Origin of the sequence: Acinetobacter sp. YH12142 (assembly GCF_013418435.1) — a bacterium.
Classification (GTDB): domain Bacteria; phylum Pseudomonadota; class Gammaproteobacteria; order Pseudomonadales; family Moraxellaceae; genus Acinetobacter; species Acinetobacter amyesii.
This window is the reverse complement of record NZ_VPCB01000014.1, coordinates 57,672-99,345: the sequence shown is the minus strand read 5'-3', so window position 1 is coordinate 99,345 and position 41,674 is coordinate 57,672. Positions and strand designations below refer to the sequence as shown.

Annotated in this window: 34 protein-coding genes, 1 tRNA gene and 1 pseudogene (1 of these 36 running past the window's edge); 19 read left to right on the top strand and 17 right to left on the bottom strand. The window is 40.4% G+C overall.

The features are described from left to right. Positions 1-123 precede the first annotated feature (123 nt). Positions 124-282: pseudogene (locus tag FTU77_RS11855) on the top strand (ammonium transporter); the annotation flags it as partial. Positions 283-295: 13 nt separating this feature from the next. Beyond that, on the top strand, positions 296-913 hold the full coding sequence (locus tag FTU77_RS11850; RefSeq protein ID WP_180055881.1) for a hypothetical protein: 618 nt from the start codon (positions 296-298) through the stop codon (positions 911-913). 92 nt (positions 914-1,005) lie between these two features. Here the strand turns inward: FTU77_RS11850 and rsfS are convergent, their stop codons facing one another. The 5 genes from rsfS to FTU77_RS11825 form a co-directional block, all read right to left on the bottom strand. Further along, the gene (rsfS, locus tag FTU77_RS11845) at positions 1,006-1,407 is read right to left on the bottom strand and encodes a ribosome silencing factor (RefSeq protein ID WP_078191283.1); all 402 of its coding nucleotides are present in this window, start codon (positions 1,405-1,407) and stop codon (positions 1,006-1,008) included. Positions 1,408-1,480: 73 nt separating this feature from the next. Continuing rightward, positions 1,481-2,278 carry a hydroxypyruvate isomerase family protein gene (locus FTU77_RS11840; RefSeq protein WP_180055880.1) on the bottom strand — a complete coding sequence of 266 codons (798 nt, stop codon included), beginning with the start codon at positions 2,276-2,278 and terminating at the stop codon, positions 1,481-1,483. Positions 2,279-2,320: 42 nt separating this feature from the next. Further along, complete coding sequence (locus tag FTU77_RS11835; RefSeq protein WP_180009003.1) at positions 2,321-3,190, bottom strand: NAD(P)-dependent oxidoreductase; 870 nt, start codon at positions 3,188-3,190, stop codon at positions 2,321-2,323. A gap of 32 nt (positions 3,191-3,222) precedes the next feature. Then, entirely contained in the window at positions 3,223-4,011 is a 789-nt protein-coding gene (locus FTU77_RS11830) for a crotonase/enoyl-CoA hydratase family protein (RefSeq protein ID WP_180009005.1), read from the bottom strand. Positions 4,012-4,122: 111 nt separating this feature from the next. Next, entirely contained in the window at positions 4,123-6,930 is a 2,808-nt protein-coding gene (locus FTU77_RS11825) for an ATP-binding protein (RefSeq protein ID WP_180055879.1), read from the bottom strand. A 153-nt stretch (positions 6,931-7,083) separates the two neighbouring features. Here FTU77_RS11825 and cysM point away from each other — a divergent pair, with 153 nt between their 5' ends. The 5 genes from cysM (at position 7,084) to FTU77_RS11800 (ending at position 13,320) form a co-directional block, all read left to right on the top strand. After that, the gene (gene cysM, locus FTU77_RS11820; protein ID WP_180055878.1) at positions 7,084-8,004 is read left to right on the top strand and encodes a cysteine synthase CysM; all 921 of its coding nucleotides are present in this window, start codon (positions 7,084-7,086) and stop codon (positions 8,002-8,004) included. A gap of 32 nt (positions 8,005-8,036) precedes the next feature. Continuing rightward, entirely contained in the window at positions 8,037-8,855 is an 819-nt protein-coding gene (locus FTU77_RS11815) for a 3'-5' exonuclease (RefSeq protein WP_078194185.1), read from the top strand. A gap of 6 nt (positions 8,856-8,861) precedes the next feature. Next, positions 8,862-10,259 carry a 23S rRNA (uracil(1939)-C(5))-methyltransferase RlmD gene (gene rlmD, locus FTU77_RS11810; RefSeq protein ID WP_180055877.1) on the top strand — a complete coding sequence of 466 codons (1,398 nt, stop codon included), beginning with the start codon at positions 8,862-8,864 and terminating at the stop codon, positions 10,257-10,259. Positions 10,260-10,283: 24 nt separating this feature from the next. Then, positions 10,284-12,590: a bifunctional (p)ppGpp synthetase/guanosine-3',5'-bis(diphosphate) 3'-pyrophosphohydrolase gene (locus FTU77_RS11805; RefSeq protein WP_078191275.1), complete on the top strand. Its 2,307-nt coding sequence runs from the start codon at positions 10,284-10,286 to the stop codon at positions 12,588-12,590. Between the two features lie 79 nt (positions 12,591-12,669). After that, positions 12,670-13,320, top strand: coding sequence for a hypothetical protein (locus FTU77_RS11800; protein ID WP_180055876.1), 651 nt, complete (start codon positions 12,670-12,672; stop codon positions 13,318-13,320). Positions 13,321-13,382: 62 nt separating this feature from the next. Here the strand turns inward: FTU77_RS11800 and secF are convergent, their stop codons facing one another. From secF to queA, 8 genes are all read right to left on the bottom strand, one after another. Continuing rightward, a complete protein-coding gene (gene secF / locus FTU77_RS11795; RefSeq protein WP_180004599.1) occupies positions 13,383-14,345 on the bottom strand; it encodes a protein translocase subunit SecF in 963 nt (320 codons plus the stop codon). Between the two features lie 10 nt (positions 14,346-14,355). Next, positions 14,356-16,254, bottom strand: coding sequence for a protein translocase subunit SecD (secD, locus tag FTU77_RS11790; protein ID WP_111885819.1), 1,899 nt, complete (start codon positions 16,252-16,254; stop codon positions 14,356-14,358). 54 nt (positions 16,255-16,308) lie between these two features. Continuing rightward, positions 16,309-16,638: a preprotein translocase subunit YajC gene (yajC, locus tag FTU77_RS11785; protein ID WP_078191271.1), complete on the bottom strand. Its 330-nt coding sequence runs from the start codon at positions 16,636-16,638 to the stop codon at positions 16,309-16,311. Positions 16,639-16,744: 106 nt separating this feature from the next. Next, complete coding sequence (gene tgt / locus FTU77_RS11780) at positions 16,745-17,875, bottom strand: tRNA guanosine(34) transglycosylase Tgt (protein ID WP_078194179.1); 1,131 nt, start codon at positions 17,873-17,875, stop codon at positions 16,745-16,747. A gap of 80 nt (positions 17,876-17,955) precedes the next feature. Next, positions 17,956-18,852, bottom strand: coding sequence for a DUF4303 domain-containing protein (locus FTU77_RS11775; protein WP_180055875.1), 897 nt, complete (start codon positions 18,850-18,852; stop codon positions 17,956-17,958). 80 nt (positions 18,853-18,932) lie between these two features. Beyond that, the gene (locus FTU77_RS11770; protein ID WP_180055874.1) at positions 18,933-19,499 is read right to left on the bottom strand and encodes a LemA family protein; all 567 of its coding nucleotides are present in this window, start codon (positions 19,497-19,499) and stop codon (positions 18,933-18,935) included. 54 nt (positions 19,500-19,553) lie between these two features. Further along, positions 19,554-20,582, bottom strand: a complete 1,029-nt coding sequence (locus FTU77_RS11765) for a hypothetical protein (RefSeq protein ID WP_180055873.1) — start codon at positions 20,580-20,582, stop codon at positions 19,554-19,556. A gap of 21 nt (positions 20,583-20,603) precedes the next feature. Then, positions 20,604-21,644 (bottom strand): tRNA preQ1(34) S-adenosylmethionine ribosyltransferase-isomerase QueA, encoded by a 1,041-nt coding sequence (gene queA, locus FTU77_RS11760; protein WP_180055872.1) that lies wholly within the window; start codon positions 21,642-21,644, stop codon positions 20,604-20,606. A 180-nt stretch (positions 21,645-21,824) separates the two neighbouring features. On the opposite strand from queA, the gene FTU77_RS11755 reads away from it, so the two are divergent. Further along, positions 21,825-21,911: transfer RNA gene (locus FTU77_RS11755), tRNA-Leu, on the top strand. Positions 21,912-22,064: 153 nt separating this feature from the next. Continuing rightward, the gene (locus FTU77_RS11750; RefSeq protein WP_180055871.1) at positions 22,065-22,778 is read left to right on the top strand and encodes a hypothetical protein; all 714 of its coding nucleotides are present in this window, start codon (positions 22,065-22,067) and stop codon (positions 22,776-22,778) included. Positions 22,779-22,861: 83 nt separating this feature from the next. On the opposite strand, the gene FTU77_RS11745 is transcribed toward FTU77_RS11750, so the two are convergent. Continuing rightward, entirely contained in the window at positions 22,862-25,096 is a 2,235-nt protein-coding gene (locus FTU77_RS11745; protein ID WP_180055870.1) for an NADP-dependent isocitrate dehydrogenase, read from the bottom strand. A 1,465-nt stretch (positions 25,097-26,561) separates the two neighbouring features. Between FTU77_RS11745 and FTU77_RS11740 the strand changes: the two genes are divergently transcribed. The 10 genes from FTU77_RS11740 to FTU77_RS11695 all read left to right on the top strand — a co-directional run bounded on the left by FTU77_RS11740 (position 26,562) and on the right by FTU77_RS11695 (position 38,693). After that, positions 26,562-27,863, top strand: coding sequence for a sensor histidine kinase KdpD (locus FTU77_RS11740; protein WP_180055869.1), 1,302 nt, complete (start codon positions 26,562-26,564; stop codon positions 27,861-27,863). A gap of 92 nt (positions 27,864-27,955) precedes the next feature. Further along, a complete protein-coding gene (gene glnE / locus FTU77_RS11735; protein WP_180055868.1) occupies positions 27,956-30,715 on the top strand; it encodes a bifunctional [glutamate--ammonia ligase]-adenylyl-L-tyrosine phosphorylase/[glutamate--ammonia-ligase] adenylyltransferase in 2,760 nt (919 codons plus the stop codon). An 18-nt stretch (positions 30,716-30,733) separates the two neighbouring features. After that, the gene (locus FTU77_RS11730; protein ID WP_078191262.1) at positions 30,734-31,660 is read left to right on the top strand and encodes a branched-chain amino acid transaminase; all 927 of its coding nucleotides are present in this window, start codon (positions 30,734-30,736) and stop codon (positions 31,658-31,660) included. Positions 31,661-31,743: 83 nt separating this feature from the next. Next, a complete protein-coding gene (locus FTU77_RS11725) occupies positions 31,744-32,637 on the top strand; it encodes a mitochondrial fission ELM1 family protein (protein ID WP_180055867.1) in 894 nt (297 codons plus the stop codon). An 87-nt stretch (positions 32,638-32,724) separates the two neighbouring features. Further along, positions 32,725-34,194, top strand: coding sequence for a phosphoethanolamine transferase (locus tag FTU77_RS11720; RefSeq protein WP_180055866.1), 1,470 nt, complete (start codon positions 32,725-32,727; stop codon positions 34,192-34,194). Positions 34,195-34,377: 183 nt separating this feature from the next. Then, positions 34,378-35,397: a glycosyltransferase gene (locus FTU77_RS11715; protein ID WP_180055865.1), complete on the top strand. Its 1,020-nt coding sequence runs from the start codon at positions 34,378-34,380 to the stop codon at positions 35,395-35,397. Continuing rightward, positions 35,381-36,025 (top strand): YrbL family protein, encoded by a 645-nt coding sequence (locus tag FTU77_RS11710; RefSeq protein WP_180055864.1) that lies wholly within the window; start codon positions 35,381-35,383, stop codon positions 36,023-36,025. The genes FTU77_RS11715 and FTU77_RS11710 overlap by 17 nt, the downstream gene beginning before the upstream one ends. 7 nt (positions 36,026-36,032) lie before the next feature. Then, entirely contained in the window at positions 36,033-37,040 is a 1,008-nt protein-coding gene (locus tag FTU77_RS11705; RefSeq protein WP_180055863.1) for a glycosyltransferase, read from the top strand. Positions 37,041-37,058: 18 nt separating this feature from the next. Further along, positions 37,059-37,817, top strand: a complete 759-nt coding sequence (locus tag FTU77_RS11700) for a glycosyltransferase family 25 protein (RefSeq protein ID WP_180055862.1) — start codon at positions 37,059-37,061, stop codon at positions 37,815-37,817. Positions 37,818-37,877: 60 nt separating this feature from the next. Continuing rightward, a complete protein-coding gene (locus FTU77_RS11695; RefSeq protein ID WP_257222207.1) occupies positions 37,878-38,693 on the top strand; it encodes a hypothetical protein in 816 nt (271 codons plus the stop codon). Positions 38,694-38,709: 16 nt separating this feature from the next. Here FTU77_RS11695 and FTU77_RS11690 read toward each other — a convergent pair whose 3' ends face one another. The 3 genes from FTU77_RS11690 to aspS all read right to left on the bottom strand — a co-directional run. Continuing rightward, on the bottom strand, positions 38,710-38,931 hold the full coding sequence (locus FTU77_RS11690) for a hypothetical protein (protein WP_180055861.1): 222 nt from the start codon (positions 38,929-38,931) through the stop codon (positions 38,710-38,712). Between the two features lie 125 nt (positions 38,932-39,056). Then, positions 39,057-39,923 carry a lysophospholipid acyltransferase family protein gene (locus tag FTU77_RS11685; RefSeq protein ID WP_180055860.1) on the bottom strand — a complete coding sequence of 289 codons (867 nt, stop codon included), beginning with the start codon at positions 39,921-39,923 and terminating at the stop codon, positions 39,057-39,059. Between the two features lie 314 nt (positions 39,924-40,237). Further along, positions 40,238-41,674, bottom strand: partial view of an aspartate--tRNA ligase gene (gene aspS / locus FTU77_RS11680; protein WP_180055859.1) — the 3' portion only. Its footprint extends 348 nt past the window's final position; only the last 1,437 of its 1,785 coding nucleotides appear in the window; its start codon lies beyond the right edge, outside the window — the gene reads right to left on this strand; the stop codon is at positions 40,238-40,240.

Below are 41,674 nucleotides of genomic sequence, written 5' to 3'. Positions count from 1 at the left end.
AAGTATTTGGATTGTCACTGCTTGCTCCAAAGTTAACATGTTGAGCAGTCCAAAATGACCGCTATATTAACCAAGGGGGTCAGTTTTTAAATGCCATTAGGGGGTCATTTTTACACTGCCGCTAACATATTTAAGGTCTTGGATCAATTGTTGGGTGGCTTACGGGTGAGTAAGCAACATGAACAACGGGGTTTGGACTATACCGAGCATGCTGAATTGTCTTATCCCGAGTTTCAAAAAGATGTGACTTTTGAAACGGATGATATGAATAAACGTCATTAACAGGAGTAAAGCAATGAGCACCGAACTGTTAAATTTGGCACAACGCCGCGAAGCTTTAGAAAAAGGCTTACAACATTTTATTCATGGGACGTTACTCGACAGTGCGCTACGGCACTGGGAGCAGCAGTACAGCATGAAACCATCATTTGTATTGAATCGCTTCTTAAATGATATCTGTACCACAGAGGAGCTTCGCTTTTATCGTAAAGATATGCTGAAGCAAGTTTTGTATGAGTTATCTACCTTAGAAAAGCAGGAACTGTTACGGGTTGAAAAACCGCAGGAGCAGGAGCAAGAAGACGAGCTCATTGCAGAGACCATTAGCGAGGCCTTTTTAGGCTTTATCGAGTCAGTCATGCTGACGGTGAAATCTACAGATCAGGCTGATTTCACCCAAGATGTGATTCAGCAATTAGAAGAAATCGGGCTGGCAATTGCGGCAAATGCACAAATTAATTCAGCGAGTTTTGTCGAGTTTTTGCCTTTGACCAGTTATGCCAAAGTTTTAACGAGCATTTATGAAGTGTATTGTGACTTTTATGGCCCGATGCGTGCAGACCAAGTTTATGCACAAACCAAGCTGAAAATTAAAGCCAATTATCCTGAGGTGGATTTACACCAACTGCTTTAGTGTCGGGGGTAAAACACCATGAAGCTGATTGTCCGTGTATAAAGTGAAGGGATAAAAAAAGCGACCTAATTAGGTCGCTTTTTTCTGGAAGCTTAAGCTACAGTTTCTGGAGCTGTACGCCATAAGCTTTCTAAATCATAGAATTTACGTGCTGTAGGTAACATCACATGTACCACTACAAAACCGAGATCAATCAGGATCCATTCAGCATCACGTTCGCCTTCAACACCGATAGGGCGGAATCCAGCTTTACGTGCTTCTTCTGCCACGTTGTCTGCAAGAGACTTAATGTGACGAGTTGAAGTACCGCTCGCAATAACAATCGCATCTGCTACGTTGCTGATAGTGCTGATATCAAGTTCAATAATATCTTTGGCTTTTACATCTTCAAGTGCTTCACGTACAACAGCTAAGCAAGCTTGTACGTCTTTGATTTGCGTTGATTTTGCGAGATCGAGAGAATTAGAAGCGCTGGGCGATGGTTCTAAATTCATAGAGGGTATGATTTCCTGACAATTTTACATGGTCTAATATAGCGGTTTTGTTGCTGAATTTCAAATCAACACGTCATTGGCCATTGGCTAAATGAGGGAAGTATTTGTCTTTCCACGCAAAAGAATGTGATGAGTTGCTTCGTGGTCGGTATTCAGCCGCGATGTAGCCTGTATATTGGCTTTGATCTAAGCATTTAAAAATCTCTGCAAATGGAATCTGCGCTGAGTCAGGTTCATGTCGCCCCGGACAGTCAGCAAACTGTATGTGACCGATATCCTGAATATTTTCTGCCAAAGTACTGAGAATATCTTCACCCATCATCGCCATGTGGTAGCAGTCATATTGCATCTTCAAAGCAGAGTGTTGTACAGCTTCAAGCATTTCCTGAGCTTGGGCAATATTTTGCACCAAAAAGCGCGGCATATCAGTGCCATTAATCATTTCAAATACCGGTTGAATATGATGTTCAGACAACATGTGGCACGCCAGTTTGAGGTTGCTCGACAAGGTATTTAAACATGGGAGCAAGTCAGCATCTTGTGGCTGTTTGCCGGCTAAAATATTGACACTCGGTACATTTAACGCAGTGGCATAGCGAATGCATTGTTCTAAGGCCTGATGAAATTGATTTTCACGCCCCGGAACTCCCGCAAGACCATCACCACCTTGCATCAAATCACCCGCAGGGACATTGATTAAACACAGGCTTAAATCATTGATGGTGAGTTGGGTTTGGATCTGCTCAATACTCAGCTCATACGGAAACTGAATTTCTACATGCTTAAAACCGTGTTCACGAGCCAACGCAAAACGCTCTAACAATGGCACTTCGGTAAAAATCATGGATAAATTAACCGCGAGCTGAGTCATGTATATCGTCCTTGAAGCAATTTACTTCTAAAGTGAAAGTCGTTAGTTATGTTCGACATGTTGAATGATGGTGGCTAAATCTTTTTCTGCAAAACCATTGTCCTGATGGGCTTTGAGTTGCGATAAAGCAAGGCTGGCAACAGGGATGCTTAATTCAAACTGGGCAGCCAGTTGGACTGCATTATTCAGGTCTTTAGATAAAGTTTGAACTTTCCATTGCACGGGCTCGAACTGATGCGTTGCCATACGTGGAGTTAAAATCTGAAAAGGCTTTGAGTCTGCAAATCCACCAGCAAGTGCTGGTGCTAATAACGTGGTGTCTACACCTGATTTCTCGGCTAATGCGACGGCTTCTGCGATTAACGTGCTATTGGCAGCGACGATCAGCTGATTACAAATTTTGGTGGCTTGACCTGTACCTGAGTCGCCCATGCGGGTAACACGTTGTGATAAAACATTGTAGATCAGACTCAAATCTTGAATCGTTTGAGCATCACCACCGGCAAAGATGACCAAAGTGCCTTGCTCAGCGCCTGCTGTGCCCCCCGAAACAGGAGAGTCAATCCAAGTGACTTGTTTCAACGTTGCAGCATGAGCCAATTGATGAGTTTGATTCACAGATAGACTCGAGAAGTCGACAATAATTTGTCCTGCCGCTAAATGATTTTCGATGCTTGCATATACCGCAGCAACAGCAGCATCATCTGCGAGACAAGATAAAACCACAGGATAATGGGCAATCTTCTCCAATTGAAGCGCTGTCGCGCCAATCGCAATCAACTCATCACACGCAGCAGCAGTTCTGTTCCACACCGCAACTTCAAATCCTGCCTGAATGAGGCGCGTGGCCATGCGGCTACCCATCAGCCCCATACCTAAAAATGCAATTTTTGTATTACGATCAAACGCCATGTGCTGTACTCAATCTATCCTGTGTGACTATTTTACTTATATTGGCGTGGTAAAAACTGAACCTCAGGGTTCTTGTCTTTTTTACGTGCCAATTGGCTGTTTTTGCCGAGCAGTAATTTTAATTGCCAGATTTTTTCTAAGCGTAAAGATCGTTTTGGACTATGTTCCATGGCATCTAAGACTTGTTTTGCTGCTGCCAAAGCATCTGGAGAACGTTGTGATAATTCTTCGGCTAACTGCTGCGCCTGAAGCAAAGGTTGTTCATTTAAATGTGTCACCAATCCAATTTCCTTGGCATATTCTGCGTCAAAAATACGTGCTGTTAAGGTTAATTCTTTGGCTAAATCCAGTCCAATCACACCTTTGAGTGAGCGCGTTAAGCCCATATCAGGGACTAAGCCCCAACGACTTTCCATAATCGACATTTGCGTTTTCGGGTGGGCAATACGGATATCGGCAGCCAAGGCAAGTTGCATGCCTGCACCAAAGCAAAAGCCTTCAAGTGCGGCAATCACCGGCACAGGAAGCTGTTGCCAAATCAGGAAGGCTTTTTGAAATAAACTTTGACCGGGCTTTAACAGTTCCCACGCGGCATAGGCACGATTTTTTGGATCATTTAGGTCAGCCAAATCAATGCCAGCACTAAATACATTGGCTTCACCGGTTAAAATGACACAGCGTAAGCTACGATCTTTTTTTAATTTTTCAGCGGTGCTGACCAATTCTTTGAGCAATGCAAAGCTCATTGCATTACGTTTTTCTGGACGGTTTAAGTAAACCGTTGCAATGCCATTATTTTTTTCTACTCGTAATAAAGCCATGGTAATTACTCTTGTTGTTTCTGCGCCCGAGCATAGCATGCACCCTGACAGGATACATGACAGTGCAGTCACAACAGAAGCTAGACGGCACTGACTTTAGTCGGACTGCGCTTAATTATTTTGTTTGGCTAAGATTTGTTGAGCTGCGTGTTCAACTTGCGCCATGACATTTTTTAACTCATCAAAACGGTTCAGGGTTTCTTGGACAAAAGCGTCATCCGCTTTACGGCGTTCCTTACGTAAGGTCGAAACAAATTGCTCAAATTGACCTGAAACCTCTTGGAGGGTTGGAGCGCCCACATAGCGGGTTGCGCCATAAAGCCGATGTAGTACATGCTCTAATTGTGGAAAATCTTCATCTTCTATGAGCTGTGCCATTTCATGGGTTTCTTGCTCAAAGCTATCGACGAGCATTTTCAGTAAATCGACCGCAAGGTCTTCTTTATTCGCGGCCAACTGCAAGCTTTGCTGCCAATCTAAAATACTTGGCTCTAGAGCTTCAATCACCGAACTGCGCTCTAAAACCGGTACTTTCTTAAAGTTATCGGTAGTCCATTGAGTCAAGATTTGAATAATTTGATCCATTTGAATGGGCTTGGTGACATAGTCATCCATACCACTTTGCAGAAGCTTTTGTTTTTCATCAGAGAGCGCATGTGCCGTCAAAGCGATGATAGGAAGGCGCTTATGATTTTCAAAGGTCGACTCAAGTGATCGAATGGCACGCGTGGTATCAACACCTGACATCACAGGCATTTGAATATCCATAAAGATGAGGTCAAAAGCTGCCAAACCTTGCTCTTGGCGAGCTTGAATGATTTCAATGGCTTCTTGTCCACTTAAAGCCTTGGTGGTTTTCACATTCAGCTCAGAGAGCAGGGCTTCAAGTACAATCAGGTTTGGTAAATGGTCGTCGACAGCCAAAATGTGCAGACCTTGACCATTAAATTCTTCATGTTGCTCATGATCAAACCACGGCTCATTACTCAACAACTGAATCAGCGCTGTACGGCTGAGGGGTTGATGCAATGGGCGAGCACGGTACTCGTTCAACATGTTTGGATCGAGCATCATTTGGTAGCCATAAACCGCTAAGTTACCGCTATAACGATGACGAATTTCTTTCAGTAAAGCTTCGGAGTCACCACTATGATCGACGATCAACCAAGTATTTTCGTTGGTTTGCAACTGATTGAGTCGGCTAAATAAATCTAGGATTGACTGCGTTTCAATATGTTCAACATCATAATTTTCTAAGTAATGACGCAGGACATTGGCGGTTGCTGGATGTGCTAAGTAGGAAACGACTTGTAGATTGCTAAATTGTGGATGCACAATTTCAATTTCTTCATCGACCACAAAGCGCGCAGTAAACCAGAAGGTTGAACCTTTTTCCGTTGGGGCACGTTCTTGGTTATCTTCAAAACCAATTTGTCCATGCATTAGGCTGACCAATTGTTTGGAGATGGCAAGACCTAAACCTGTACCGCCAAATTGACGGGTCACAGATGCATCACCTTGTGAGAAGGATTCAAACAGTTTCTTGCGGTCAGTACCGCTTAGGCCGATACCACTGTCTTGGACACTAAAGTGCAGCAGACATTGACCGATGTCATCATGCTCCATACGGACACGGACAATAATTTCACCATCTGGAGTGAATTTAATCGCATTTGAAATTAAGTTGGTCAAAATTTGTTTGAAGCGAAGGGCATCACCAACCACAAATTTCGGCACATTGTCCGCATAGTAGAAGGTCATATCGATGTGCTTTTGTGCTGCCAATGGTGACAACATATCCATCACATCAAAGACGGCTTCTTCTAAGTCAAATTGCGCAGTTTCAAGTTCTAATTTACCTGCATCAATTTTGGAGAAATCAAGCACATCATTAATTAAAGCCAATAAGTGCGCAGAAGATTTACGAATCGTTTGTAGATATAAATTTTGTTCATTACTGAGGTTGCCTTGGCGCAGTAAAAGATGAATAAAGCCATCAATACTGTTGAGTGGCGTGCGCAGTTCATGGGAAATATTGGCCAAGAACACCGACTTCGACTGATTGGCATGGATTGCTTGGTCACGTGCTTGACGATAGGTAATATTTTGCACTTCTAAAGTATCAAGCGTGCGTCTTAAGTCATCTTCCGTTTGTTCGGTATGTTCACGCAGTTCTAAAAAGCTGAAATGTAAGCGTTTAACCACATTGGCAATATCACGCTGTAATAAACGGAGCTCGCCAGTACTGTTAATGATCATGTGCTGATCTAGAGTATCGGCATTTAAACGTTGTAACTGCATGCGAATTTCGTACATTGGTGCGATCCAACGACGTGAATAAAAATTCAAACACAGCAAAAGTAATAAGAGTGTCAATAAACCTGTTGCAATCAACACGATTAACACGCGATAGCGGGCAATTTGCAGCGGTTGATTATCCAGTTCAATGCTTAACCATGCCGGCGTCTGGGTTGAATCTGAAATTTTCAGGGCATAAACATGGTTACCCTGATGTGGAATTGGTCCAATAAAAGATGCTTTACTCTCAAAAGCAGGCCAAATAGCTTGATCTTGAAAGCCAATGCTCAGGCGGTTATTGCCTTTGAAATCTATAATCGCAGCACGAATCAAATGTTTTTCGTTCAACATGCTTTGCATGGCATTACGAGCTTGATCAAACTGCCACGGATAATGGTTGAGTAACTCTATGGCAGATTCTGACGTGGGTTGATAGCGCGTCAGGATCGCGACAGCCATTTGTTTTTGTTGTGCTTTGGCTGCATTGGAGGTTTCTGTTATTACCAACATTGCACCGACACAGGCCAAAATGGTGATCGGCACGAAAATAAGTGCAATCAACTGACCATAGGCATGATTTAAGTGTAGGCGTTTAAAAAGCTTTTTGTTGATATTTGACATGGTTTAAGCAGTTTATTCCTTATGCCCCGAATATTAGCATGGATTATTTAAAACTGATTGCGCTTTAATTACTTTCGCGAAAAAGCGAGGCAAATGGGTGCAGGCAAAGGCATTTTTTCATACAATAGGCGCACCTCGATATAGGTGTGAATAATGAGTAATACAACCCCTGATTTTCAAGCAGACGATTTTTTATTAGACCATTACGTCGGCAACACGCCGTTAGTGCGTTTACAGCGTCTGGCAAGTCATACTCAAGCAACAGTATTAGCCAAGTTAGAAGGCAATAACCCAGCGGGTTCGGTCAAAGATCGCCCTGCATATAACATGATTATGCAAGCGGAAAAGCGTGGTCAGATTAAACTGGGTGATACGTTGATTGAAGCGACGAGCGGAAATACGGGGATTGCTTTAGCCATGGTTGCAGCAATGCGTGGCTATAAAATGACTTTGATCATGCCCGCAAGTTCTAGCCAAGAGCGTAAAGATGCCATGCGTGCCTACGGTGCTGAACTGATCGAATCAGAAAACATGGAAGAAGCACGTGATCTTGCCCTTCAAATGGAAAAAGACGGCAAAGGTTTAGTCCTAAACCAGTTTGGTAACCCGGACAATGTAGAAGCACATTACCTCACTACGGGTCCAGAAATTTGGAAACAAACGGGCGGTAAAATTACACATTTCGTCAGCTCAATGGGAACCACCGGGACCATTATGGGGATTTCGAAATATTTAAAAGAACAAAATCCGGATATTCAAATTGTTGGTTTACAACCGTCTGAAGGTTCAAACATTGCCGGTATTCGCCGTTGGCCACAAGAATATCTTCCTACGATTTTTGACCCTTCACGTGTTGATCGCATTATGGATATTCCGCAAATTGAAGCGGAAAAAACAGCTCGTCGTTTAGCACGTACAGAAGGTATCAGTGCAGGTACCTCATCGGGTGGTGCGGTATGGGCTTCAGTTAAATTGGCTGAAGAAAATCCGGATGCCGTGATTGTTTGCATCGTATGTGACCGTGGTGACCGATACTTGTCTACTGGTCTATTCTCTGTTGTTGATCCTGAATAATTACAGTGGCCGATCGGCACTGGTGAGTACTTATGCGTTTACCTGTTTTAATTTTTGATATCGAAACACTGACAGATTTGAAGTCAGGTGCGCATTTGTATGGACTGGATCTGCCTGAGGTGGATCTAGATGCTGCGCTGACTAAACTGCGTCGCCAAGAGGCGGGCACGGATTTTCAGCGTTTGGCCTTGCATGAAATTGTCTGTATCTCTGGACTATGGATTGATGAAAAGGGCATGAAGTTGTTTTCATTTAGCCGTGAAGACAATAGCGAAGCTGAAATTTTAAAAAAATTCGTTTCTATTTTTGAAAAGCGTCATCCGACCTTGGTCAGTTGGAACGGTTCACAGTTTGATTTGCCTGTGATTTTGTTCCGTGCCATGTATCACGGACTATCTGCACCAAGTTTGTTCGATCAGGGAGAGATTGATACGCAAAAGCGCTATAATAACTACCAGAATCGTTATCATCATCGTCATGTAGATTTGATGGATGTCATGGCCATGTTCCATGGTCGTCATTTTCAAAAACTTGACGATGCAGCACATTTACTTGGTTTCCCTGGTAAACGTGGTGATGGTGGCTACCATGTGCCTGAATATGTACGTGAACAACAGTGGACTGAACTGACCAGCTACTGTGAAGGCGATGTGCTCAATACATGGTTGATTTATTTACGCTGGCTGTTGCTGAAAGGGCAGTTATTATTGAATGATCATCAGCACTTGATTCAAAGTACGATTCAATATTTACAAACTCAGCCGCAACACGCTGACTTTTTATTGGTATGGCAGCAAACCTCGCAACGTACCGAATTCACCCAATCTGATTTCCCATCTTCCACACATTAGGTACGCATGAAACACAAAGCCAAACCCCAAAAAGCCCAACAACCCATTTATACATTTCAGGTTGAATCGCTTTCACATGAGGGGCGAGGCATAGCGCACTTTGGGACGCATCCAGATCATCCTGCAGAAAAACACGGTAAGAAAGTCTTTATCCGTTATGCCTTGCCGGGTGAAACCGTGCGTGCGCGTATTACCAATGTCGTTAAGCGCCTTGAAGAAGCAGACAGTCTGGAGTTGCTGAGTGAAGAGTCTACACTACGAGTAAAACCGGCCTGCCCACATTATGGGGTCTGCGGTGGTTGTAGCATGCAACATATCCATCCCGACGAGCAAATTCGTTTAAAACAAGATGTTTTACAATCACATTTGCAACATTTTGCCGGCATTCAGCCTGATCAATGGTTAGCTCCGTTACGTTCATTGCGTGAAGATTACCGTCGCAAAGCACGTATCGGTGTGCGTTACCTACCTGCAAAAGATAAGCTCGTGGTCGGCTTTCGTGAGAGCCAGTCAAATAAACTGACTTCGATTGACCGTTGTATGGTGTTGGATCGTGAGTTTGGCTCAATCACCACACTCAAACAATTGTTACAAAGTCTGCAAGGTAAAGCAGATATTGGGCATATGGAACTGGCCATGGGAGATCAAGAAATTGCCCTCCTGATTCGTCATACGGCGGAACTTTGCGCGGAAGATGTCAACCAATTAGTAAAATTTGCGTTACATAAAGAGTGGCAACTGTACTTACAACCTGAAGGGCCAGACAGCTTACATCGCGTGGATTATCCCGATGCACCGATGCGTCTGCACTATGGTCTAAGTGACTTTGGTGTGGAATTTGGCTTTAATCCTCAAGACTTCACACAAGTGAATTCCACGATTAATCCGCAAATGGTGAAACTGGCATGTGAATTGCTTCAGTTACAACAAGGTGAGCGAGTTCTAGATCTGTTTTGTGGTTTAGGAAACTTTTCTTTACCACTTGCTCAATGTGTGGGTTCAACGGGTCAAGTCGTTGCAGTTGAAGGGAGTGAAGAAATGGTTCAGCGTGGTGCAGAAAATGCACAAAACAATGGCCTTTCGCAACTGAAATTTTATTCACAAGATTTAACAAAAGATTTTTCGCATCATTCTTGGGCAAAACAAGGATTTGATGCATTATTGATAGACCCACCACGTTCTGGTGCAGAAGAAATAATGCGTTATGTGCCCAAATTTGGTGCAAAAAGAATCGTTTATGTGTCATGTAATCCTGCAACACTAGCACGCGATGCTGGAATGCTGGTACAACAAGGCTACCGTTTGAAAAAAGCGGGTGTCATGGACATGTTTACCCATACAGGGCATGTCGAATCGATTGCTTTGTTCGAAAAAGAAAATCAGATAAACGATCAAAAGTTATGAAGCGTAGAAAACTAGGAGTAGGGTATGGTCACAGTACGTGAACAATTACCTGGACGTCTCAATGAGTTGTCACAGGAAACGACTGTAGAACATGCCGAGCAAGCACAGCATGATCTAGCTGAATGGCTAGAACGTGTGAGTGGCATGTTTGACGGGGCTCCTCTAAAGCAACTCGAAGAAGTTGCACATCTGACCTTACAGAATGAACTTGAAACAACGGTCAACCATCGCTCAAATACCTTCTATACCGGTATTGAAATGGCGGATATTCTTGCTCATCTGTATGCGGATGAAGATACGTTATCAGCAGCCATGCTGTATCGAAGTGTTCGTGAAGGCGTAACCAGTTTAGAAGAAGTCCAAAGCAAATTTGGCGATCAAGTGCATGCTTTGGTGAAAGGCACGCTTGCCATGGGTAAGTTGTCTGACCTGATTGAGCAAAATAAACGTTTAGAAGATCATTTTAATAATAACCAGCGTGAACATTTGACTGGCATTTATAAAATGCTGATTTCGGTGACCGAAGATGTTCGCGTTGTATTAATCAAACTTTCTGAACGTACCTATGCATTACGTGAGTTAGCGCATTCAACCAAAGAGCGTCAAGAGCGTGTCGCACGAGAAATTTTAACCATTTACTCGCCGCTCGCGCACCGTTTAGGGATTGCACAGCTTAAGTGGGAGCTTGAAGATCTCGCTTTCCGTTATCTAGCACCTGAACGTTATAAAGAAATTGCATCCTTACTAAATGAAAAACGTTTAGAGCGTGAACAATATATTCAGTTCGTAACAGAAAAGTTGCGTAAAGAACTGTTAGATCATGGCATTGAGGCCGAGATTAATGGTCGGGTTAAACACATTTATTCGATTTATCGAAAAATGAAGAGTAAGAACCTGAGCTTTGATCAGCTTTATGACATTCGAGCGGTTCGTGTTTTGGTGGATAATGTACCTGAGTGTTATCATACACTGGGGATCGTTCATCAGATTTGGCGTCATATTCCGCATCAGTTCGATGATTATATTACCAACCCGAAAGCCAATGGTTATCGCTCACTGCACACGGCCGTGATTGCAGAGAACAAATCTTTAGAAGTGCAAATTCGTACGCACAATATGCACGAAGAAGCTGAACTCGGGGTGTGTTCGCACTTTAACTATAAAGAAGGCTCTAAAACCACAGATTATTCATTTAATCATCGCTTACATTCTTTGCGTGCAGTGCTTGAACATTATCAAGAACGAAATGATGCCAGCGCACATAAAGAAGATGAAGATTCTGAAAACTTCGAACAAATCCAAGAGTTTGAAGATTTTGAGAAAATCTATGTGTTTAGTCGTGACGGTGATATCAAAGAATTACCACGCGGTTCGACTGTGCTCGACTTTGCCTATCATGTGCATACTGAAGTGGGTAACAAGTGCTATGCAGCACGGGTGAACCAACGTTATGTGCCTCTAACCTATACCCTAAAAACTGGGGAGCAGGTCGAGATTTTAACCAAGAAAGATCGTGAACCGAACCGAGATTGGTTGGTGAACTCGCTGGGTTATATCAAGACGGCTCGTGCACGTGACAAGTTGCGTCATTGGTTCCGTCAGCAAGACCGTAGTAAAAACTTGGAAGTGGGACGTGAGATTCTGAATAAAGAATTGTCACGTTTGGCGATTCACCCGAAAAGTATCGATTTGAATGATTACTGCAATCATTTTAATGTGAAATTGGGTGAAGATATATTGATTGGCTTGGTGAGTGGTGACATTAGCTTACATGCCTTAATCAATCAGGTTAACCGTCATATGCACCTCGATCAGGATGAGCCTGAACTGGTGTTAAAACCGACCTTGAACCCACGTGCAAGTCATACGCTTTCGGCGCATGGTATTTTGATTGATGGTCTGGACAATGTAGAACTACACATTGCTCAATGTTGTCAGCCTGTGCATGGTGAATCGATTGCTGGTTATATCACGCTGAATCGTGGCGTGAGTATCCATAAGGTCGCATGTCCGGATTATATCCGTATGATTGGACAAGAGCCTGAACGTGCCGTTGAAGCAGATTGGGAAATGCAGCCAACCCGTGGTCAAAGTGTACAAATCGTGGTGGAAGCTTATGACCGTCGTGGTTTACTCAAAGATTTGACTCAAGTGATTTTCTCAGACCAAATCAACATTCGTCAGGTGAATACGATTTCGGAAAGTGATGGTATTGCCAATATGAAGCTGTTGATTGAAGTGAAGGGCTTGGCGCAGTTGTCGAAACTGTTGGCACGTCTAGAGCAACAACCAGGCATTATCAGCGCACGTCGCTTGGTACAAGGTAGCTAAAAATAAAGCTGTATAAAAAACCCGCTGCGTGCGGGTTTTTTATTATATTGGGGGAGAGAAATTATAAAATTGAATGCTTATGCTGCCTTCAGAGCTTTTTGAAAAGCGTCGACAGAATCTAACACAAGCCATTGACCACTGGGTGGCAACAGGCTCTTTTAAAAATGGCAAAGCCGTGTGTGAACATTTTGGCTTAGCAGTTCCTTTAATTTCCCAATTATTAAATAGTCATCGGCAGATTGGAGAGAAATTTGCACGTGAGTTAGAGTCACAATTGGGACTCATTAAGGGAAGTTTAGATAATGAAGTTCAGTTTATAGAACAAGACAAGCGCACTAAGGAGCAAGTAAGTTTAGTCCTTTTTGAAATGCAGGTGGTTGAGACACAGGCATTTTCATTAAAACCGATTTCAAATAATGCATCTCAATATTCAGCATTATTTAAAAACACTCAAGACCTGTATTTCATTCGAATCACAGCGTCGTATTATACCCCTGTATTACAAGAGGGTTGGCTTGTGGTCTGTGATGAACGGCGAGGAGTGGAGAGATCGGATCTAGCCTGTGTATATTTGCGGAATGGTTTAAATCTTATTTTAAACGTAATGCAGCAAACAGATGATACGTGGCAATTTGCAAGTCTAGACCAAAAACGACAGGTGGAATTCCTGCAATCAGATATTGAAAAATTACATCCTATTATTGCGATCTTACCTAGCCCATTTATTTAACGTAGTCGCATAAAAAAACCCATCCGAAGATGGGTTTTGATCTGAACTATAAGTTGAAAAGCTTAAGGAATCTCTTCTTCTTCAAATTCAGGCTTCACTTGTACAATGAAGTCTTGACGGTTTAGACCACGCCATAGCGCGAAGGCTGTACCAATGTAGATTGATGAATATGTACCCACAAATACACCAACAAACATTGCAACAGAGAACCATTTCAGACCATCACCGCCCAGTACCATCATCGCTACAACAACCAATAACAGTGTCATAGAGGTGTGAATGGTACGGCGAAGTGTTTCAGTCAAAGCACTGTTCACAACTTCAAGAGGTTCAGCACCGCGAATCTTACGGAAGTTTTCACGAATACGGTCAGATACAACGATGTTATCGTTGAGCGAGAAGCCGATAATCGCGAGTAGCGCAGCCAAAACTGTTAAGTCAAACGGCCACTGCATCATAGCAAAGATACCAATGGTCACCACGATATCGTGGAATAAAGACAGTACAGCGCCCATCGCAAGTTTGAACTCAAAGCGAATAGTGACATAAACCAGCATGAGCAGTAGGGCAAGACCAACAGCGCCCGCAGAACGCACGTAGAGTTCATTACCGACTTGACCGCCAACTACATCAACTTTATGTACTTCTGCTTTATTGCCTGGCAATTGAGCGGCAGTCGTAATGGCTTTGGTTAGGTCTTCAGCTTCAATGTCTTTTTGAACTGGCATACGAACCATCAGGTCGCGGTCAGATCCTAAGGTTTGTACCACAGGGTCTTTAAAACCAGCTTTTGTCAGCGCTGAGCTCACATCGGTAGATTTTACTGGTTGACTATAGTTCAACTCTGCTGCCACACCGCCAGTAAAGTCCAAACCGAGGTTTAGACCTTTGGTGCAAATAAAAAAGATACTTGCGAGCGTTAAAATAATCGATATAAAGGCTGCCGGTTTGGCAATCTTCATAAATGGAATAATGCGCTCGTTGTCCGGACGGCCGTATTGTTTCGGTTGAGTATTTTCAGTCATCTTCGATCTCCTAAATGCTCAACTTCTTCAGGTTACGTTTTTTACCATAAATGATTTGTACGATTGCACGTGTCACAGTAATTGCTGTGAACATTGAGCAGACAATACCAATCATTAGGGTAACCGCGAAGCCTTTAATCGGGCCTGTACCAATTGCAAACAGAATGAAAGCAACCAAGAATGTGGTTAAGTTGGAGTCAAAGATGGTGTTATACGCACGATCATAACCCGCAACAATCGCCTGTTTCGGTGAGGCACCCCATTTAATTTCCTCTCGTATCCGCTCACAGATCAGTACGTTGGCATCGACCGCCATACCAATGGTAATTACGATACCTGCAATACCCGGCAGGGTGAGGGATGCGCCAATCCAAGACATGATAGTTAAGATCATGGCAAGGTTAACCACGAGAGCAAAGTTGGCAATCAAACCGAACACACGGAAGAAGACCACCATCCAAATAGCAACCAATAAGAAACCGATTTGAGTTGATAATACGCCTTTGTCGATGTTTTCTTGACCGAGACTCGGACCAATCACACGTTCTTCCACGAAGTACATTGGCGCTGCCAAAGCACCTGCACGTAACATCAATGCAAGTTCAGATGCTTCTTGAGGTGAATCCAGACCAGTAATACGGAACTGAGAACCTAATACGGCTTGAATAGTTGCCGCATTGATGACCACAGATTCGGTATAAGGTGTACGAACTTCAGTTTGTGTACCTGTTGCAGGATCAGCAACATAACTAATTTTTTGTTTGTTCTCGATGAACAAAACTGCCATTCGTTTGCCTACAGCATTACGAGTAGCTTCAGACATTAACTTACCGCCTGCAGTGTCCAACGTAATGTTTACTTCAGCACCACCTGTATCTTGGCTAAAACCTGATGACGCGTTTTGTACACGTTCACCCGTTAAGATACGGTTACGGTTAAGCAATAATTGACGACCACTGTCCAAAGATTCATAAGCAAAAGCTTCGGTACCCGGAGGTAATGAGCCTTTTGCTTGACCTGTGTATGGATCGATGTATTGATCATTTAAGTCAGAAACTAAGCGGAACTCAAGGTTTGCAGTACGACCAAGTACACGTTTTGCTTCAGCAGTATCTTGTACACCCGGTAATTCAACCACAATACGGTTGCTACCTTGAGTTTGCACCAATGCTTCCGCTACACCTAACTCGTTAATACGGTTACGTAAAGTCGTTAAGTTTTGGTTGACAGCATAAGACTGAATTTCTTGTTTACGTGTATCTGTGTAGCTTAGACGAAGAGTCGAACCTTCAGTAGTTGCAACCGCTTGTTGAGTATATTCATTGCCGTTACGACGAAGGAAATCCATAGCTGCAGAACGGTCATCATTATTTGCAAATTGCATCGTAATGGTGTTGTTGTTTAAAGATAAGCTATTGAATTTTAATTTATTGTCACGAAGTTGGCGACGTAAGTCAGCCGCAGACGTTTCCATACGTTGTGAAATGGCTTTATCCATATCCACTTCAAGTAGGAAATGTACACCACCACGTAAATCCAGACCCAGCTTCATTGGTTTAGCACCAATTTTTTGTAGCCATTCTGGCGTAGTAGGCGCAAGGTTCAGTGCGACGACATAATTTTCACCGAGCCCACGACGCAGTGCTTCTTTCGCTTTTAATTGTTGTTCGCTCGAATCAACACGTAATAAAGCGGCATTATTGGTGAAGCTATTGTCATGGCTGGCAATATTTTCAGATTTTAAAATCTGCTCTGCTTTTTGTACGATGCTTTGGTCAATCTGGGTACCGGCTTTGGCACCTGAAATTTGAACAGCAGGTTCATCAGGATACAAACTTGGCAGGGCATATAATGTACTGATGACTAGTACCACTAGAATCAGTAGATATTTCCATGCTGGGTAACGCATTCGTTTTCTTCTTAAAATGAAAAAAGCCGTGCGGGTGCACGACTTATTTTTTGATTAAAGGTTATTTAGAGTGCCTTCAGGCAGAACTGAAATCACACTTGCGCGTTGTACTTTTACTTCTACGCCACGGTTCAGTTCAACAACTGCAAAATCACCTTCGATTTTTGTGATTTTACCCATTAAACCGCCCGCAAAAACAACTTCACTACCAACACCTAGGCTTTCAATTAGTGCACGATGTTCTTTTGCACGTTTTGATTGAGGGCGCCAGATCAAGAAGTAGAAGATTGCGACAAATACCGCAATCATCAACAGGTTTGCCATCATGCTTGGTTGCTGTGCAGCTTCACCTGCCGCGTGAGCAGTAGAAATAAAAAGGCTCATTTCATTTTCCTAAACTAAAAAAACTGGTTATCAATACTTTGATAAATAAATTGGACTTGTTCAGCAATTTACCTTGTCTTTTTCTTCAGCGCAAATGCTGAAAGAATTAATCTTGAGGACAAGGTGGCACTTCCATGCCGCGACGACGATAAAAGTCTTCAACAAACTCATCAAAAGTGCCATGATCGAGAGCATCACGCATCGCTTCAGTCAGACGCAGGTAATAACGTAAGTTATGAATAGTACCGAGCATCGAACCGAGCATTTCGCCGCATTTCTCAAGATGGAAGAGATAAGATTTGGTGAAATTTGTACAGGTATAGCAGTCGCAATGTGGGTCAAGCGGACTTTGATCATGACGATATTTGGCATTGCGAATACGCACTAAACCATCAGTCACAAAATAATGACCATTACGTGCGTTTCGTGTTGGCATCACACAGTCAAACATATCGACACCGCGACGAACTGCTTCTACGATATCTTCTGGTTTACCGACACCCATCAAGTAACGTGGTTTATCCGCAGGCATTTTCTCTGGAAGATAATCCAATACTTTGATCATTTCTTCTTTAGGTTCGCCAACAGACAAGCCACCAATGGCATAACCATCAAAATCAATTTCTTTCAGACCATTTAAAGATTCATCACGTAAATCTTCATACATGCCGCCTTGGATAATACCAAATAGTGCATTACGGTTTTTCAGCACGTCATGATGTTGAGTCTTACAACGTTTCGCCCAACGCAATGAAAGCTGCAGTGATTTTTGCGCTTCTTCATGTGTCGCAGGATAAGGCGTACATTCATCAAAAATCATCACGATGTCTGAATTCAGTGTGTGCTGAATATCCATCGAAATTTCAGGAGATAAAAAGACTTTAGAGCCATCAATCGGAGAGCGGAAAGTCACGCCCTCTTCTTTAATTTTGCGCATAGCGCCAAGACTGAAGACTTGGAAACCGCCTGAATCTGTCAAAATCGGGTTATTCCATTTCATGAATTGGTGTAAACCACCATGTTCACGAATGACATCTAGGCCTGGGCGAAGATATAAATGGAAGGTATTGCCCAAAATAACTTGGGATTTAATTTCTTTAATGTCACGTGGGAGCATGCCTTTTACAGTACCGTAAGTACCAACAGGCATGAACATAGGTGTTTCAACAACACCATGTTCAAGGGTTAAACGGCCGCGACGAGCACGGCCCGATTGCGCCAATTTTTCAAACTTCATACAAGGTCCAGATCAAGGCGAAAAAACAGTTCGCTGATGGTAAGAGTGCTAAAAGTGCTCTATTTTCCTTGATTCTGCGGTTAAACGCTAGCTTTGTCGGGTGTTAAGTCTGTAAATTTATAGATTGCGTCTTGTGACAAGACTTCATCTGAACTCTTGGCATTAAAATAGAACTGGTTAATTCGCTGCAAAATTTCTTCTTTTTCCATCGCAAATGTGCCTTTCGGGTCCGATGTCATGGCCACGATGCTGTCAATAAGCTTTTGAATATAGGGGTTCGTGGTTGCATAGCTTTTTTCTAAGCTTAAGAGATAGACTTCATTGGCTACATGTAAATAGCTATAAGGTTGTATTTCAACGATTTGTGCCAAATCAATCAGCAGGTCTTTATCATACTGAGACAGCTTCATACGTTTAGGTAAGCTGTCGAGTTTGAGCGGTTGTTTGGATTTAAGAAAATCGTCAAGTTGTGTACTTGGAGGATTTAAAACCTGAGCTGAATAAATCTCTATTTCGGGCTGTGTCGGCACCGTGATAAAAAACAGAATATTGTCCAATTCAATGCCGTAGGACTGAACCAAGTCGACTTTTGTTTGTTGTATGGCATTGAGCAAGATTGAAAGATGGTTAGCCGATTCAGACTTTATTATGCTTTCGATCGAAGATGGATCAAGGTCTAAAAGACCCACTTCATTTACAGATGTTAGTTTAAACTGCGCCAAGTCTTGGTCGAGGGAAAGGGCACTACGATAGCGCCATTTCGACACATTCCATTGATCACGCGCTGCAAGATATTGAGCAGAATCTTCATCTTCGGCAAAAACACTACGCTGCGTAGAGACAGCGATATAGTCCATGGAAAAATAGGGATTGAACACCAACGTACATGCGTAAATATGGTCGTCTTGGTGCTGCTCATAGAGTTTGAAAAACGCCTGAATCAGCACATTTTTCAGTGCATTAATTTGATTTTGCATATTTTATTTTTCTTTCTAGTTTTGGAGGTGCTTGATCACCTCATCATTATTTTTTTACTTTGGTGCATTAAAGCCCGAACTTAAAAGTTCGGACGATAATCAAAATTTTGGCTGGCAGCTTGATCGCGGAAAGGGCGAACCGCTTTTTTACTCAGCAATAGCGTATTAATAATATTGTTAGGAAACACTTGAATGTGGTTGTTGAACAATTCGACGTTGCGGTTAAAAATAGTAATTGCCGCACCGACATTTTCATTTTGTTCTTCAATTTCATTCATCATTTTCAGATAAATATCATTGGCTTTGAGCTCTGGATAGTTTTCAACCACAACATTCAGGCTGCGCATCAGATCTTGATTTAAGGCTTCGATACGCTGTAATTGGCTGACATCGGTACTATTTACGTTCAAATTCATAATGTTTTGACGGAGTTCAGTGACTTTTGCCAAAGTCCCTTGTTCAAAATTGGAATATTGCTCAACCAAAGGCTGTAATCCATCTAAAATTTTGATTTTTTGACGTTCATAGCTGGCTACATCTGACCATGCACGAATGGTTGCATTGTGATGTCGGACAATACTGTTGCGAATCATGATTGCGCCAATCACCAATGCAATGATGATTAAAACAAAGATCAAAAGCCCCATAAAATTTTATCCTCAAGATAAAAGGTCGTAATTTAAAACATTATTGAGTGAAATCTATTTTAAAAACTGCGTTAAGTCGTTTTTCAAATTTTCTAAAGCGTTTAATTTAAAGGTTCTAAGATGTCCACGCAATGCCGAAACATCCTGAATTCGTTTTGCTTTACTACTGACTTTAAATAAATCTGTAGAGCCAAGATAGCACATTATTCGGTGGCTCGGATGAAATAGCAGATCACCTTCACGGTTTTGAAAAAAATCCGCCAGTCGGAGTACAAAGCCCGGGCTGAGCAATTTAGCGATTTCCATTTGGTTCTCGCCATAAAACTTTAATTTTTGATTGGTTTGAATGTCGCTGCTGTGCCAAGGAAAACTATAGGGATAGCCAAAGTTTTTGCCTGTTGCAGATACGGCTAGTCCATGGATGCCAATATCAAAAACAAATATGCCCCACAGGTCTTTATGAATTTCTTTAACCGTGACTTCATCACCGTCTTTGTCACGTACCTTCAGTTCATTCACATAGTGATAATGAAATACCATGACTTGATGCTGTTGCTGATTTTCGTCTTCCCAAACTGTGCTCGCGAAGGTCTGAATATCATTCGAAAGGCTACCTTGCTTAAACACGGGGAACATACGTTTAAGATTGCCAATAAATTGCAGATTATTCAGTGGCATCGAAATGTATTGAGGCTGTCGGTTAAAAGCCAGTTGGTATTTTTTTGCAATGCATTCGGTTTCTAAAAACGCAATAACTTCTTCGAGCGGATCATCTTTTTCATAGCTAATATAAGCCCAGAACACCATGGCCAACCCCACAGCAAAGCAGAGCTGTGCCCAGCCATGATCGGGCTGAATTACAATAAACAGCATGAAGCCGATACCCAGTGCGGCTAAAGCCAGCGGCAGTAAATTTTCAAATTTGAGCGTAATGGGCGCGTTCCAAGGATGCAACCCATCGAGGAGCTCTTGGTGTGTTTTTGCGTTTCGGCCTATATCCCATAGCCGAGCAATATTCTGAAAAACAACTTCATTCTTTTTGCGACGAATATGGATGGAATGCTTTACAGAATCTATCGGCATAGGGATGATTTCAGCGTTCGATTATTTGTGGTTAATGTTATCAATTAACATCGCATCGCCATAACTAAAGAAGCGATATTGGCTGTCGACGGCATGGTGATAGGCATTCAAAATATTGTCTCGATTAGACAACGCTGACACTAACATGAGCAGGGTAGACTCAGGTAAATGGAAGTTGGTAATTAAACGATCGACCACTTTGAACTCATAACCAGGGTAGATAAAGATTTGCGTATCACCTGTCCAGCCCTTGAGTTCGCCGCCATTGGCTTGAGCGGCACTTTCAGTCGCGCGAGTCGCTGTAGTACCGACAGCAATGACTTTATTGCCACGTGCTTTTGTCTCACGGATTAAAGCCATAGATTCTTCTGACACGTCACACCATTCGCTGTGCATGATGTGATTTTCAATGTCATTGGTACGTACGGGTAAAAATGTGCCTGCACCCACATGCAAGGTAACAAAGGTTTTATTCACACCTTTGTCCGCCAATTTTTTGAGTAGCGCTTCATCAAAATGTAAGCTTGCTGTTGGTGCTGCAACTGAAGCCAATTTGGTCGGATCGTTAAAAACAGTTTGGTAACGTTCGGTATCAATCGCTTCTGCTTCACGGTTAAAGTAAGGCGGAATCGGTAAAGCACCGTATAAATCTAAAACTTGTAAAATAGGCTGTGAAAATTCCACAACAAATAAGTTTTCATGACGGCCTTGAACGGTCACTTTAACTTCGTCTGGACCAATAAATAATTCTGCACCTTCTTTAGGCGTATTACTGGCTTTAATGTGGCAATGTGCGGTTTTTGGGTCAAGAATACGTTCAACCAAGACTTCAACTGCACCACCTGTAGTGCGTTTGCCTTTTAAGCGAGCTTTCATCACTTTGGTATCGTTCAGTACCAATAAGTCACCTTCATTGAGCAAGTCTAAAATGTCAGTGAAATGATGGTCGTGATATTCGCCATTCAGGTCGAGATGGAGCAGGCGTGATGCACTACGTGTTTCAAGCGGATAGCGGGCAATGAGTTCGTCCGGGAGATTGAAGTTAAAGTCAGAAAGTTGCATGTTTAAGAAATCTGAAAAGGGGGATAATGAAATTTGGCTTAGTATAAGCTTTTTTGGGTTTTAACGCTGAAATTGATGGATTATCCATCTAAAAAATCTTATACGGTTTATTTTTAATCAAATGAGAACATCATGCGTTGACAAGTTTTTGAAACAGTTTATTATACGTTTCAACACCTTCCCGAGGTGGTGAAATTGGTAGACGCGGTGGATTCAAAATCCACTATCAGAGATGATGTGTCGGTTCGAGTCCGACCCTCGGGACCAAAATTCTAAAAAACCCCAAGCTTATTAAGACTTGGGGTTTTTTATTGCCTGAAGGAAATTAAAAATAAGATATTTGGTAATTATGCTCTAAAGCTTTTGGATAACTTATAAATGATTTGAGAAATAAATTTTTAATAAAAAATAGGGGTGTATATGTCAGCAAATTTAAATGCAGAACTAAACTTGAATCAATTTGCATTAAAATTATTGGAAAGTACTTATGGATTGGAATTTATTTGTGTACTTATTTTTCTTGTGGTGATGGTCTCTAGTATTTACTTTCTTGCTAAATCTGGCGTGATTTCAGGGTTAAGAGATTATAGTGATTACAAGCGGCGAAAAAAGAATGAATATATTGATGAACAAGAAAATCTTCTCAAGGAAGATACTTTAACTGAGTTTTCTAATGAGTTGAAATATCATTTGAAAGTCGCAAAGTTAGCAAATTATTTAAATGTTAAAAATAAAGATATAGATTTGCTTAAATACATTTTGTCTTGCTGTGATAAAGATAGGGCCGTTAGATTATATAAAAGGGGGCAGGAGTATTTGGAAAAAGATGAAGTAAGTCGTAAATATGAGCTGAAGAAAAAATATACAAAGAATAAGATAAAATGGTATGGGTATTGCGGGACGATTTTATATATTTTCATTAATGCTATTGGTTGTGCTCCATATATTGTTATTACTTATATTAGTTTTGTTTATAGTGAGAGTATCTCAACGTTACCTAGTGACTTGAATTACCTTTTAATTTGTTTTTTTATGATATTTTTTATCATTTCAATGTTTGTTTTATGGCATTTCCTAAAACCTGAAGCAGCTAAGAATTTCTTGGAATTAGAGAAAATTAATCTCAGTTCCTAAAAAAGGTTTATTCAGGGATAAAAAAACCAGCGCCGAAGCGCTGGTTTTTTTACATCACTAACTTACGTTAGTTTTGCATCAACTTATTGAGCAGCTTCAAGAGCAGCATTTAAAGTTGCGCTTGGACGCATTACAGCATTTACTTTTGCTGTGTCTACAGCGTAGTAACCACCGATGTCCGCGGCTTTACCTTGAACTTCAGCAAGTTCTGCAACGATTTTTTCTTCGTTTTCAGCAAGTGCTTGAGCAAGAGGAGCGAATTTCGCTTTAAGCTCTGCATCTTCGTCTTGCGCAGCAAGTTCTTCAGCCCAGTATTTAGCAAGGTAGAAGTGGCTGCCACGGTTGTCAAGTTCGCCAGTACGACGTGATGGAGACTTGTCATTGTCAAGCAATTTACCAGTCGCAGCATCAAGTGTATTTGCAAGAAGTTTAGCTTTCGCGTTGTCTTCTTTGATGCCCATTTCTTCAAGAGAAACAGCAAGTGCCAAGAACTCACCTAAAGAATCCCAACGTAAGTGGTTTTCTTCTACAAGTTGTTGTACGTGTTTAGGCGCAGAACCACCCGCACCAGTTTCGTACATGCCGCCACCAGCCATTAGAGGCACGATAGAAAGCATTTTTGCAGAAGTACCCAATTCCATAATCGGGAACAAGTCTGTTAGGTAGTCACGTAGAATGTTACCAGTTACAGAAATTGTATCTAGGCCGCGAGCAACACGTTCAAGTGTATAACGCATAGCACGTACTTGAGACATGATTTGAATGTCTAAACCAGTAGTGTCGTGCTCTTTCAAGTAAGTTTGAACTTTCTTGATGAGTTCGTTTTCGTGTGGACGGTACGGGTCAAGCCAGAAGATCGCAGGCATGCCTGAGTTGCGTGCACGAGTCACAGCAAGTTTCACCCAGTCACGGATTGGAGCGTCTTTCACTTGGCACATACGCCAGATATCGCCTTCTTCCACGTTTTGTGACATCAACACTTCACCAGTTTCTAGGTCAGTGATGTTTGCAACACCCGCTTCAGCGATTTCGAAAGTTTTGTCGTGTGAGCCGTATTCTTCAGCTTTTTGCGCCATCAAACCAACGTTTGGAACTGTACCCATAGTACGTGGGTCAAAGTTACCATTCCATTTACAGAAATTGATCATTTCTTGGTAGATACGCGCGAAAGTAGATTCAGGCATTACAGCTTTACAGTCGTACTGTTTGCCGTCAGCACCCCACATTTTACCGCCACCACGGATCATTGCAGGCATAGATGCATCTACAATTACGTCATTAGGTGAGTGGAAGTTAGTGATGCCTTTTGCAGAATCAACCATTGCAAGTGCAGGACGGTGTTCTTGGCAAGCATGTAAGTCAGCAATGATTTCTTCACGAAGAGAAGTCGGAAGAGTTTCAATTTTTTCGTAAAGACCAGACATACCATTGTTGATGTTAATACCTAACTCATCAAACAATTTGCCGTGTTTTTCGAATGCATCTTTGTAGTAAATCTTCACACAGTGACCGAAAACGATTGGGTGAGACACCTTCATCATGGTCGCTTTTACGTGTAGAGAGAACAAAATGCCTGCTTCTTTACAATCATCTAATTCTTTTTCATAGAAGTCGCAAAGTGCTTTTTTGCTCATGAACATTGAGTCGATGATTTCGCCGTCTTGAAGCGCAACTTTAGGCTTAAGAACAACAGTTTCACCAGACTTAGTGATCAATTCCATTTTTACATTGCGAGCGCGGTCTAAAGTCATAGACTTTTCGCCGTGGTAGAAGTCACCTTCGTCCATGTGAGAAACGTGAGTTTGTGACCACTGTTTCCATTCGCTCATAGAGTGCGGATGTTTCTTCGCGTAATTTTTTACTGCAGTAGGCGCACGACGGTCAGAGTTACCTTCACGAAGTACAGGGTTTACAGCAGAACCTAGGCATTTGCTATAACGCGCCTTGATTTCTTTTTCTTCCTCAGTCGCTGGGTTTTCTGGGTAGTTCGGAACTGCAAAACCTTTAGACTGTAATTCTTTAATGCAAGCAGTTAATTGGCCAACTGAAGCACTGATGTTCGGAAGTTTGATAATGTTTGTGCTTGGATCTTGGGTTAATTGTCCAAGCTCTGCCAAGTTATTTGGCACCTTTTGTTCTTCGCTTAGGTAGTCTGAAAATTCAGCGAGTACACGTGCTGCAACTGAGATATCGCGTTTAACGATTTCAACGCCAGCAGGTTTAGTAAAGGTTTCAATGATCGGCAGCAGAGAGTAAGTCGCCAATAATGGCGCCTCGTCGGTCAGTGTGTAGATGATAGTTGACTTTCCACCAGCCATATATAGCCCCTTGCTTTAGATTGTGTCTTTGAGGTTCGAGCTTGTGGCTCGCCTCTATGAACCGATTTGCTTAAATAAAACTATGAAAGTATCGGGGTTCATTGCTTTTCAGTCAACGCAAGATCCTGTGATGTGGTCATTTCGTAGAAAAATGATACAAAAGAAGTGCAGTTTGACGCCCAATTTTAGCGCAAAACCGAGAAGGGAAATATTGAAAGCTTGTTATTCATAGCTTAAAGCTATTGAACAATTAAATTTATATCATTTTTTGGGGGCTGATCTGTTCTTTATGGCTCGTTCAAGTTTTAGTTGTAAAGCAAAGCGTTTGATAGGTCAAACCGAATGCCTTAACTTTTAGGTGTAGATTTGGTGCGGAAGTTCGAAAATTAGTCAGGATTGTGGACTTTATTAAAGAACGACGTGAGTTTGATGCTCCGTTTGACTTTGAAGGCTCGCGGAATGTTTATGCGATAACTTATATATCTGATGAATAAGGCATGGCACTTTTTCAGCTTCAGTCATTTGGGTGAATGAGTTCATGTACAGTAGAAGCATAAATCGAATCTTTAGCTTAGTTTAATAACTGATGTTACGCAGTAACCATCAAAGCGCAATTTGCTTCAAATAAAAGAACGATACACGGTAAGGTCATCCACAAGTGTTTGAGACAGGACTACTTCTAATCAAAAATGTTTTTGCGATGCTTTGAATAATTTGACGGTAGTGAACGAGTTTTGCGCTGAGGAGCATTGCTCCGCAAGATGGTTTCCTTACGAAGCTTCGCTTCTCATTTTGCCGAAACAAAAGTACCTCCAGCCGAAGGCTAATCCCTTTATTCAATCCTTAGATGTAAGACTCCGTCGAATAGACTTAAAAATCATTTTAAAAGTGCATAAGTACTTTTACGTGCGTAACATCAGTTAATAAAGAAAAAGCGAGAAGGTCTAGTTTAAAGCAGCAACGATACTCACAACTCATAAATACTAATAAATTAGTCTAATAGAAAAACTTAAAAATAGATTCATTTAGTGTAGCTGACTGAAACGAGCATCCTGATGAGCAATCTGGTCATAGAATAGTCATAAAACTCACTATTTTTTGTGATGTAGTTAAAGAAAATTAAACCCAGTTTTTTAGGTCTTATGTAAGTAAATATTTCTTTTGGTCATGTTTTTAGTTTGAATAAAACGCGAAAAGTACGATTTAAAATAAACAGTTAATAAAATTTAAATTAATTTAAGTTTCTAATTTTATTGTTTTAATTTTTTTTTACCTTTAATGTTATGTTCTTTATAGATATTTTTATTTTCTAATTGGATGAAAGTTCGATTAAATAGCGCATTCGTAAATGATGTTTGTTTTTTTGTTGGGTTTTGTTATTGAGTGTTTGGGCTATTTTTGCTATTAATCTTGAACAGAACAGTTGGTTTTTATCTTTAAGATAAACCCTGAGGAGAGCAACGGGATGGCTTTACGTTTACTGGATATTGGTACACAAACCGAATTATTAACTGCCTGTCGTTTGTCTTTATTGATGGGGGTTTATACGGACGACAACCGCATTGCAGAATTTTTAAAGTTTGCGCGTGGTATTGTGCAAGTCGATAATGCTGTCCTCGCATTTAAAAATGAACCTTATATATGGTATGCCTCAGAGCACATATTTAAGGCCTTTATGGCCGAAGCTGATGATGATCGTCTAGATCAGTTTTTTGCTGAACATTCTCGTATAGACCGAGACGCTGAAAATTACCAAGCTTATTCCGACTATATGCAAGAACTTGGATTAGGGCATCAGCGTTTAGTCGCTTTCGATTTAAAGTATGATCAAGAATCTATCGGTAAAGTTATTTTATTCGATGATCAAGTCACTGCATTTGAAGCCAAACAATTAAAGATCGTTGAAGAATTTGTACAAAGTCTAGTCAATATTATTCAACTTCGTGTTGAAAATGCCGAATTAAAAGAAGCCTATGAACAGCAGTCGGCACTCAATTTTAGTAAAACTAAATTTTTCCAAATTATTGCGCATGATTTAAGAGCCCCTTTTCATGGTCTACTGGGCTTTTCTGAAGTTTTGGCACAGGAGCGTCATACCTTAGATGATTCGAGTGTGCAAAATATTGCAGACTATTTATATGACACCACACAATCGACGTATAACCTTTTAGAAAGCTTATTAAACTGGGCTATGGCAGAAGGTGGTCGCTTTGTTTATCACCCGATTAATTTTGATTTACATCAGTCTGCAAAAATCGTAAGTGATGTCTTAAATAGCTTGGCTGTGAAGAAAAATATTCGACTGATCAATGCCGTGCCTGAAGGTATTAAAGTCAATGCAGATATCAATATGATCACATCAGTGATGCAAAATTTGGTGTCAAATGCATTGAAATTTACTCATACCGATGGACGAGGTGTGGTGACGATTTCTGCCGAACAAGATGGTGAACGGATTTTATTCACCATTCAAGATACGGGATTGGGTATGACCCAAGCTCAGATTGAAGATTTATTTCAGCAAAAACTCACTGTCAGTATTAAAGGTACGGCAGGAGAGCGTGGTACGGGGTTGGGTTTAGTGCTTTGTAAGCGTTTTGTGGACTTAAATCAGGGTGAAATTGTGGTGAACTCGAAAGAAGGTGAAGGCACACAATTTAAAGTCTGGTTGCCACAGGCGACGAGCCTGCATCAAACCCTAAATACCGAGAGCAGCAGTGCACAGAAAGATGCGACCTTAAAAGATGCGACCTTAAGCGAACTTTAAAGTGCGTCTATTGGTATAAAAGCCTAAAAATACTTTTCCCTAAGCGTTATCAACTGTTATAACTAGAAAAAAATCACGCTAGGGTTTGTGAAATGAATGCGGAGCAATTGCAGAAAACATTACGTGCCAGTCAATATGCTGAACAGGTGCTCGGAATCCATCAGGCCAGTTTAGAACAAGACTATGCAATTGATCAGTTTCAAAGCTCGCTGAGTACGGCACAAATTCAACATTTTGTCGCAAGCAGCCTTGCCGATATCCAAGATGAAAATAGCTGGATGCGTGCAATTCGTGTGCTGCGCGCACGTCTGATGTTTCGTTGGATTTGGCAAGATGCCAATCAACTCACCGATGTCGTCACCTTAACTCGAGAGCTTTCAGACTTTGCCGATGCATCCATCTGTGCGGCAAAAGATTTTGCACTAAAGCCGTTGATCGCGAAATATGGCGAACCGCTAAGCTATAAGGGGAAAGTTCAAGACCTGATTGTGGTTGCCATGGGAAAACTGGGTGCGCAGGAACTTAATCTTTCAAGTGATATTGATCTTATTTTTGCCTTTGATGAACAGGGTGAAACCAACGGTCGAAAATGTATTGATGTGCAGCAGTTCTGTATTTTATGGGGCCAGAAATTAATTTACTTGCTTGACCATATTACCGCAGATGGTTTTGTCTTCCGTGTAGATATGCGCCTTCGCCCATGGGGCGATGGTTCTGCCTTGGCAATCAGTCATGCGGCATTAGAAAAATATTTAAGCCAGCATGGACGCGAATGGGAACGCTATGCCTGGATTAAGGCACGGATCGTCACGGGCGGTAAAGAAGGCGCCGAGTTACTGGAAATGACCCGACCTTTCGTCTTCCGCAAATATGTCGATTACACCGCTTTCGAAGCTATGCGTGACATGAAAGCCATGATCGAACGTGAAGTGCTACGTCGTAATATCGAAGAGGATATTAAACTCGGTGCAGGCGGAATTCGTGAAGTTGAGTTTATTGTTCAAGTCTTTCAGCTCATCTATGGCGGTTCAAAACTCGAGCTGCAAGATCGTCAGTGTTTGGTGAGTCTGCATCATTTAGGTGAAGTTGGATTATTAGAAAATACCGCGGTTGCTGATTTAGAAGATGCGTATTTATTTTTACGTCGTATTGAACATGCGATACAAGCGCTCAATGATCAGCAAACCCAATCGTTGCCCCATGAGCCTGAACCACGCCAACGTATTTTAGATACTTTAGGTTTTGCATCTTGGGATGACTTTTTGAATGTACTCAATCAGAAGCGTGCCAAAGTCATTTACCAATTTGAGCATCTTATTAAAGAAAAAGAACCCGATCCGTTATTGGAAAGTTTTAGTCATTTAGAAGCCCAGTTGAACGATGTTCTAGATGATGATGCCAAAAATTTAATTCACGAATTTTGGTATGGACATGCGCTGAAAAAATTACCTGCCAAAGCAGTACAGCGTTTAAAAACTTTTTGGCCACATCTCATTGAGGCGATATTACAGTCAGATAAACCTCAGGTGGCCTTACTACGTCTCATGCCTTTGGTGGAGTCGGTGCTGCGCCGTACGGTCTATTTGGTGATGCTGATTGAGAGCAAAGGGGCATTACAACGATTAGTGAAAATGGCAACAGTGAGTCCTTGGATCTGCGAAGAATTGACGCATTATCCCGTGCTGTTGGACGAGTTTTTGTCGATGGATTTTGAGCTGCCAAAGCGTAAAGATTTAGAAGACTCTCTACGTCAACAACTGCTTCGAATTGAAATTGATCAAGTCGAAGACCAAATGCGTGTTCTTCGATTATTTAAAAAATCCAATGTCTTAGCAGTAGCTGCTAGTGATGTTTTGGCAGAAAGTCCGTTGATGAAAGTGTCGGATGCATTGACCGATATTGCTGAAGTGTCGGTGAATGCAACCTTGCATTTGGCATATCAAATTGTTGCCAAAAAACATGGTTATCCAATCGATGCAGAAGGGCAGCGTTGTTCGATTGATCACACGGCTTTCGCGGTAATTGGCTATGGCAAGGTGGGTGGCATCGAGCTGGGTTATGGTTCGGACTTGGATTTGGTGTTTATTCACTATATGGACGAACAAGCGGATACCGATGGACAGAAACTAATTAGTGGCTTTGAATTTGCCATGCGGGTTGCACAAAAATTTATGTCCTTAATGACCACGCAAACCCTAGATGGTCGAGTGTATGAGGTGGATACACGTTTACGACCTTCGGGAGAGGCGGGTTTATTGGTGACCAGCTTAAAAGCCTTTGAGCAATATCAACATAAAAATGCTTGGGTCTGGGAGCATCAAGCTTTAGTACGTGCCAGAACGATTGCAGGTGAGCACAGTTTACGGATTGAAATTGAAAACTTGCGCTGCAATATTTTGACTCAGCCACGAGATGAGAACAATGTTCGTGCAGAAGTGCTTAAAATGCGCCAAAAAATGAAAGACCATCTAGGTTCTTCTAAAGAGCAGCAAAAAGATGGAATTTTTCATTTAAAACAAGATGCAGGTGGTATCGTTGACATCGAATTTATGGCACAGTATGCAGTATTAGCATGGAGTGGGTCGAATCCCGATCTCGCCCATTACTCTGACAACGTACGAATCCTTGAGGATGCCGCAAGAACGGATTGCTTATCCAGCGCCGATGCGACAGCATTGATTCAAGCTTATCTCCGTGAACGAGCCGAGAGCCACCGTTTAGCACTTGCGAATCAATCCATGCAAGTTTCAGCTGACGATTGGCACGATACCCGAGTGGTCGTTTGCAAGCTATGGCAAAGATTAATTGATCCAACTGCAACGTTTGCATTGGATAAAAATGACTGTGTATAAAAATTTGGAGTGTGTGCCATGAACTTGGCTGATCGTGATGGTTTTATTTGGCAAGATGGACAATTGGTTGATTGGCGTGAGGCGAAAACTCACGTATTAACACATACATTGCATTACAGCATGGGTGTGTTTGAAGGCGTCCGTGCTTATGAAACTCCGAATGGAACGGCTATTTTCCGTTTAAAAGAACACACTAAGCGTTTATTAAATTCTGCAAAAATTTATCAAATGAAAGTCCCATTTGATCATGCAGCATTAGAACAAGCTCAAATTGATGTGGTTCGTGAAAATAAATTGGCTTCTTGCTACCTACGTCCAATTATTTTTATTGGTTCAGAAAAATTAGGTATTGCAGCAACTGACAATACAATTCATGCCGTTGTTGCTGCATGGAGCTGGGGTGCTTACCTTGGTGATGAAGCGATGGCGAAGGGTATCCGTGTTAAAACGTCTTCATTTACGCACCATCATCCAAACGTGACCATGTGTAAAGCAAAAGCATCTGGTAACTATACTTTGTCCATTCTTGCACACCAAGAAGTGGCACATGCTGGCTATGACGAAGCAATGTTACTCGACCCACAAGGTTATGTATGTCAAGGTTCAGGCGAAAACGTATTCTTAGTTCGTGATGGCGTGATTCATACTCCTGACATCGCGGGTGGTGCGCTTGATGGTATTACCCGTCAAACCATTATTACGATTGCGAAAGACCTTGGTTTTGAAGTGGTTGAACGTCGTATTACACGTGACGAATTCTATATCGCTGATGAAGCATTCTTCACAGGTACTGCTGCTGAAGTGACGCCAATCCGTGAATATGATGACCGTCAAATTGGTGAAGGTTGTCGTGGTCCAATCACTGAGCAAATCCAAACTGCATTCTTTAATGCGGTTCAGGGTAAAGACCCTAAATATGCGCACTGGTTAACTTACGTAAAATAAGCTGATCGGTTAAGATGAAAAGGCGAAACTAAGTTTCGCCTTTTTTATTGGCTTGAAGACATTGAAATTTTTGGAACGTGACTATGCATATTGTTTATGTCAGTGATGGTAAAGCAGGACATCGCTCACAAGCTTTGGGTTTATTTAAAGCCATGCAGCGCCAATCTCAGGAAGCAGTCACATTTCAAGAAATTTCAATTGATGATTTGCCTATAGTGACACTTATTTCTGCGCTATTTAGCCATCAGCTTCATGCCGTAGAACACGAGCCAACCTATATTTTTGGCGTCGGCAGCCATACACATTTTCGAGTATGGGTGTTGGGCAAAGTATATAACAAAGCCAAAACCATTATTTTAATGAAGCCAAGCTTGCCGTTTGCATGGTTTGATTATGCGGTGATTCCACAGCACGATGGTATTCAGGCATCTAATAAAGTACTAACCACACAAGGTGCGTTAAATCCAATTGTAAATGAAGAGCGGCATCAGCATGGTCGAATCCTGATCGCCTTGGGGGGCTCTTCAAAACGCCATCAGTGGAATGCTGCTAAAGTACTCCAAGCGATTGAACAAATAGTCGAGCAGAATTCAAATTCACAAATCATTTTGACCACTTCACGGCGCACACCAAAAGCGTTTTTAGCAGAATTAAAACAGTTAAAGAATATTGAAAAAGTACAGATTTTCCCAGTTGAAGTCACTCCGCAAGGTTGGATTTTCGAAGAAATGCAAAAAGCCGAAGCGGTTTGGGTAACTGAAGATAGTGTTTCAATGATTTACGAGGCTCTCACCGCGGGTTGTAAAGTCGGGGTGATTGAAGTGGATCGCTTGAAGGAAGACCGGATTACCAAGTCGGTAGATGAAATTTTAAAACAAGGCTTGGTGTCGTTACAGACCACTTTAACTGATTTGAATCTCGCTACCGAATTTAAAGAAACTGACCGTATCGCCAAAAAGATTGTACTCGGTCCCTAAAGTATAGATAATACCCGACGAAAAATTTCTACCAACATTTCAGTCTAACTAGACAATGTTTGAATAATATTAAAGGGTTGTCAGGTCATGCTAAAAACCTATTTGTTTCCGCTTTTACTTTCGATTGGGTTTTGTATTGGCTTAGGTTTTTGGGACTATTTAGCTCATATTAAAAATGCCCCTTTATTTTTTATCTTGGTACTTTCGAGTACGTTTTTTTTTATTGCAGTAAAACAATTACATAGTCGTTTTTTTAAGTACATCTTCCTTAGTCTGTTTTTTGTCATTAGCCTGTATATTGCAAGTGGGACGGGGTTCTTACAAGGGCACATGTCTTTGGGAATCGTGGCATCGATGTTCCAAAGCAATACCAATGAAGCCTTTGAATTTTTATCTGTAGTTAATCCTAAATATATTGTTTTTGCCTTAATTATTTTTTTAAGTCTCTGTTTTTATATTTTATTTTTTAATCAAGCTAATCAGGGAAATTATCGCAAGCTGATTTTGGCACTTATCTTTATTGCTAACTGCGTCAGTGTGTTTGGTGTTCAAACTGCACTGGCGACGGTTAAATATAAACAAGAAGAGGCCAAGCTCCTTGAAGATAATGTGCAAGATGTCGATTGGCAAATTCAGCAGGTGAATGCTAGCTATGATAATCAAGTGATTATCATTGGTGAGAGTGTTCAGCGAGACCATTTATCACTCTACGGTTCGAAAGACGATACCACACCTTTTTTAAATCAGATGCCGCTGGATGTTGTAGATCATTACATCGCAACTGCACCGAATACGGTAACTAGTCTGACTCGTACGCTGACTTTGGTTGATCAAAATCGTGAACCGCAGATTGCAAAAAATGTTGTGACGCTAGCAAAACAAGCGGGTTATAACACCATGTGGATTTCAAATCAGGGATTTATGGGGAAAAATGATACGGCGATTTCTAAAATTGCTATTCATGCCGATCATCAGTTCTTCCTGAAAAGTGGTAACTATATGTCGAGTAATATTGATGACGACAAATTGGTCGAAATATTACAGGCCCAGTTAAAAAAATATGCTAATCAAAAAAATGTAATTTTTATTCATATGATGGGTTCACATCCGGATGCTTGTGAACGTCTGTTTAAGGCACCACGTATGTATGCGAATAAACCTGAAACGATTAATTGTTATTTATCTTCGATCAATAAGTTGGATCACTTTATAGAACAGATATATACCTCTTTGAAGGCTGATCAGCGTAGTTTCAGTGTGACCTATTTTTCTGATCATGGTATGACCGTGGATGAAGATTCATATCATGTAGATAATGATTTTAAAGATAATTATCAGGTTCCATTTTTTGTATTACGTAGCGATGCGCAGGCTAAAAAACAATATAACAAGACTGTCAGTGCCTACGATTATATGCATATTTATGCAGATTTATTGGGGGTGAAAACACCATTATTAGATCCTAAAAAATCGTTGGCGAATATTGAAGACAATCAAAATGTCACCGTTTTTGATTGGGATGATTATGTGCCATATCTAAGTTTAGGTGGTACATAATTAAAATTTTAGTATGAGTGAGTAGAATTTTCCTCAATTCAAAATACTGTTCTTATTCAATACAAGAAAGTTTAAGTGAGTGCTGACAAATTTTCATACTATAAAGTTAAATAATTTGAATAAATGAACGAGATTAATTTGAATCATATACAATAAGTTAAATTATTGGGGCTTAATTTTCTGATGAAGATTCTTCACATTTGTAACCTAGCTTATAAAAAATCTGCTGAGCAGTTTTATAACACAGACCGTAAAATTTCTTTTGGATTACAGCAAAATGGTCATTTTGTTTATGATTTTTCATTTAAAGATATGGCTTACTTTGGAACAATATGGCGGACTAAAAAAATTGGGGCTAAATGGGCAAATGCTGAAGTCTTACGTCTGACTGATAACTTACAACCAGACTTAGTATTGATTGGGCATTGTCCACAGATTGATCCTGAAACTTTAAAGCAAATTAGACAGAAATATCCAAATATTAAAATTGCCTTTTGGTATGTAGATCCAATCTATGAGTCTGAAAAAATTAAGTTTATCCATAAGTTTCAGCCTTACTTAGATACTATTTTTGTTACAACTGGCGGTGAGTTATTAAAACAATTCGCTAAAGATCAAACTGTGGCTGCATATATGCCGAACATGGTCAATTCGGTAGTTGAAGTAGGGCAAAGTTTTTTAAATAAAAATACTTCACATGATTTTATTTTTTGTGGTTCTGCTGGAGATCAGGAGCGAGCAAACTTTGTAAAACAGTTGCAGCAAAAAATATCATTTTTAAAACTGTACTTGCCTGGTTTTGTAGCGCCCAAGTTGTATGGAGCGGATTATATTCAAACGCTAACACAAAGTAAAATGGGATTGAGTTATTCACGACGCAATGATATTTGTTTATATGTATCTGATCGTATTGTGCAATTGACGGGGAATGGTTTACTGACATTCACGCCTAAAGTACCAGAATTAGATCTTTTATTTAATGATTCTGAAGTAGTCTATTTTGATAACTTGGATGATTTAGCTCGAAAGACACAATTTTATAAAGATAATCCAGATCAGGCTAAGTTAATAGCTGAGGCTGGTTGGAAGCGTGCACATGTGAGTTATAATTGTCAGCGTACAACAAAATTTATGTTGGAAACAATTTTTGATAAGCCGTATTCAGAAAATTATGAATGGTTAGAACATGTATTCAAAAAGTGAAATTGCTCAAGCAGAATTATTAGGTTCAGGGGCAAATCGTTATTGTGTGATTTCACCAAGAGATAATTCGATTTGTCTAAAAATTGATTTACCATTTGAGCGGAAAAAGACTAAAAACTGGAGACAGTCAATACAACGCTATTTAAGTCGTAATTTTAATTATTTTAATGAAAATTTTGTAGAATGGAGAGCTGCAAAAAAATTACACAAATTGGTGACTCATGAAATTGCTCTAGAATATATTGCTCCGATTTATAGTCTTGATGTGAGTGAGTTGGGTTGGATATTATCAACTGAACTTGTACGTAATGAAGATGGTACAGTTGCAAAAAGTTTACATCATCATATATGTGAAAACTCCACATTAAGTAAGCAACAGTTATACAAAGAGATTGATAAATTTTGTAAATTTTTGCTTGAATATCGCATCCCTTTATTTGACTTAAATTCTGGAAATATGGTTATACAGCAATCCTCAAAGGGGATGCGTTTATATTGTGTCGATATTAAATCTATAGCTCGTGGTAAAGAAATTATCCCCATTTCATATTGGTCTAATCGGTTGATGAAGAAAAAAATTCTACGTAGGGCTGATCGGTTGAAACAAGTTATTAAGAAACAAGGCTAGAAAACGTATGAAAATAGTACAGGTTATGGCTTCTAGTGCCGGTATGGGTGGATTGGAACAACATACCATAAAATTATGCAATGCCTTAGCAGAACATCATGAAGTGCATTTGATTGCTCATGCTTCATATCGAGATTATTTGCACGTAGGCATTAAGTTACATAATATTGATTTATCAAGAAGCCGATTTAACCCCTTGCTTCATTATCAGCTTTTTCAGCTTATAAAAAGTATTTCTCCAGACATTATTCATGCACAAGCAAACAAGGCTGCAAATATATTATCACCATGGCTCAATAAATTTGATTGTCCAACTATTGCTACAATCCACAATATTAAAACTAATATTAAGCCATTCCTTAAATTTGACAAGGTAATTGCAGTTAGTCATAAAATTGCACAAATTTTTCCAGAAGAGAATAAGGTTCAAGTAATCTGGAATGGGACATCTGTAGAGTATTTATCTGAAATGAGATTGACCCCACGAATTCGTCCACAAGCTTTAGCTATTGGACGGCTAGTACAAGCTAAAGGCTTTGATCTTTTAATTGAAGCTTGGCAAGGAGTTGATGCTGATCTTTTGATTGCAGGTGAAGGGGGAGATCGGCCTATTTTGGAAAAAAAAATATCTGAGCTTTTTTTGCAGGACAATGTAAAATTGTTGGGTTTGAGATCAGATATACCTCAATTATTAACAAATTCTGACGTTATGATTATTTCTTCTAGGAATGAGGGTGGACCTATTACACTTGCTGAAGCTTTACTATTAAAAGTACCTGTATTTGCCACAGATGTTGGAATGGTGACGGATTTTTTAGATCAAGAATATGTTTGCCGACCCAATGACGCACAAGCACTTAAGTTATTAATCAACAAAAAAATTGGTTTAAAATCTCAACTTCAACCAAAATTTGAATCAGCTTTTGAAAAAGCACAATTGAATTTGAAATTTGAAGAAATGTGTACAAAGACTGAAAAATTGTACTATGAACAGATTCAACTAAAGAAATCGTAATTTTTTTTGGAGCGGCAATTGAAAGTATTTATAATTAGTGTTGAACACAAAGAGTCACCTCGGTTAAAAATTTTTTTAAACCAATCCTTCTTTCAAGATAAAGCAATTCATTACGAAATTATAGGTATTAAGGGGGCAGATCTTCCTACTAAAGAATATTTCGAAATGGCTGTAAAAGGAAGAGAAAAACCTTTAACGCCTGGTGAATTGGGATGCACTTTATCACATTTAGAGGCTTTGAAAAGATTTTTAAACTCTAAAGAAGATTACGCTCTTATTCTAGAAGATGATGCCATCATTCCAGATGATTTAAATGAAGATATTATCTATAAGACAGTAAAAAGCATTAATTTACCAGCTAATATATTATTTAGTTTAGGTGGTATACAGATGAAAGTGTGTAGAAATGTTCGTGGAAAGATACAACCTTATACATTTTTAAATCAAAGTATATTGAAAGTCTCGCCTCATTTTTATAATAGAGTTAATTATACAGTGGCTTACATTGTGGATCGTGTAATGGCGGAAACCCTACTACATTATCATGAGCCTATTCGCCGCGCAGATGATTGGAGTTATTTACATGATTTTGACTCAACTTCGCAAATTTTAATGACACATTTATTTGATCATCCTATCGTAGAAAAATATGGTGATAATAAAGGTGTGAGCTTAATTCAACATGAAAGAGATTGCTCTGCAGATTTAAAAACGAGTAATTTTGGTGGTTTTTTGAGTAAAAACTTAGCTAAGATTTTTAATCATAAATATAAATAATATTTTTCATTTGTATATTAAACATACTTCATTTCTTAAATCTAAATTATGGGTGTTCTAATGAGTCTTAGTAAAAAAATAGTTTCTTTATTTCGTCCTTGGCTAAGGAGTAGATTTAAGAGATATGGTCATAAATATTCTACCAATAAAGATATTTTGATAAATGTTCCTGTTAGTCTTAATGTTTTACTCATAGGTATTTATCTGACGGATTATGCTAACCAAGCAGCCATTTTAAAAAAACAATTTTCTAGTTCCAAATTTCATAACGTTGAACAAAAGTGGTTTGCGATAGGAGAAAATCCAATTCCAGTAGAAATGCAAGATGTAACTATAGGGCATTCTTCAACTAAAATTCCTAAGTTTGAACTACTTACAAACTTGCTTAATAATATAGATTATCAAAAGTATGATTATTTAATTATAAGTGATGATGATATTCATATTTTAGCTGACTTTATTGACTTATATTTACTATATGTAGAAAAGTTCGCATTAAAAATTGCACAACCAGCACGAACATTCTACAGTTTTCATGATCATAAAATATGTCTTGCTCAAAAAAATGTAACTTGTAGAGCTACTAATTTTGTTGAAATTGGTCCAATTTTTTCTATACATAGAACAGTTTATGGGGATATTTTACCATTCCCTGTAGAAAGTCCAATGGGTTATGGTCTTGATTTTATTTGGCCAAAAATTGCTGAAAAAAAGTATTTCCGAATAGGTATAGTAGATGCCACACCAGTAGATCATAGCTATAGACCTCAGGGAAAAACGTATTCTGCTAATCTTAATACTATTCAGATGAACGAGATGTTGAGTAAATATGAAAATAATAAAGATGTGGAAAAAAAAGCACTTTATTATTTTTAACTCTTATTATGGGTTATTAGGAATCCTTCTCGCTGTTCCCCTTCAACACCATATAAATCAAACCGACAAAGATTAATAATGCACCTGCAAGGCTGCTGACACAGAATAAAACAATTCGGTTATAGGTGGTTAAGTTGAATAATTCATTGGCTAAAATGTAGCGCATGAACAACCATTGTACGACAGAAAAAACAATCAAGACGATTGCACGACGACGGACTTCAGGACGCATAGCCATAGGAGAATCACTTAAAGTGGAAATTGAGGCTATTATGCCACTGTCGATAATCGATCTCAATTGAATAAGATTAATCCAAGCGCGTGATACACAAATCTTAAGGTTGAGTTCTGTTTAGATCGCCTTTATTTGCGGTACATATTGATGTTGCCAAAGCAGACCCGAAAGCGTTTATAAGACCAGATATACTGTTCTGGTGCTTGGTTAATGATGTCTTGCATCGCGATGTTCAGCGCGTCGACAGACGATTGTAAATCTTTAGATAAAATCTCGTCTGCTAAGGGGTGGCAATGCACATCAAAGTGCCTTAAGTTGGGTTGTCGGATACAACTTAAGCCGATGACATTGCATTGGGTTTTTGCAGCAAGCTTTGAAACAAGTGTGATCGATAAAGTATTTTGCCCAAAAAAATTGGAATAAATGCCGCCTGAAGGCTTTGGTAAATGGTCTGGTAAAATCACCGTTAGGCCGCCTTGTTTTAAATGTTTAAAAATGGCACGGATCCCTGTTTCATCTGTCGGGACTAAGGTTGCATTAAACTTCTCTCGTGCTTCTAACAGATAACGATTGATCCCTTTATTTTTATTCGGTTTATACATAATCATCGGTTCTGTATACAAGTTCAGCCATGCATTGAGTAGTTCCCAACAGCCAAAATGCGGAACCACAACAATGACACCTTTTTTATTCGCAAGTGCTTCCGTGAGGATATTTTCACCATAAATATTTTTCAGTAAGCTCAGGCTATAACTTGGCGGCATCCCCCAACATTTAATAAATTCAATATAGGTCAGGCATTGGCTGCGGATACTTTGATTAATGAGCTGTCTCTGCGCAGTCTCTGACAAATCTGGGTAGGCCAGTTGAATATTGATGCTAGTGATAAGTTTGATCGATGAATTAAATAGATTAAGAATAAACGCGATCATCAAGGCCAAGTTTTGTAACAGCCAAAGTGGCAATAGCGCGATGATTTTGAATATAAAGTACATGGATCACAAGGTCTCAAAATTGACAGCATGGAATAAAATAAATTTTGCCAAGAGACCGGACTTATTCAATGAAAAGTACAAAAAGATCTGAATCTAAAAACAAAATAATCGGAAGTGGAAAATTGAGCTGTCCATTGCTCAAAGGATGTAGTTCAACATCATAACGTACTTGAAGCGTTTTGATATTAGCAAAGTACATCAAATCTTTAATTTATGTTTTGTAGGTTTTCTACCACCTTTTGTAGGTTGACATAAAAAACCCTGCATAGCGCAGGGTTTTTTGAAACTTAAAATCTAAATCTTAAAATGTAAGATTATTTAGATTCTTCAGCTTTTGGTTTTTCACGTAAGCGAATACCTAGGTCGCGCAATTGGGTTGCTTCAACTGGCGCAGGCGCTTGAGTTAAAGGGCATTCCGCAGTCTTAGTTTTCGGGAATGCAATCACGTCACGGATAGAAGATGCACCAGTCATCAACATCACTAAACGGTCAAGACCGAATGCTAAACCACCGTGAGGAGGCGCACCGAATTTCAAGGCATTAAGCAAGAAGCTGAATTTCTCTTCTGCTTCTTCTTCAGAAATACCAAGCGCTTCAAAGATCGCTTTTTGCATTTCTAGGTTGAAGATACGTAATGAACCACCACCGATTTCAGTACCGTTCAATACCATATCGTAAGCAACAGAAAGTGCAGCACCTGGGTTGTTCTTCACTTCTTCAACGCTTGATTTTGGCAGCGTGAATGGGTGATGAACAGACGTCCATTTACCGTCATCAGTTTCTTCGAACATTGGGAAGTCAACAACCCAAAGTGGCGCCCACTCGCAAGTTGCAAGTTTCATGTCGTGACCGACTTTGATACGTAAAGCACCCATCGCATCATTTACGATTTTCGCTTTGTCCGCACCAAAGAATACGATGTCGCCATTTTCAGCACCAACGCGTTTCAATAGATCAAGCACGATTGGCTCGATGAATTTAACGATTGGAGATTGAAGACCTTCAATACCTTTTTCAAGTTCGTTGACTTTGATGTAAGCCAAGCCTTTCGCGCCATAAATGCCAACGAATTTAGTGTATTCGTCAATTTGGCTACGTGGAAGCGCGCCAGCACCTGGTACGCGAAGCGCAACAATACGGCCTTTAGGATCTTTTGCAGGACCTGCGAATACTTTGAACTCAACGTCTTGCATCATGTCTGCAACATCAACAAGTTTCAAAGGAATACGTAAGTCAGGTTTATCAGATGCATAGTCACGCATTGCATCTGCATACGTCATACGTGGGAACTTGTCGAACTGAACGTTTAGAAGTTCTTTGAACATCTTAACCGTTAAACGTTCCATTAAATCCATGATGTCATCGTCACTCATGAACGATGTTTCAACGTCGATTTGTGTGAATTCAGGTTGACGGTCAGCACGTAAGTCTTCATCACGGAAACATTTAGCAATTTGGTAGTAACGATCGATACCGCCAACCATTAACAACTGTTTGAACAATTGTGGAGATTGTGGAAGTGCGTAGAAGCTACCGTTAGAAACACGACTTGGTACTAAATAGTCACGCGCACCTTCAGGAGTCGCACGAGTCAAAATCGGTGTTTCCACGTCTAAGAAACCATTTTCTTCGAAGTAGTTACGAATTAGGTTAGTCAATTTAGAACGGAAACGTAAACGATCTAACATTTCTGGACGACGAATATCGAGGAAACGATATTTCAAACGTACTTCTTCAGAAATATTGGTATT

Excerpts from the sequence above, each read along its gene's own strand:
- FTU77_RS11800 (WP_180055876.1), top strand. The coding sequence starts at position 12,670 with ATGCTGCCTTCAGAGCTTTTTGAAAAGCGTCGACAGAATCTAACACAA.
- FTU77_RS11840 (WP_180055880.1), bottom strand. The coding sequence starts at position 2,278 with ATGACTCAGCTCGCGGTTAATTTATCCATGATTTTTACCGAAGTGCCA.
- FTU77_RS11690 (WP_180055861.1), bottom strand. The coding sequence starts at position 38,931 with ATGGCTATGCGTCCTGAAGTCCGTCGTCGTGCAATCGTCTTGATTGTT.
- FTU77_RS11775 (WP_180055875.1), bottom strand. The coding sequence starts at position 18,852 with ATGCAAAATCAAATTAATGCACTGAAAAATGTGCTGATTCAGGCGTTT.
- FTU77_RS11835 (WP_180009003.1), bottom strand. The coding sequence starts at position 3,190 with ATGGCGTTTGATCGTAATACAAAAATTGCATTTTTAGGTATGGGGCTG.
- FTU77_RS11825 (WP_180055879.1), bottom strand. The coding sequence starts at position 6,930 with ATGTCAAATATCAACAAAAAGCTTTTTAAACGCCTACACTTAAATCAT.
- FTU77_RS11745 (WP_180055870.1), bottom strand. The coding sequence starts at position 25,096 with ATGGCTGGTGGAAAGTCAACTATCATCTACACACTGACCGACGAGGCG.
- yajC (WP_078191271.1), bottom strand. The coding sequence starts at position 16,638 with ATGAGCCTTTTTATTTCTACTGCTCACGCGGCAGGTGAAGCTGCACAG.
- FTU77_RS11740 (WP_180055869.1), top strand. The coding sequence starts at position 26,562 with ATGGCTTTACGTTTACTGGATATTGGTACACAAACCGAATTATTAACT.
- tgt (WP_078194179.1), bottom strand. The coding sequence starts at position 17,875 with ATGAAGTTTGAAAAATTGGCGCAATCGGGCCGTGCTCGTCGCGGCCGT.
- FTU77_RS11805 (WP_078191275.1), top strand. The coding sequence starts at position 10,284 with ATGGTCACAGTACGTGAACAATTACCTGGACGTCTCAATGAGTTGTCA.
- FTU77_RS11770 (WP_180055874.1), bottom strand. The coding sequence starts at position 19,499 with ATGGGGCTTTTGATCTTTGTTTTAATCATCATTGCATTGGTGATTGGC.
- FTU77_RS11725 (WP_180055867.1), top strand. The coding sequence starts at position 31,744 with ATGCATATTGTTTATGTCAGTGATGGTAAAGCAGGACATCGCTCACAA.
- rlmD (WP_180055877.1), top strand. The coding sequence starts at position 8,862 with ATGAAACACAAAGCCAAACCCCAAAAAGCCCAACAACCCATTTATACA.
- rsfS (WP_078191283.1), bottom strand. The coding sequence starts at position 1,407 with ATGAATTTAGAACCATCGCCCAGCGCTTCTAATTCTCTCGATCTCGCA.
- FTU77_RS11850 (WP_180055881.1), top strand. The coding sequence starts at position 296 with ATGAGCACCGAACTGTTAAATTTGGCACAACGCCGCGAAGCTTTAGAA.
- queA (WP_180055872.1), bottom strand. The coding sequence starts at position 21,644 with ATGCAACTTTCTGACTTTAACTTCAATCTCCCGGACGAACTCATTGCC.
- FTU77_RS11695 (WP_257222207.1), top strand. The coding sequence starts at position 37,878 with ATGAGTCTTAGTAAAAAAATAGTTTCTTTATTTCGTCCTTGGCTAAGG.
- glnE (WP_180055868.1), top strand. The coding sequence starts at position 27,956 with ATGAATGCGGAGCAATTGCAGAAAACATTACGTGCCAGTCAATATGCT.
- FTU77_RS11730 (WP_078191262.1), top strand. The coding sequence starts at position 30,734 with ATGAACTTGGCTGATCGTGATGGTTTTATTTGGCAAGATGGACAATTG.
- FTU77_RS11830 (WP_180009005.1), bottom strand. The coding sequence starts at position 4,011 with ATGGCTTTATTACGAGTAGAAAAAAATAATGGCATTGCAACGGTTTAC.
- FTU77_RS11750 (WP_180055871.1), top strand. The coding sequence starts at position 22,065 with ATGTCAGCAAATTTAAATGCAGAACTAAACTTGAATCAATTTGCATTA.
- FTU77_RS11815 (WP_078194185.1), top strand. The coding sequence starts at position 8,037 with ATGCGTTTACCTGTTTTAATTTTTGATATCGAAACACTGACAGATTTG.
- FTU77_RS11715 (WP_180055865.1), top strand. The coding sequence starts at position 34,378 with ATGAAGATTCTTCACATTTGTAACCTAGCTTATAAAAAATCTGCTGAG.
- FTU77_RS11685 (WP_180055860.1), bottom strand. The coding sequence starts at position 39,923 with ATGTACTTTATATTCAAAATCATCGCGCTATTGCCACTTTGGCTGTTA.
- FTU77_RS11765 (WP_180055873.1), bottom strand. The coding sequence starts at position 20,582 with ATGCCGATAGATTCTGTAAAGCATTCCATCCATATTCGTCGCAAAAAG.
- FTU77_RS11705 (WP_180055863.1), top strand. The coding sequence starts at position 36,033 with ATGAAAATAGTACAGGTTATGGCTTCTAGTGCCGGTATGGGTGGATTG.
- secD (WP_111885819.1), bottom strand. The coding sequence starts at position 16,254 with ATGCGTTACCCAGCATGGAAATATCTACTGATTCTAGTGGTACTAGTC.
- FTU77_RS11720 (WP_180055866.1), top strand. The coding sequence starts at position 32,725 with ATGCTAAAAACCTATTTGTTTCCGCTTTTACTTTCGATTGGGTTTTGT.
- FTU77_RS11710 (WP_180055864.1), top strand. The coding sequence starts at position 35,381 with ATGTATTCAAAAAGTGAAATTGCTCAAGCAGAATTATTAGGTTCAGGG.
- secF (WP_180004599.1), bottom strand. The coding sequence starts at position 14,345 with ATGACTGAAAATACTCAACCGAAACAATACGGCCGTCCGGACAACGAG.
- cysM (WP_180055878.1), top strand. The coding sequence starts at position 7,084 with ATGAGTAATACAACCCCTGATTTTCAAGCAGACGATTTTTTATTAGAC.